General features: G+C 69.3%; 57 protein-coding genes and 1 tRNA gene (2 of these 58 cut by a window edge). 35 read left to right on the top strand and 23 right to left on the bottom strand.

Features of this window, described 5'->3' with window-relative positions; genetic code table 11:
- Positions 1-1,074 carry the 5' portion of a heme A synthase gene (locus ACIPV2_RS06570; protein WP_400839519.1) on the bottom strand. The gene continues 39 nt to the left of window position 1, outside the view, so 1,074 of the gene's 1,113 nt are visible here — the first part of the coding sequence; its start codon is at positions 1,072-1,074; its stop codon lies beyond the left edge, outside the window.
- Positions 1,075-1,312: 238 nt separating this feature from the next.
- On the opposite strand from ACIPV2_RS06570, the gene sufB reads away from it, so the two are divergent.
- The 10 genes from sufB (at position 1,313) to ACIPV2_RS06520 (ending at position 8,901) form a co-directional block, all read left to right on the top strand.
- The gene (sufB, locus tag ACIPV2_RS06565) at positions 1,313-2,731 is read left to right on the top strand and encodes a Fe-S cluster assembly protein SufB (RefSeq protein ID WP_101186741.1); all 1,419 of its coding nucleotides are present in this window, start codon (positions 1,313-1,315) and stop codon (positions 2,729-2,731) included.
- Entirely contained in the window at positions 2,731-3,927 is a 1,197-nt protein-coding gene (gene sufD, locus ACIPV2_RS06560) for a Fe-S cluster assembly protein SufD (RefSeq protein WP_400839516.1), read from the top strand. The genes sufB and sufD overlap by 1 nt, the downstream gene beginning before the upstream one ends.
- A complete protein-coding gene (locus ACIPV2_RS06555) occupies positions 3,924-4,250 on the top strand; it encodes a non-heme iron oxygenase ferredoxin subunit (protein ID WP_101186739.1) in 327 nt (108 codons plus the stop codon). Before sufD ends, ACIPV2_RS06555 begins: the two co-directional genes overlap by 4 nt.
- Positions 4,251-5,021: a Fe-S cluster assembly ATPase SufC gene (sufC, locus tag ACIPV2_RS06550; protein ID WP_400839514.1), complete on the top strand. Its 771-nt coding sequence runs from the start codon at positions 4,251-4,253 to the stop codon at positions 5,019-5,021.
- A gap of 9 nt (positions 5,022-5,030) precedes the next feature.
- On the top strand, positions 5,031-5,360 hold the full coding sequence (locus ACIPV2_RS06545; RefSeq protein WP_099196638.1) for a metal-sulfur cluster assembly factor: 330 nt from the start codon (positions 5,031-5,033) through the stop codon (positions 5,358-5,360).
- A gap of 1 nt (position 5,361) precedes the next feature.
- On the top strand, positions 5,362-5,487 hold the full coding sequence (locus ACIPV2_RS06540; RefSeq protein ID WP_400839512.1) for a hypothetical protein: 126 nt from the start codon (positions 5,362-5,364) through the stop codon (positions 5,485-5,487).
- Positions 5,484-6,881 carry an MFS transporter gene (locus ACIPV2_RS06535; RefSeq protein ID WP_400839510.1) on the top strand — a complete coding sequence of 466 codons (1,398 nt, stop codon included), beginning with the start codon at positions 5,484-5,486 and terminating at the stop codon, positions 6,879-6,881. Before ACIPV2_RS06540 ends, ACIPV2_RS06535 begins: the two co-directional genes overlap by 4 nt.
- A gap of 141 nt (positions 6,882-7,022) precedes the next feature.
- Complete coding sequence (locus tag ACIPV2_RS06530) at positions 7,023-7,631, top strand: biotin transporter BioY (protein ID WP_400839508.1); 609 nt, start codon at positions 7,023-7,025, stop codon at positions 7,629-7,631.
- Positions 7,628-8,308, top strand: a complete 681-nt coding sequence (locus tag ACIPV2_RS06525; RefSeq protein WP_400839506.1) for an energy-coupling factor ABC transporter ATP-binding protein — start codon at positions 7,628-7,630, stop codon at positions 8,306-8,308. Before ACIPV2_RS06530 ends, ACIPV2_RS06525 begins: the two co-directional genes overlap by 4 nt.
- On the top strand, positions 8,305-8,901 hold the full coding sequence (locus tag ACIPV2_RS06520) for an energy-coupling factor transporter transmembrane component T family protein (protein ID WP_400839504.1): 597 nt from the start codon (positions 8,305-8,307) through the stop codon (positions 8,899-8,901). The genes ACIPV2_RS06525 and ACIPV2_RS06520 overlap by 4 nt, the downstream gene beginning before the upstream one ends.
- A 58-nt stretch (positions 8,902-8,959) precedes the next feature.
- On the opposite strand, the gene ACIPV2_RS06515 is transcribed toward ACIPV2_RS06520, so the two are convergent.
- The 3 genes from ACIPV2_RS06515 to ACIPV2_RS06505 all read right to left on the bottom strand — a co-directional run bounded on the left by ACIPV2_RS06515 (position 8,960) and on the right by ACIPV2_RS06505 (position 12,209).
- Positions 8,960-10,261 (bottom strand): acyltransferase, encoded by a 1,302-nt coding sequence (locus ACIPV2_RS06515; RefSeq protein ID WP_400839502.1) that lies wholly within the window; start codon positions 10,259-10,261, stop codon positions 8,960-8,962.
- A gap of 83 nt (positions 10,262-10,344) precedes the next feature.
- Positions 10,345-11,016, bottom strand: coding sequence for a response regulator (locus tag ACIPV2_RS06510; protein WP_400839500.1), 672 nt, complete (start codon positions 11,014-11,016; stop codon positions 10,345-10,347).
- Positions 11,013-12,209, bottom strand: a complete 1,197-nt coding sequence (locus ACIPV2_RS06505) for a sensor histidine kinase (protein WP_400839498.1) — start codon at positions 12,207-12,209, stop codon at positions 11,013-11,015. The genes ACIPV2_RS06510 and ACIPV2_RS06505 overlap by 4 nt, the downstream gene beginning before the upstream one ends.
- Before the next feature lie 236 nt (positions 12,210-12,445).
- On the opposite strand from ACIPV2_RS06505, the gene ACIPV2_RS06500 reads away from it, so the two are divergent.
- The 3 genes from ACIPV2_RS06500 (at position 12,446) to ACIPV2_RS06490 (ending at position 16,794) form a co-directional block, all read left to right on the top strand.
- On the top strand, positions 12,446-14,044 hold the full coding sequence (locus ACIPV2_RS06500) for an ABC-F family ATP-binding cassette domain-containing protein (RefSeq protein WP_101186731.1): 1,599 nt from the start codon (positions 12,446-12,448) through the stop codon (positions 14,042-14,044).
- Between the two features lie 61 nt (positions 14,045-14,105).
- On the top strand, positions 14,106-15,389 hold the full coding sequence (gene wecB, locus ACIPV2_RS06495) for a non-hydrolyzing UDP-N-acetylglucosamine 2-epimerase (RefSeq protein ID WP_400839496.1): 1,284 nt from the start codon (positions 14,106-14,108) through the stop codon (positions 15,387-15,389).
- 1 nt (position 15,390) lies between these two features.
- Positions 15,391-16,794, top strand: coding sequence for a glycosyltransferase (locus tag ACIPV2_RS06490; RefSeq protein ID WP_400839494.1), 1,404 nt, complete (start codon positions 15,391-15,393; stop codon positions 16,792-16,794).
- Between the two features lie 38 nt (positions 16,795-16,832).
- Here the strand turns inward: ACIPV2_RS06490 and ACIPV2_RS06485 are convergent, their stop codons facing one another.
- On the bottom strand, positions 16,833-17,630 hold the full coding sequence (locus tag ACIPV2_RS06485; RefSeq protein WP_400839945.1) for an SURF1 family protein: 798 nt from the start codon (positions 17,628-17,630) through the stop codon (positions 16,833-16,835).
- Between the two features lie 202 nt (positions 17,631-17,832).
- Entirely contained in the window at positions 17,833-18,195 is a 363-nt protein-coding gene (locus ACIPV2_RS06480; RefSeq protein WP_400839492.1) for a DUF3099 domain-containing protein, read from the bottom strand.
- 100 nt (positions 18,196-18,295) lie between these two features.
- Here ACIPV2_RS06480 and ACIPV2_RS06475 point away from each other — a divergent pair, with 100 nt between their 5' ends.
- Positions 18,296-19,006, top strand: coding sequence for a beta-ketoacyl-ACP reductase (locus ACIPV2_RS06475; RefSeq protein ID WP_101186725.1), 711 nt, complete (start codon positions 18,296-18,298; stop codon positions 19,004-19,006).
- A 33-nt stretch (positions 19,007-19,039) separates the two neighbouring features.
- Here the strand turns inward: ACIPV2_RS06475 and ACIPV2_RS06470 are convergent, their stop codons facing one another.
- From ACIPV2_RS06470 to glgC, 3 genes are all read right to left on the bottom strand, one after another.
- Positions 19,040-19,735: an alpha/beta fold hydrolase gene (locus tag ACIPV2_RS06470; RefSeq protein ID WP_400839490.1), complete on the bottom strand. Its 696-nt coding sequence runs from the start codon at positions 19,733-19,735 to the stop codon at positions 19,040-19,042.
- A 61-nt stretch (positions 19,736-19,796) separates the two neighbouring features.
- Entirely contained in the window at positions 19,797-20,432 is a 636-nt protein-coding gene (gene serB / locus ACIPV2_RS06465) for a phosphoserine phosphatase SerB (protein ID WP_400839488.1), read from the bottom strand.
- A gap of 16 nt (positions 20,433-20,448) precedes the next feature.
- Positions 20,449-21,690, bottom strand: a complete 1,242-nt coding sequence (gene glgC / locus ACIPV2_RS06460; protein ID WP_101186722.1) for a glucose-1-phosphate adenylyltransferase — start codon at positions 21,688-21,690, stop codon at positions 20,449-20,451.
- A gap of 46 nt (positions 21,691-21,736) precedes the next feature.
- Here glgC and glgA point away from each other — a divergent pair, with 46 nt between their 5' ends.
- The 3 genes from glgA to ACIPV2_RS06445 all read left to right on the top strand — a co-directional run bounded on the left by glgA (position 21,737) and on the right by ACIPV2_RS06445 (position 24,064).
- Complete coding sequence (glgA, locus tag ACIPV2_RS06455) at positions 21,737-22,921, top strand: glycogen synthase (RefSeq protein WP_400839486.1); 1,185 nt, start codon at positions 21,737-21,739, stop codon at positions 22,919-22,921.
- Between the two features lie 17 nt (positions 22,922-22,938).
- A complete protein-coding gene (locus ACIPV2_RS06450; protein WP_101186721.1) occupies positions 22,939-23,721 on the top strand; it encodes an ABC transporter ATP-binding protein in 783 nt (260 codons plus the stop codon).
- Between the two features lie 85 nt (positions 23,722-23,806).
- Complete coding sequence (locus ACIPV2_RS06445) at positions 23,807-24,064, top strand: type B 50S ribosomal protein L31 (RefSeq protein WP_101186720.1); 258 nt, start codon at positions 23,807-23,809, stop codon at positions 24,062-24,064.
- A gap of 102 nt (positions 24,065-24,166) precedes the next feature.
- Here ACIPV2_RS06445 and ACIPV2_RS06440 read toward each other — a convergent pair whose 3' ends face one another.
- The gene (locus ACIPV2_RS06440; protein ID WP_400839483.1) at positions 24,167-24,874 is read right to left on the bottom strand and encodes a 3'-5' exonuclease; all 708 of its coding nucleotides are present in this window, start codon (positions 24,872-24,874) and stop codon (positions 24,167-24,169) included.
- A 72-nt stretch (positions 24,875-24,946) separates the two neighbouring features.
- On the opposite strand from ACIPV2_RS06440, the gene ACIPV2_RS06435 reads away from it, so the two are divergent.
- From ACIPV2_RS06435 to ACIPV2_RS06415, 5 genes are all read left to right on the top strand, one after another.
- The gene (locus ACIPV2_RS06435) at positions 24,947-25,570 is read left to right on the top strand and encodes a LysE family translocator (protein ID WP_400839481.1); all 624 of its coding nucleotides are present in this window, start codon (positions 24,947-24,949) and stop codon (positions 25,568-25,570) included.
- Positions 25,571-25,731: 161 nt separating this feature from the next.
- Positions 25,732-26,265, top strand: a complete 534-nt coding sequence (locus tag ACIPV2_RS06430) for a single-stranded DNA-binding protein (protein WP_400839479.1) — start codon at positions 25,732-25,734, stop codon at positions 26,263-26,265.
- 46 nt (positions 26,266-26,311) lie between these two features.
- Complete coding sequence (locus tag ACIPV2_RS06425; RefSeq protein WP_400839477.1) at positions 26,312-26,815, top strand: DUF6993 domain-containing protein; 504 nt, start codon at positions 26,312-26,314, stop codon at positions 26,813-26,815.
- Between the two features lie 191 nt (positions 26,816-27,006).
- On the top strand, positions 27,007-28,686 hold the full coding sequence (gene ettA, locus ACIPV2_RS06420; RefSeq protein ID WP_400839475.1) for an energy-dependent translational throttle protein EttA: 1,680 nt from the start codon (positions 27,007-27,009) through the stop codon (positions 28,684-28,686).
- A gap of 10 nt (positions 28,687-28,696) precedes the next feature.
- Positions 28,697-29,176 carry an acyl-CoA thioesterase gene (locus ACIPV2_RS06415; protein ID WP_400839473.1) on the top strand — a complete coding sequence of 160 codons (480 nt, stop codon included), beginning with the start codon at positions 28,697-28,699 and terminating at the stop codon, positions 29,174-29,176.
- A 3-nt stretch (positions 29,177-29,179) separates the two neighbouring features.
- Here the strand turns inward: ACIPV2_RS06415 and ACIPV2_RS06410 are convergent, their stop codons facing one another.
- Positions 29,180-30,070: an acyl-CoA thioesterase gene (locus tag ACIPV2_RS06410; RefSeq protein ID WP_400839471.1), complete on the bottom strand. Its 891-nt coding sequence runs from the start codon at positions 30,068-30,070 to the stop codon at positions 29,180-29,182.
- Positions 30,071-30,183: 113 nt separating this feature from the next.
- On the opposite strand from ACIPV2_RS06410, the gene ACIPV2_RS06405 reads away from it, so the two are divergent.
- Complete coding sequence (locus ACIPV2_RS06405; protein WP_101186714.1) at positions 30,184-30,864, top strand: hypothetical protein; 681 nt, start codon at positions 30,184-30,186, stop codon at positions 30,862-30,864.
- Here the strand turns inward: ACIPV2_RS06405 and ACIPV2_RS06400 are convergent, their stop codons facing one another.
- From ACIPV2_RS06400 to pepN, 4 genes are all read right to left on the bottom strand, one after another.
- Positions 30,865-32,529, bottom strand: coding sequence for an FAD-binding dehydrogenase (locus ACIPV2_RS06400; RefSeq protein ID WP_400839468.1), 1,665 nt, complete (start codon positions 32,527-32,529; stop codon positions 30,865-30,867).
- Positions 32,526-32,975 carry a globin gene (locus tag ACIPV2_RS06395; RefSeq protein WP_400839466.1) on the bottom strand — a complete coding sequence of 150 codons (450 nt, stop codon included), beginning with the start codon at positions 32,973-32,975 and terminating at the stop codon, positions 32,526-32,528. The genes ACIPV2_RS06400 and ACIPV2_RS06395 overlap by 4 nt, the downstream gene beginning before the upstream one ends.
- A complete protein-coding gene (locus ACIPV2_RS06390) occupies positions 32,972-34,045 on the bottom strand; it encodes a mechanosensitive ion channel family protein (protein ID WP_400839464.1) in 1,074 nt (357 codons plus the stop codon). Before ACIPV2_RS06390 ends, ACIPV2_RS06395 begins: the two co-directional genes overlap by 4 nt.
- A 95-nt stretch (positions 34,046-34,140) precedes the next feature.
- Complete coding sequence (gene pepN / locus ACIPV2_RS06385; protein ID WP_400839462.1) at positions 34,141-36,717, bottom strand: aminopeptidase N; 2,577 nt, start codon at positions 36,715-36,717, stop codon at positions 34,141-34,143.
- A 137-nt stretch (positions 36,718-36,854) separates the two neighbouring features.
- Between pepN and ACIPV2_RS06380 the strand changes: the two genes are divergently transcribed.
- The 6 genes from ACIPV2_RS06380 to ACIPV2_RS06355 all read left to right on the top strand — a co-directional run bounded on the left by ACIPV2_RS06380 (position 36,855) and on the right by ACIPV2_RS06355 (position 43,354).
- On the top strand, positions 36,855-38,048 hold the full coding sequence (locus ACIPV2_RS06380; RefSeq protein ID WP_400839460.1) for a ferrochelatase: 1,194 nt from the start codon (positions 36,855-36,857) through the stop codon (positions 38,046-38,048).
- A 51-nt stretch (positions 38,049-38,099) separates the two neighbouring features.
- Entirely contained in the window at positions 38,100-38,615 is a 516-nt protein-coding gene (locus ACIPV2_RS06375) for a ribose-5-phosphate isomerase (RefSeq protein ID WP_400839458.1), read from the top strand.
- 1 nt (position 38,616) lies between these two features.
- Complete coding sequence (locus ACIPV2_RS06370; protein WP_400839456.1) at positions 38,617-39,624, top strand: Fpg/Nei family DNA glycosylase; 1,008 nt, start codon at positions 38,617-38,619, stop codon at positions 39,622-39,624.
- A gap of 89 nt (positions 39,625-39,713) precedes the next feature.
- Entirely contained in the window at positions 39,714-41,192 is a 1,479-nt protein-coding gene (locus ACIPV2_RS06365) for a sodium:alanine symporter family protein (protein ID WP_101186707.1), read from the top strand.
- Between the two features lie 36 nt (positions 41,193-41,228).
- Positions 41,229-41,870 (top strand): FMN-binding negative transcriptional regulator, encoded by a 642-nt coding sequence (locus tag ACIPV2_RS06360; RefSeq protein WP_400839454.1) that lies wholly within the window; start codon positions 41,229-41,231, stop codon positions 41,868-41,870.
- Entirely contained in the window at positions 41,867-43,354 is a 1,488-nt protein-coding gene (locus ACIPV2_RS06355) for an amidohydrolase (protein WP_400839453.1), read from the top strand. The genes ACIPV2_RS06360 and ACIPV2_RS06355 overlap by 4 nt, the downstream gene beginning before the upstream one ends.
- 68 nt (positions 43,355-43,422) lie before the next feature.
- On the opposite strand, the gene ACIPV2_RS06350 is transcribed toward ACIPV2_RS06355, so the two are convergent.
- Positions 43,423-43,908, bottom strand: a complete 486-nt coding sequence (locus ACIPV2_RS06350; protein WP_400839451.1) for a Dps family protein — start codon at positions 43,906-43,908, stop codon at positions 43,423-43,425.
- A gap of 140 nt (positions 43,909-44,048) precedes the next feature.
- Between ACIPV2_RS06350 and ACIPV2_RS06345 the strand changes: the two genes are divergently transcribed.
- Positions 44,049-44,585, top strand: coding sequence for a gamma carbonic anhydrase family protein (locus tag ACIPV2_RS06345; protein ID WP_400839449.1), 537 nt, complete (start codon positions 44,049-44,051; stop codon positions 44,583-44,585).
- A 32-nt stretch (positions 44,586-44,617) separates the two neighbouring features.
- Positions 44,618-44,691 (top strand) — tRNA-Ile (locus tag ACIPV2_RS06340).
- 19 nt (positions 44,692-44,710) lie between these two features.
- Here the strand turns inward: ACIPV2_RS06340 and ACIPV2_RS06335 are convergent.
- Positions 44,711-44,917: a CDGSH iron-sulfur domain-containing protein gene (locus ACIPV2_RS06335; protein ID WP_400839447.1), complete on the bottom strand. Its 207-nt coding sequence runs from the start codon at positions 44,915-44,917 to the stop codon at positions 44,711-44,713.
- 171 nt (positions 44,918-45,088) lie between these two features.
- Between ACIPV2_RS06335 and ACIPV2_RS06330 the strand changes: the two genes are divergently transcribed.
- The gene (locus tag ACIPV2_RS06330) at positions 45,089-46,138 is read left to right on the top strand and encodes an iron-containing redox enzyme family protein (RefSeq protein ID WP_400839445.1); all 1,050 of its coding nucleotides are present in this window, start codon (positions 45,089-45,091) and stop codon (positions 46,136-46,138) included.
- Here ACIPV2_RS06330 and ACIPV2_RS06325 read toward each other — a convergent pair.
- Positions 46,126-46,341 (bottom strand): hypothetical protein, encoded by a 216-nt coding sequence (locus tag ACIPV2_RS06325; RefSeq protein WP_400839443.1) that lies wholly within the window; start codon positions 46,339-46,341, stop codon positions 46,126-46,128. The genes ACIPV2_RS06330 and ACIPV2_RS06325 overlap by 13 nt on opposite strands.
- Positions 46,342-46,483: 142 nt before the next feature.
- Between ACIPV2_RS06325 and ACIPV2_RS06320 the strand changes: the two genes are divergently transcribed.
- A complete protein-coding gene (locus ACIPV2_RS06320; protein ID WP_400839441.1) occupies positions 46,484-47,491 on the top strand; it encodes a YihY/virulence factor BrkB family protein in 1,008 nt (335 codons plus the stop codon).
- Between the two features lie 6 nt (positions 47,492-47,497).
- On the opposite strand, the gene ACIPV2_RS06315 is transcribed toward ACIPV2_RS06320, so the two are convergent.
- The 3 genes from ACIPV2_RS06315 to ACIPV2_RS06305 all read right to left on the bottom strand — a co-directional run bounded on the left by ACIPV2_RS06315 (position 47,498) and on the right by ACIPV2_RS06305 (position 51,717).
- Positions 47,498-48,364, bottom strand: coding sequence for a DUF72 domain-containing protein (locus tag ACIPV2_RS06315; protein WP_400839439.1), 867 nt, complete (start codon positions 48,362-48,364; stop codon positions 47,498-47,500).
- Positions 48,365-48,427: 63 nt separating this feature from the next.
- Positions 48,428-49,693, bottom strand: coding sequence for an alpha/beta fold hydrolase (locus tag ACIPV2_RS06310; RefSeq protein ID WP_400839437.1), 1,266 nt, complete (start codon positions 49,691-49,693; stop codon positions 48,428-48,430).
- Positions 49,693-51,717, bottom strand: a complete 2,025-nt coding sequence (locus tag ACIPV2_RS06305) for a DUF262 domain-containing protein (protein ID WP_400839436.1) — start codon at positions 51,715-51,717, stop codon at positions 49,693-49,695. The genes ACIPV2_RS06310 and ACIPV2_RS06305 overlap by 1 nt, the downstream gene beginning before the upstream one ends.
- A 171-nt stretch (positions 51,718-51,888) precedes the next feature.
- Between ACIPV2_RS06305 and ACIPV2_RS06300 the strand changes: the two genes are divergently transcribed.
- Both ACIPV2_RS06300 and ACIPV2_RS06295 read left to right on the top strand, forming a co-directional pair.
- Positions 51,889-52,662, top strand: coding sequence for a hypothetical protein (locus ACIPV2_RS06300; protein WP_101186975.1), 774 nt, complete (start codon positions 51,889-51,891; stop codon positions 52,660-52,662).
- 226 nt (positions 52,663-52,888) lie between these two features.
- A complete protein-coding gene (locus ACIPV2_RS06295; protein ID WP_101186697.1) occupies positions 52,889-53,392 on the top strand; it encodes a DUF3145 domain-containing protein in 504 nt (167 codons plus the stop codon).
- Positions 53,393-53,553: 161 nt separating this feature from the next.
- Here ACIPV2_RS06295 and ACIPV2_RS06290 read toward each other — a convergent pair whose 3' ends face one another.
- Both ACIPV2_RS06290 and ACIPV2_RS06285 read right to left on the bottom strand, forming a co-directional pair.
- Positions 53,554-54,789 (bottom strand): beta-ketoacyl synthase, encoded by a 1,236-nt coding sequence (locus tag ACIPV2_RS06290; RefSeq protein ID WP_101186696.1) that lies wholly within the window; start codon positions 54,787-54,789, stop codon positions 53,554-53,556.
- A gap of 78 nt (positions 54,790-54,867) precedes the next feature.
- Positions 54,868-54,980 carry the 3' portion of an acyl carrier protein gene (locus tag ACIPV2_RS06285; protein ID WP_071641880.1) on the bottom strand. The gene runs 136 nt beyond the window's last position, so only the last 113 of its 249 coding nucleotides appear in the window; its start codon lies off the right edge, out of view; it ends in the stop codon at positions 54,868-54,870.

Genomic DNA, 54,980 nt, shown 5'->3' with positions numbered 1-54,980 from the left:
GTACGTCGCGGCCGACAGCGCGGCCAGCACCATGTGGATGCCGATGAGCACCGGCGGCAGACCGGTGCGCGCCTGCAGGACGCCGACGCCCACCTGCACGAGGATCGCCAGGATGAGCACGAGCGTCCACCGGCGCGGCGGAAGCCTCAGGGCCCAGGCCGAGACGGCCAGGATCAGCACGAGAGCCGCCAGCACGTAGCCGGGCCAGGAGTGGACGTGAGCGAGGATGCTGGCGTCGAAGCCCTGTCGCAGGATCTCGCCGTCACCCGAGTGCGGGCCGGAGCCGGTGGTCAGCACCCCGAAGATGATCGTGAGCGCCAGCGCGAGCCCGGTGACGTGCGCGGTGATCGAGAACCACAGCGGCACGGCGGCCGCGCGCGGCCCCGGCTCAGCACCCAGGCGGACGAGGAACAGGGCGGTGACGCAGACGAGCAGCAGCGACACGGTGTAGTGGAATCCGACGATGAACGGGTTGAGGCTGCTGATCACCGCGAAGCCGCCCACGACGGCCTGAGCCATGACGCCCACCAGCACCACCCAGGCCAGCACGGCCAGGTCGCGTCGCCGGGTCGTCTGGCGCAGCGAATCAGCCGCGCCGACCAGCACGGCCAGCAGCAGCACGGCCGACATCAGCGCCGCGCTGGGGAGGTCGAGCGCGGAGGCCGCGACGTACACGGCGATGCCGGCCACGATTCCGCCGAGCGCGAACCACACAGCTCGCACGACCAGGCGGCGCCCGCTGATGACATGCAGCGTGAGCATGAGCACAGCGAGGGCGAGCAGGCCGACGACGCCTGTCATCACCCGGTTGCCGAACTCGATCGCACCGTGCACGCCCTGCACCTCGAGGATCGGCACGAGCGACTCGGGGGTGCACAGCGGCCACTCCGAGCAGCCGAGACCCGAGCCGGTCAGGCGCACGGCGCCGCCGGTGCCGATGATCAGCACCTCGGCGATGAACGACAGCCACGCGAAGACTCGCAGCCGCCGGCCGATCGTCGTGGGCAGCCACGTGAGGGTGTCGCCGGACGTGCGTCTGCCCGGCAGGGTATCCGGGGCGGCGGTATGGTTCATGGTGCCTCCGGTTCGCGGAATCGACAGGCGGGCGCGGCCCGCCCGCGAGGCGGAACCTGTAGAATCGGGATTGTGATGAGGGGCGCATACAGCGCGGATTCCCTCACCGACAGTTTAGGCGCGAGTCCTGCGCCGAAGATGAGGGCCCATGAGCGGCATCCATTCCCTGAAGACTCGACGGGGAACCGGTGTGCCGGGGCGGATGACACCGTCTGGGCCATGTTGAGGAGAGTGTGTCATGTCGGATGTCCTGATCGACCGCCCGGAACTCGAAGGGCTGGGGGTGTACGAGTTCGGCTGGCACGACGCAGATGCTGCGGGTGCCAGCGCACGTCGCGGTCTCTCCGAGGACGTCGTGCGCGACATCTCGGCTCTCAAGAGCGAGCCGGAGTGGATGCTGAAGACCCGCCTCAAGGGGCTGTCGCTCTTCGGCCGCAAGCCGATGCCGACCTGGGGCGCCGACCTCAGCGACATCGACTTCGAGAACATCAAGTACTTCGTCCGCTCCACGGAGAAGCAGGCGCAGAGCTGGGAAGACCTTCCCGACGACATCAAGAACACCTACGAGCGACTCGGCATCCCCGAGGCCGAGCGTCAGCGTCTCGTCGCCGGTGTGGCAGCGCAGTACGAGTCCGAGGTCGTCTACCACCAGATCCGTGAGGACCTCGAGGCCCAGGGCGTCATCTTCATGGACACCGACACGGCGCTGCGCGAGCACCCCGAGTTCTTCGAGGAGTACTTCGGCACCGTGATCCCGACGGGCGACAACAAGTTCGCCGCGCTCAACACGGCCGTCTGGTCGGGCGGCTCGTTCGTGTACGTGCCCAAGGGCGTCCACGTCGAGATCCCGCTGCAGGCGTACTTCCGCATCAACACCGAGAACATGGGCCAGTTCGAGCGGACCCTGATCATCGCCGACGAGGACAGCTACGTCCACTACATCGAAGGCTGCACCGCCCCGATCTACAAGTCGGACTCGCTGCACTCGGCCGTGGTCGAGATCATCGTGAAGAAGAACGCCCGCGTGCGCTACACGACGATCCAGAACTGGTCGAACAACGTGTACAACCTCGTCACCAAGCGCGCGGTCGCCCATGAGGGCGCCACGATGGAATGGGTCGACGGCAACATCGGCTCCAAGGTGACGATGAAGTACCCCTCGATCTACCTGATGGGCGAGCACGCCAAGGGCGAGACCCTGTCGGTCGCCTTCGCAGGTCCCGGTCAGCACCAGGACGCCGGCGCGAAGATGGTGCACATGGCGCCGTACACGCAGTCGTCGATCGTCTCGAAGTCGATCGCCCGCGGCGGTGGACGAGCCGGTTACCGCGGCGAGGTCCGCGTCGACGCGGCGGCGCACCACTCCGCCAACTCGGTGGTCTGCGATGCACTGCTCGTCGACACCCAGTCGCGCTCCGACACGTACCCGGCGATCGACATCCGTGTCGACGACGTGCAGCTCGGTCACGAGGCCACGGTCTCGAAGGTCAGCGAGGAGCAGCTCTTCTACCTGCAGTCCCGCGGCATCGAGGAGACCGAGGCGATGGCGATGATCGTGCGCGGCTTCATCGAGCCGATCGCGCGCGAGCTGCCCATGGAGTACGCGATGGAACTGAACAAGCTCATCGAGATGGGCATGGAAGGATCGGTCGGCTGATGACGGCCCCCACACAGGCGCCCGAGCTGGCGCCGCAGACGAACGCGCACATCGACCCCGCCGCTCAGGTGGCCGACGCCGGCTTCGTGCCGGTGCAGACCCGCTCGGAGCGGCCCCGGTCGTTCGACCCCGACGACTTCGGCGCCCCGACCGGGCGCGAGGTCAACTGGAAGCACACGCCCGTCGCGCAGCTGAAGACGCTGCTCGGCACGGCCGAGGCGAACGACGGCGTCTCGTACACCTTCAGCCACGAGCAGTACGTGAGCACGCCGCTCGCGCACGGCGCGACGCCGCGGGGCGAGTTCTTCGTCCCGGAGGACGTCGTCTCCGCCGTGGCCTGGCAGGGCGCCGCTGAGGCTCTGCACCTCAGCATCCCCGCCGATGAGGAGGTCGCCGAGCCGATCCTCGTCACGATCGACGGCACCGGCGGCCGCGCCGACGCCCACCTCGTGATCGAGGCCGGACGTCACAGCGTCGCGACGGTGGTGCTGCAGCACGGCGGCACCGCCGAGTACGCGCAGAACGTCGAGATCATCGTGCGCGACGGAGCCAAGCTGAAGCTCGTCACCGTGCAACGCTGGGAGGATGACGCGGTGCACGCGGCCGCTCACCAGGCGCGCGTCGACCGCGATGCCGAGCTCACGCACATCGTTGTCAGCCTCGGCGGCGGCGTGGTGCGCGTGAACCCGAACGTCGAGCTCGCGGGCACCGGATCGCACGGGTACCTGTACGGTCTGTCCTTCGCCGACTCGGGGCAGCACCTGGAGAGCCAGGTCTACCTGCACCACAAGGGCGCGCACACCACGGGCGATGTCCTCTACAAGGGCGCTCTGCACGGCGAGAGCGCGCACAGCGTGTGGATCGGCGACGTGCTGATCGGACCGGACGCCACCGGAACCGACTCGTATGAGGCGAACCGCAACCTCGTGCTCACCGAGGGCGCCCGCGCCGACTCGATCCCGAACCTCGAGATCCAGACCGGCGACATCGCCGGGGCCGGCCACGCCAGCGCCACCGGTCGTTTCGACGACGAGCAGCTGTTCTACCTGCAGGCTCGAGGCATCTCCGAGGAGGAGGCGCGTCGCCTCGTCGTGTTCGGCTTCCTCACCGAGGTCGTGCAGCGCATCGGCATCCCGTCGCTGCAGGACGAGCTGACCGCCGCTCTCGAGGCCGAGCTCGAGGCGGTGAGCAAGTGAGCGCACAGCGCGCCTGCAGCGCCAGCGAACTCGAGCAGGACACGCCGCTGCGCGTCGAGCTCGACGGCATCGCCATCTCGATCGTGAAGGACAGCGACGACCAGATCCACGCGATCGGCGATCGCTGCACCCACGGCGACATCTCGCTCTCCGAGGGCTTCGTGGAAGGCAAGACGCTGGAGTGCTGGGCCCACGGCTCGGCGTTCTCGCTGGAGACCGGCCACCCCCTCAACCTCCCCGCTTACGAGCCCGTCCCGGTGTTCGTCGTCGAGATCGACGGCGACGACGTGCTCATCGACCCCACTGTCACTAAGGAAGTCTGAATGTCTGTTCTCGAGATCCGCGACCTTCATGTAACGGTCGAGACCGACCAGGGCGTGACGCCGATCCTCAACGGGATCGACCTCACCATCAAGACCGGTGAGACGCACGCCATCATGGGCCCGAACGGCTCCGGCAAGTCGACCCTCGCCTACACGATCGCCGGGCACCCCAAGTACACCGTCACGCAGGGCACCATCACCTTCGACGGCGAGGACGTGCTCGAGATGAGCGTCGACGAGCGCGCTCGCGCGGGCCTGTTCCTCGCCATGCAGTACCCGGTGGAGATTCCCGGCGTCACGGTGACGAACTTCCTGCGCACCGCGAAGACCGCGATCGACGGCGAGGCGCCCTCGATCCGTCAGTGGACGAAGGACGTCAAGGAGGCCATGTCGAACCTCCGCATGGATCCGAAGTTCGCCCAGCGCAACGTCAACGAGGGCTTCTCGGGCGGCGAGAAGAAGCGCCACGAGATCATGCAGCTCGAGGTGCTCCAGCCCAAGTTCGCGGTGCTCGACGAGACCGACTCGGGCCTGGACGTCGACGCGCTGAAGATCGTGTCGGAGGGCGTCAACCGCGCCAAGGAGGCGACCAACCTCGGTGTGCTGCTGATCACGCACTACACCCGCATCCTGCGCTACATCCGCCCCGACTTCGTGCACGTGATCGTCAAGGGTCGGATCGTCGAGGAGGGCGGCTCTGAGCTGGCCGACCGTCTCGAGGACGAGGGCTACGACCGCTTCCTCGACTCCGCCGAGCCGATCGAAGCGTAGGCTGGGAGCATGACCGCGACGCTCACTCCCGAGAAGTACGACGAGGTCACCGAGGCTCTCAAGGACGTCATGGACCCGGAGCTCGGGATCAACGTCGTCGACCTCGGCCTGATCTACGACCTCTCCTGGGACGACGAGAACGACGCCCTGGTCATCCACATGACGCTGACCAGCGCCGGATGCCCGCTCACCGACGTGCTCGAGGAGCAGACCGCCCAGGCGCTGGATTCGGTTGTCGACCAGTTCCGGATCAACTGGGTGTGGATGCCCCCGTGGGGTCCGGAGCGGATCACCGACGACGGACGCGACATGATGCGCGCCCTCGGATTCGCGATCTGACATGACGGCTCACGTCGTCGCTCTTCCTCCGGCGGAGCTGCGGCAGCGCACGAGCGAGAAGCAGCGGGAGCATCCGGAAGGGGTGCTCCCGCTCTTCGTCGTCCGGACGGACGAGGCGGAGGCGTGAGAGCCGGCGCTCCGGCCGCGACGATCTGGGATGCCACCCGCCTCGGGATCACGATCGGCTCGGTCGTGCTCATCTTCCTCGCCGCGATCGAGGCCCTCGCCGTCACCACGGTGATGCCCGTGGTCAGCGCGGATCTGCACGGCGAGGCGCTCTACGCGGTCGCGTTCTCGGGAACGCTCGCGACGAGCGTCATCGGCATGGTGGCGGCCGGGACGTGGAGTGACCGGTCAGGACCGCGGGCGGCGCTGTACACCTCGGTCGCGCTCTTCCTGGTAGGACTGGTCGTCTCCGGCGTCGCCCCCGACATGTACACCTTCCTCGTAGGCCGGCTCATCCAGGGGCTCGGGGCGGGCGGCCAGACCGTCGCGCTGTACGTCGTGGTCGCGCGCGTCTACCCGCCGCAGCTGCACGGGCGCATCTTCGCCGCCTACGCCGCAGCCTGGGTCGTCCCGTCGATGATCGGGCCATTCCTCGCGGGGCTCGTGACCGAGCTGCTGCACTGGCGCTGGACGTTCCTCGGGGTCGCCGTGCTCACCGCGGGCGCGTTCGTGCTCGTCGCGCAGCGCCTGAGCGGAGTCTCCCTGGAGGCGGACGCGGGTGACGCCGAGCCGGATGCCCGCTCCGCCGAGCCCGCGACCGGGGCCCCCGGGTCGTTCGCGACGCGCATGCTGCTGGCTGTCGTCGTGGCCGCGTGCGCGGTGGGCGTCGGCTTCACCGTCGAGCTGCCGTTCCGCGTCGGCGGACCGCTGGCCGTGATCGGCATCATCGTGATCGGCGCCGCGCTGCTGCCGCTGCTGCCGGTGCGCACCCTGCGTGCTGCGCCCGGCCTGCCGAGCGTCGTGCTGACCCGCGGACTCATCGCGGGCGCCTTCTTCGCCGCTGAGGCGTACATCCCGAAGCTGCTGATGGACGAGCACGGCTTCTCTCCGTCGATCGCCGGCTTGGCGCTGACCCTCGCGGCTCTCGGCTGGTCGAGCGCATCTGCAGTGCAGGGACGGTGGGGCGATCGCCTGGGCAGCCACCGCATCATGCTGATCACGTTCACGCTCCTCGTCTCGGCACTCGCCGGTGTGCTGGCCGTGGCACTCGCCTGGCGTGCGCCCTGGATCGTCGTCGTCGGGTGGGGCCTGGCGGGCGCTGGAATGGGGTTGCTCTATCCGCGCCTGACCGTGCTCACGCTCGCGTACTCGACGACCCGCGACGAGGGCTTCAACTCGTCGGCGCTGTCGATCTCGGACGCGACGGGCTCCGCGGTGGCGGTGGCCGTGGCGGGTCTGGGCTTCACCGCCCTCCCGCTGCTGGGCAGCGGCTTCGCGACCGTCTACGCCTTCGCGGCGGTTCTCGCCGTGGTGGCCCTGGTGCCGGGGCTCAGGATGGGTGCTCCGGTCCGCTGACGAGCGATGGGGGTGGCGGACAAGATCTGCCCGGCCACCCTGTAGGTGTCGTGGTGCGCCGACGGCGATGGGCTCAATACTGTGGGAATCGACAACGTCACCGCCGTTTCGGTGCACAGAGCCCACGACCCCGGAGGACCGATGACTCCCGACCGCCGTCCCCTCAGCGCTGATCTCGCGCGTATCGCCGTCTTCGCGGCTCTTGTGATCGTGCTCGGCACGGTCATGGTGCCGCTGCCGAGCGGGGTTCCGATCACGGGCCAGACGCTGGGAGTGATGCTCGCCGGACTCGTGCTGGGCGCCCGCCGTGCTCCGCTTTCGATCCTGCTCGTGCTGGCACTCGCGGCCATCGGACTGCCCGTGCTGGCCGGCGGTCGCGGCGGCCTCGGCTCGTTCGTCGGACCGACCGCCGGATACATGCTGGGCTGGGTCGCAGGGGCCGTCGTGATCGGCCTGATCGCGCACGGCGGCCGCTTCACGTGGTGGCGCGCGGCGACCGGGGCCCTCATCGGCGGCATCCTCGTCGTCTATCTCTTCGGGATCCCGGTGCAGGCCGCGGTCACGGGGGTGCCGCTCGACCTGACGGCGCTGTCGAGCGTCGCCTTCCTGCCCGGCGACCTGATCAAGGCGACGCTGGCGACCGTGCTCGCGGTCGCCCTGCGCCGGGCATATCCCCGCGCGTTCCCGAAGGCCGCCGGCGCACGCGCGGCCGCGGGTGCTGCCGGCACCGGCGCCGTCGCCGCGCAGTGACCGACGCGCACATCGCCTTCGACGACGTGTCCTGCGTGGTCGACGATGTTCCCATCCTGCGCAGCGTCACGACGCGGCTGACCGCGCGCCGCACCGCCGTGATCGGCGCGAACGGCTCGGGGAAGTCGACGTTCGCTCGCATGATCAACGGACTGCGTCAGCCCACATCGGGCACCGTGCGCGTGCTGGGGCTCGACTCGGCCGCGGAAGGGGCGCGGGTGCGATCACGTGTCGGATTCGTGTTCACGAACCCCGAGGCGCAGATCCTCATGCCGACGCCCGCCGAGGATCTGGCGCTCTCCCTCGGCTCCGTGCCGCGAGCGATGCGTGCGACGCGCGTCGAGCAGATCCTCGAGCAGTACGGGCTGGCGGGGCGAGGAGATCAGCCCGTCTCCGAGCTGTCGGGTGGCCAACGGCAGCTGCTGGCGCTGGCCGCCGTGCTGTGCACCGACCCGCAGCTCGTCGTCGCCGACGAGCCGACCACCCTGCTCGACCTGCGCAACGCCCGCCGGATCGCCGACCTGCTTCTGGGGCTTCCGGTGCCCACCGTGATCGTCACACATGATCTCGATCTCGCAGCGCGCTGCGACGAGGCGGTGCTCTTCGACGACGGGCGGCTGATCGCGATCGGCGCGCCCCCCGGAGTGATCGAGACGTATCGCCGGCTCAGCGCATGATCTCGCTGTATCAGCCCGGCGACAGCATCCTGCATCGGATTCCTGCGGGTCCGAAGCTGCTCGCTCTGGCGCTGAGCGCTCTGGTGATCTCGACCGTGCGTCCCGGCGCGGCAGGGACGCTCGTGCTGCTCGGCGTCGCCTCGGTCGTGCTGCTCGTCACGGGCGCCGGGGTGCGGGGTCTGCTCCTCGCCTGGTGGCGTCTGCGCTGGCTCATCCTCGTGCTGGGCGGCGCACTCGTCGTCTTCGTCAGCCCCGCCGCGGCGGTGCAGAACACCGGGCGCGTGGTGGCGCTGCTGCTGCTGGCGGAGGCCATGACGAGGACGACGAGGACCAGCGACCTGCTCGACGTGCTGCGCCGGCTGTTCCGGCCGCTGCGCGCGTTCGGTGTCGACCCCGAGACCCCGGCCCTCGCCGTCTCGCTGACCATCACCATGGTGCCCGTGCTCGCCGGCCTGCTCGAGCAGGTGCGTGACGCGCAGCGAGCCAGGGGAGTGCGGCTCGGCGTGCGTGCCGCCGTACCGCTGCTCGTACTCGCGATGAAGCATGCCGACGACGTCGGCGACGCGCTCACGGCAAGAGGGATCGGCCGCTGACGCGGCCGATCCCTTTTGCGGGTCACACGGCGGCTCCCGGCCGTGGGCGGTGAGGGCTCTACGCCGTCGCGAGGCGAGACTCCAGGGCGGTCGCGGCGGCGCGTGCCGGTGCGGGCACTGCGGTCAGCGCGAGGGCGACCAGCCAGACACCGACCGCGAGGGCGGCGGTGACGGGTGACGTCCCGACGACGAGCAGGCCGACCACCGCTGCGGCGGCCAGCAGCACGCCCGCCGCGGTGACCGCCGCCGGCGCCGACGAGCGGGTCAGGCGCACCCGCTCCATGCGGGCGAGGGGCAGGGCGATGAGAGCGGTGACGCCCAGCGCGCAGATCAGCCAGACAGGGCGCGTGAGCCACCACCCGGTGGTGTCGGGAGCGGGCAGCACGATGCCGGTCGCGCCGGCGACCAGGGCGCACAGGCCGGCGAGCGCGAGCAGCACGGGCATGTGCCACAGGTAGATCGTCATCGCGCGCGCGGACACGAACCGGGTGAAGGCGCTGGCCAGCGGTCGCGTGGCGACCTGCGACAGTGCCGGTCGCAGCAGCGAGAACAGGAGCGTCTGGATCACGCCCACGAGGATCAGGGCGGTGGTGGGCGGGTTGGTGTTGGCGATGAGATCCGGAGAGAACCATCCCGCGGTGAACGAGCAGGCGAGCAGCGCGGCCGCGGCGACCGCGGCTCCGGTGCGCACCCCGCGACCGAGGGCGTCGATGCGACCGTCGGCGAGCACGAAGCCGAGCTGCTGCATCGCGAACCACACGAACACCAGGTTCAGGAAGCCGATTCCATCGATGCCGCTGACCGCACCCATCACGTCCACTGCCGCAGCGGCTGCGGTCAGAGCCGCGAGAGTGCCGAGCGGCGCGCGCTCGTGGAGTGCGGCCATGGCCGGCAGCAGGGCCTGGCACAGCAGGAAGACGCCGAGGAACCACAGCGGCTGACCGTAGCGGTAGCCCGCCATCTCGACCAGCGCGGGCGCGACATCGGCGCGCTGCAGCGTCCACAGGAGCGCGCCCGCCGCCGCCACGGCGACGACGGCGGGGATGAGCAGCCGCCGCATCCTGTCGACGACGAACGAGCTCGTGTCCGCTCCACGCCGGCGAGCCGCGCGCAGCGCTGTGAGACCGGAGAACCCGCCGATGACGAAGAACAGGGGCATGACCTGCAGCATCCAGCTGACGGGCACCAGCCAGGTGCCGGTGTCGCCGGCGTTCTCGAAGACCGGACCCGAGGAGGTGACCGTCACTCCCACCATCAGCGAATGCAGGACCACGACGGCGCCGATGCAGAGCGCGCGGACGAGGTCGATGGCGGGGTCGCGGTGGGAGGTGGCAACCGGAGGGGGAGTGGTGAGCGTCATGCTCCGCACGCTAGGGAGGCGGTACCCGCGCGCTCATCCCGCCGTGGTGCCGTCCGCCTCGATACTGCGGTATGAGAGGGCGCTCAGGCGGCGGGTTCGACGAGCCCGGCGTCGTACGCGAAGATCACGGCGTGCACGCGGTCGCGCAGCGCGAGCTTGGCGAACACCTTGCCGACGTGCGTCTTGACGGTCTGCTCCGCGATGAAGAGCTCGGAGCCGATCTCGGTGTTCGAGCGCCCTCGGGCGATGAGGGTGAGAACGTCGCGCTCGCGCTCCGTCAGCTCCTGCAGAGCGGCCTGCGCATGCGGGGGCCTGGGGCGGCGAGCGGCGAAGTGCTCGATCATCCGACGGGTGACACGCGGCGACAGCAGGGCATCGCCCTGCGCGACGACGCGTACCGCGCTGACGAGCTCGTCGGCGAGGGCATCCTTGAGCAGGAAGCCGCTGGCTCCGGCTTCCAGCGCGTCGTACACGTAGTCGTCGATGTCGAAGGTGGTGAGCATCAGGATCCGAGGCACCTTCGCAGCGGGGTAGGCAGGACCGAGGATGCGCCGGGTGGCCTCGATGCCGTCCAACTCGGGCATCCGGACGTCCATCAGGATGACATCCGGATCGAGCCGCGCCGAGAGCCGCACCGCCTCGGCGCCGTCGGCCGCCTGCCCGGTGACGCGGATGCCGTCATGCGCGTCGAGCAGCGCGGCGAAGCCGGCGCGGACCATGGCCTGATCGTCGGCGATGAGGACGTCGATCGTCATCGGGCTCCCTCTGTGAGTGCGGGGTCGAAGTGGCGGGGGATGCGGGCGCTGACGCGCCACCCGTCGGCGTCCGCACCCGCGGTCAGCTCGCCGCCGAGCAGCTCGGCCCGTTCGATCATGCCCCGGATGCCGTGACCTGCGCCACCGCCGCCGGATGCCTCGCGCGCCGCGTTGCGCACGAGGATCCAGACGCTCTCGGCATCCGTGGTCACGGACACCGAGATCGCGGAGTCGGGAGCGTGACGCAGGGCGTTGCTCAGCGACTCCTGCACGATGCGGTACGCCGCGATCTGCGCCGCGGACGACACATCGCCCTCCACCTCGTATTCGAGGTCGACTCGAGCCCCGGCACGGCGGGTCGATTCGGCGAGCGCCGGGATGTCGTCGATGCCGCGCTGTGGTGCGAGCTCGGCGGTGTGGTCGTCGGTGCGCAGGATGCTGAGGATGCGCCTCATCTCGCCGAGCGCTGCGCGCGCCGATGAGCCGATCGAGTCGAACTCCTCGATCGCGCCCGCGGACAGGCCGTCCACGCGGTAGCGGGCGGTGGAGGCCTGCACCTGGATGAGTGACATGCTGTGCGCCACTACGTCGTGCAGCTCCCGGGCGATGCGGGTGCGCTCCTCGGCGAGCTCACGTCTGGACTGCTCGACCGCGGCGTGTTCGCGCTCATGCGTGAGCGCCGTGTTCAGCCGGCGGCGCGCGGCGAGAAGAGACCCGATCAGAAGGGCGGCGGCGGCGATCGATCCGGCCACGATGAGGTCGACTTCGACGGCCGCGGGATCTGCCGCGCCGGGGCGCACCAGGGGCACAGCGAGCGACCCGAGATACACGAGCAGCATCGCCGCGAGTCCGAAGCGCCAGCCGCGCAGCATCGCGACCACCAGGACGAACAGGGTGAAGGCGAGCATCGCCGGAACCGACCACGGCCACGGCCAGATGAGGCCGTCATCCGCACGAGCTGCGAGCGGCAGCGTCCATGCGGCGATCGCGAACACGGCCACGGCTGTGCGCGGCCACCGGGATGCCAGCGCCGGCGCGACGCATACTCCGGCGCCGATGAGGAAGGCCAGCGGCACGGCGACCGCGTACAGCGTCGCATGGATCGGCACGAGCACGGCGTACAGCGCGACGCTCGCGGTGCCGATCAGCCAGCGCGTGACCGCTCGCCGCGACGGGCGGCGGATGGGACTCATGACCGCCATCCTCGCATCGCTGCCCTCAGCGGCGCCGCGCCGGTCGGGCCGGCCACAGGGACGACGCAGAGGAAGGTGAGGGGAGGCATCGTCCCACGGTACGAGCAGGCCCGACTGCTCCGCATCCCTCTGCGGTATCAGAGGCCCTCCCACCCTGGAGGGGCGCTCAGCCGCCCGCGAACTATACTGGGAGGCTGGCCCTTCGGCCACTCTCCCCCCTACGAACGGATACCGCTGTGCTCGCCGTGCATGACCTCGAGATCCGCGTCGGAGCACGCGTGCTCATGTCGGACGTCTCGTTCCGGGTCGCCGCCGGCGACAAGATCGGCCTCGTCGGCCGCAACGGCGCCGGCAAGACCACGCTGACGAAGGTGCTCGCCGGCGACCTCCTCTCCGCCGAGGGCAAGGTCGCCCGATCGGGCGAGATCGGCTACCTCCCGCAGGATCCGCGCATCGGCGATCCCGAGATGCTCGCGAGAACCCGCATCCTCGACGCGCGCGGTCTCGGCACCATCCAGCTCGGCATCGCCACGGCCTCGCACGACATGGCATCCGACGACCCCAAGATCGCCGAGCGCGCCATGCGGAAGTTCGGCACCCTCACCGAGCGCTTCGAGGCGCTCGGCGGCTACGCCGCGGAGGCCGAGGCGGCATCCATCGCGAACAACCTCTCGCTGCCGGACCGCATCCTCGATCAGCCGCTGAGCACCCTCTCCGGCGGTCAGCGCCGGCGCATCGAACTCGCGCGCATCCTGTTCTCCGACGCCGACACGATGATCCTCGACGAGCCCACCAACCACCTCGACGCCGACAGCGTCGTGTGGCTGCGCGAGTTCCTGAAGAACTACAAGGGCGGGCTCATCGTCATCAGCCACGATGTCGAGCTCGTCGGCGAGACGGTCAACCGCGTGTTCTACCTGGATGCGAACCGTCAGGTCATCGACATCTACAACATGAACTGGAAGAACTACCTGCGCCAGCGGGTGGCCGATGAGGAGCGCCGCAAGAAGGAGCGCGCGAACGCCGAGAAGAAGGCCACCCAGCTGCAGCTGCAGGCCGCGCGGTTCGGCGCCAAGGCATCGAAGGCCGCCGCTGCTCACCAGATGGTCGCCCGCGCCGAGAAGCTGCTCTCGGGCCTCGACGAGGTGCGCCAGGTCGACCGCGTCGCGAAGCTCCGCTTCCCCAAGCCCGCACCGTGCGGGAAGACCCCGCTGATGGCATCCGGTCTGTCGAAGTCGTACGGCTCGCTCGAGATCTTCACCGACGTCGATCTCGCGATCGACCGGGGCTCGAAGGTGGTGGTGCTGGGGTTGAACGGCGCGGGCAAGACCACGCTGCTGCGTCTGCTCGCCGGCGTCGACCAGCCCGACACGGGTCAGCTCGAGCCGGGTCACGGCCTGAAGATCGGCTACTACGCGCAGGAGCACGAGAACCTCGACGTGAAGCGGTCCGTCCTCGAGAACATGATCTCCGCGGCTCCCGATCTGAACGAGACCGAGGCGCGCAAGGTGCTCGGTTCCTTCCTCTTCACCGGCGACGACGTCCACAAGCCCGCCGGCGTGCTCTCCGGTGGCGAGAAGACGCGTCTGTCGCTCGCGACGCTGGTCGTGTCATCGGCCAACATGCTGCTGCTCGACGAGCCGACGAACAACCTCGACCCCGCCTCCCGCGAGGAGATCCTGGGGGCGCTCGCGCACTACGAGGGTGCGGTCGTGCTCGTCTCGCACGATCCGGGAGCAGTCGCGTCGCTCAACCCCGAGCGCGTGCTGATCCTGCCCGACGGCGTCGAGGACATCTGGAGCAAGGAGTACCAGGACCTCATCGAGCTCGCGTGAGCCTTTAGGGTGGAGTGAGTGTGTCGTCAGTCGACGAGACCATGCGATGAGGAGGGCACGCGTGATCCCGTACAGTGAGCGGACTCGAGTTCTCGTGGTGATCGGAACGAGACCAGAGGCGATCAAGATGATCCCGGTGATCAGGGCGCTGCAGGATTCTGGGACCTTCCGGCCTGTGGTGATCTCCACCGGGCAGCACACCGACCTCGTCGACACTTTGATCCACAGCGTCGGGATGAGGGTGGATGCCAATCTGCGTGCCTCCGAGGCCGTGGACGGCGTGCGCCCCACCCTCAATAAGGTGTTCGCCCGTGTGATGGTCGGAATCGACCGGGTGTGGGCGAGCGATACCGTGCCCGACGAGTACCTCGCCGACGGACGTCGCAGCGTGGGAGGCGCGGTCGCGTGCCTCGTGCACGGCGACACGAGCTCGGCCGCCGCCGCTGCACTGGCCTCGTTCAACCTGCAGATCCCCGTCGTGCACGTCGAGGCCGGACTGCGCACGTCCAACCTGCTCTCCCCCTTCCCCGAGGAGGGCAACCGGCAGCTGATCTCCCGCATCGCCGCACTGCACCTGGCCCCGACCACGCAGAACAAGATGAACCTCGTGCGCGAGGGCGTCGACTACGACCGAATTGTCGTGACGGGCAACACCTCGATCGACATGCTGCAGTGGGCGTCCGAGCAGGAGGGCGGTTTCGGGCAGGGACTCGAAGCGCTGGAGGTCGACGAAGCGCATCCCCTCGTGCTCGTCACCGCGCACCGTCGCGAGAACTGGGGCGAGGGACTGGCGCGGATCGCCGCAGCGGTGCGCCGCCTGTCGGAGAGCCACGCGCACGCCCGCTTCGTCGTTCCCATGCATCCCAATCCCGTCGCCCGCCAGCCGCTGCTCGACGCGCTCAGCGACTGCGACAACGTCCACCTCGTCGAACCGCGCGAATACGCGGACTTCGCCCGGCTCATGGTCGCCGCGCGGCTGATCATCACCGACTCGGGCGGAGTGCAGGAGGAGGCTCCGTCGCTGGGCACACCCGTGCTCGTCGCGAGGGACACCACCGAACGAGGCGAGGGCGTGCAGGCGGGCACGCTCGTGCTCGTCGGCACGGACACCGACCGCATCGTGCGCGAGGCGACCGTGCTGATCGACGATGACCTCGAGCACGCGCGCCGTGCCGCTCGGTCGAACCCCTACGGTGATGGCCGGGCCTCGGAGCGCATCGTGCAGGCGCTCGAGAACGTGCTGCGCGACGGACCGGCTCCGCAGGAGCTGAGCGGGGACGGCCTGCGCATGGCCGTGCGTCGCAGGCTCGGGTTCGAAGACGCCGCCGCCGCTGCCGGGAACTGACGTGAGCTGGGCGGCATCCAGCCAGTGGTTCGGCGAGATCGTCGACTTCGTCTCGCACATCTACGACGGACTGCCCATCTGGGCGCTGCCGATCTTCCTCGTCGCCGTCGTCCTCGTGGCGATCTCGACCATCTCGCTGTTCATCCTGGGCATCAGGGCGAGTTCGCAGCTGCGTCGAGCCGCGCGAGCCGATGCATCCGGTGCTGACCTCGCGGGGGAGCACGAGTACCTCTGGGTGTTCATGGTGCCCGCGCTCAACGAGGAGACAGTCATCGCCGACTCCGTGGGCCGCCTCACCGAGGTGCAGGTCACGCACAAGCGGATCCTGGTGATCAACGACGGGTCCGACGACGGCACCGGCGAAGTGCTGGCGGGGATATCCGAACCCGACCTGACCGTGCTGACCCGGGTGGCGCCGAACGCACGGCAGGGCAAGTCCGAAGCCCTCAACGACGCCTGGCGCTACCTGCACCGGGTGGTGCTCGGAGAAGGCCGCTATCGTGGGTGGGACCCGGCTCGCGTGATCGTGACGATCGTCGACGCCGACGGCCGGCTGGATCGGATGGCGGGGCGCGCGGCACGGTTCTTCGACGACGAGCGGGTCGGCGGCGTGCAGTCGCAGGTGCGGATCTACAACCGCGGTGGTCTGGTCACCGTCGCGCAGGACCTCGAGTTCGGGGTCTTCGGAACCGTGTTCCAGCTCGGACGCACCGGCTGGGGGACGGCGAACATGGGCGGCAACGGTCAGTTCAACCGGCTCGCAGCACTGGACGACATCGCGGTGGAGGACGCGGAAGGACGCATCGGACCGTGGCGCGCCGGACGGCTCACCGAGGATCAGGACATCGGACTCCGCCTGATCCAGGCCGGCTGGCGGGGCGCGCAGTCATCGAAGGTGATCATCGAGCAGCAGGGACTGCACTCGCTGCGCGCCCTCTACCGTCAGCGCACGCGATGGGCGCAGGGCGGCTGGCAGGTGCTCGATCTGCTCGGACCGACGGCGCGCAATCGGCATGTCGGCTTCGGACCGAAGCTCGATCAGCTCTGGTATCTGCTCACCCCGGTCGTGCAGGCGTGGGTCGGGCTCTCGGTGGTGCTGAGCATCGTGTTCCTCACGACCGGCATCTCGCGACCGCCGCTGACCGTGTTCATCGTCGTGCTCGCGTACGTGTTCTCCGCCATGCCCGGCGTGATCGGGGTGCTTCTCGCGCGTCGGCGCAGCGGGGTCGGCGAGTTCTTCGTCGGCCTGCTTCTCGCGCACCTGTACCTGATCTACTCCTGGCTGATCTACCCGGTCGTCTACCGTTCGCTGCTGCGTCAGCTCACCGGCTCGAAGAGCTGGGCGAAGACCAAGCGCGAGGCCATCGCCCCCGCGGAGGCGGGCCCCGCGTCCGCGGCGGCCTGAACGGCCCCGCACACAAAGCCGGCGCGGAGCCGAGTCTGTCAGCGAGAGGCGGCGTCGAGCAGGGCGTCCTCGTCGTCCGCATCGCGGTCGCGGCGGCGCGGCTCCCGTGCCGGGCGCTCTCCGGCATCCTCCTTCGCCTTCACGATCTCGATGCGGATGACGTAGCCGATGAACGCGAAACCCATGATGGCGAACAGGATCCACTGGATCGCGTACGACAGGTGCGGGCCTGGGTCGTCGGTGGGTGAGGTGAAGCCGCCCAGGGCGGACGTCGCGGCCGGGTCCTCGGAGACGAGCTGCCCGTAGGCGCTCGTCACGAGCGACGGGTTGACCCGATCGGCGATCGTCGGCAGGTGGATGGTGGGCACCTGGCCCTCGGGCGCGCTGCGCCCGGACGAGGGAAGACGCTCGCCAGGACGCAGTCGCACCACCACGGTGCTGTCTCCGTCGGGGGGAGCGGGCACCGTCTTCGGCACGCTGTCCTCGCCGGGGGAGATCCAGCCGCGATCCACCAGCAGCACGAGGCCGCTCTCATCGCGGAAGGGCACGAGCACCTCGAACGCGCTAGTGCCGCCGTGCGGTCTGTTGCGCACGAGAAGCTGCTCGTCGGGGAGGTACTGCCCGCGCAGCAGCACCGGATGCCATTCATCCGCCAGCGCAAGTGCTCCCCCCGCATCGAGCAGATCGGCGACGGGCACGGGTTCCGCGTCGTAATTGCGCTCCACGAGCGCGATCTGCTCCGCGCGCGATTCGTTGCGGTCGAACTGCCACTGCGACAGGAACGCGCACGCGATGGCGAAGCCGATGGCGACGAGCAGATACACGCCCCAGCGCATCAGACGACTCACGCAGGGATCCCCTCGTGCACGGCGACCGGGAAGTCCCTGGCCCTGAGGTAGTCGCTCAGGAATCCTACGTGCGCATCGCACGCGAGCCAGATCTTGCGCCGATCCTCTGCGTGGATGCGGGGGTTCCGCCAGACGATGTGGTGTGTTGCGGGTTCACGGCATTCGGCCCGCGCACATTCGAGTTCGGCGGTCATCGCTCGCCGGCTTCGCGGTCGTCGTGTCTTTCGATGATCGTGATCACGTCCGGTTCTGCGCTGATCGGGTCGGGGGCGGATGCGCGTGGCGCTTCGAGCTGTGCGGTGGGCGACTCCACGGCGCTGGGCGTGCTGTCGCTGCCCGCGTTGGCGTAGACCACGGCGATGTAAGGAAGGAAGATCGCCGCGACGGCGAATGCCCACGTCCACCACCCGAGCGGCTGCACGAGGACCATGAGCAGGAAGCACACGGTGCGGATGACCATCGTCAGCGCGTAACGGCGCACGCGGTGGTCTGCCTCGGCCTGCGGCGACTGCGGCAGGGAGGTGACAGCGGGGGCCCGGCGCTTCTCTTTCACGGTGCTTCCAGCCTACGCCGCGCCCAGCACGCCGGACGCCGTCCGGTGTGGTCGCTCTCGGTAGGATTGCCTGCGATCCGATACCCAGTCAGGAGCCCCCATGAGCGCTGAGCGCGTCGTCCTCGTCACCGGCGGAAACCGCGGCATCGGCCGTGCCATCGCCGAACGCTTCGTCCGCGACGGATATCGCGTCGCCGTCACGGCGCGCAGCGGTGAGGGCCCGGAGGGCACGCTGACCGTCCGCGCCGACGTCACCGACGCCGCCGCGATCGACGCGGCGTTCACCGAGGTCGAGCAGCAGCTGGGCCCGATCGAGATCGTCGTCGCCAACGCCGGGATCACCAAGGACACCCTTCTCATGCGCATGAGCGAGGACGACTTCGACAGCGTCGTCGCGACGAACCTCGGCGGCACCTTCCGCGTCGTCAAGCGGGCGTCGAAGGGCATGCTGCGTGCGCGCTTCGGCCGCGTCATCCTCATCTCCAGCGTCGTCGGCCTGTACGGCTCGGCCGGTCAGGTCAACTACTCGGCATCCAAGAGCGCGCTGGTCGGCTTCGCCCGCTCTCTCACCCGTGAGCTGGGCGGGCGCGGGATCACCGCGAACGTGGTCGCGCCGGGCTTCATCGAGACCGATATGACGGCGGAGCTGCCGGAGGACACGCAGAAGCAGTACAAGGCGAGCATCCCCGCCGGACGCTTCGCGACGCCCGACGAGGTCGCCGGCGCCGTCGTGTGGCTCGCGGGCGACGACGCGGCGTACATCTCGGGAGCCGTCATCCCGGTCGACGGTGGTCTCGGGATGGGCCACTGAGGCCGGCCCGGAGCCCATTCCGCTGGGCGACGGTCACCGGTCGACGGCGGCCACCAGCAGCTCGGCCAGCCGATCCGGCACGGTGAATTGCGGCCAGTGGCCGGAGCCGATCTTGACCACCTCGGCGTTCGCGATGGCCCGGTACTCCCGGCCGAAGGCACCCCAGTCGTCCGCCTCGGCGTCGACGCGCGCCTGATCGTACGAGCCCATCAGCATCGTCACCGGAATGCCGTGCCGGCTCTCATGCGTGAGGGCGATGGGGTCGCTCGGGACGTGAGCGGGCACGCTGTGCGTCAGCGGAAGCGTGCGCGCGCGGGTCTCGTCGTCGATGTCGTACACGTCCTCATCGGGGAAGAAGTCCCAGCCGGGGAAGGGGACGACGCCGTCGACGAGCGGGAAGTCGCTGATCTCGCGCCCCGGCGCGGGCGGAATGGTGTCGACGAACACGACCCGTCGCACCCGCTCCGGGCGGGCGTCGGCTGCGCCCCAGACGACGTTGCCGCCGCCCGAGTGACCGACGAGGACGACGGGACGCTCGGCCTCGTCGATCTGCCGCACGACCGCGTCGATCCACTCCGCCATGCCGATGTCGGATGACGCGGCGGCAGGCTCGCCCACCCCTGGCATCGTCAGTGCGAGCGGTCGGTGTCCGGCGGCGCGCAGCGCGTGCACGACCGGATCCCAGGAGGACGCGTCGAGCCAGAGACCGGGTACGAGGATGATGTCCATGCGCAGACGCTACGCGCCGGCGCCGACATCGTCCAGCATCGGCCGGGCAGGCGGACGCCACTCAGGGCAGCAGCGGGATGATCTCGGACAGGTCCTGTGGACCGACCACGAGCGACGCCGCTGCGCGCACGGCGGGCTTGGCGTTGAACGCGATGCCGAGTCCGGCGACGGCCATCATCTGAAGGTCGTTCGCGCCGTCGCCGATGGCGATCGTGGCGCGAGAGTCGACGCCCAGCTCGGCGGCCCATTCCTGCAGCGATGACGCCTTGGCGGCAGCATCCACGATCTCGCCGTCGACGGCACCGGCCAGCAGCTCTCCGTCGAGCAGCAGCCGGTTGGCGCGCCAGCGGTCGACGCCCAGCCCGGGCGCGACGTGGTCGAGGATCTCGTGGAACCCTCCGGACACCACGCCGACCACACCGCCGCGCTCATGCACCGCGGCGGTCAGATCGCGCACGCCCGGGGTCGGCTCGATGCGCGCGCGCACGCGGTCGAAGGCGGTCGTCGGCACGCCGCGCAGTGCTTCGACGCGAGAACGCAGGCTCGTCGCGAAGTCCACTTCGCCGCGCATCGCCGCCTCGGTCGCCGCCTGCACCTCGGCACGGCGACCCGCCTCGTCGGCGAGCAGTTCGATCACCTCGTTGCGGATGAGGGTGGAATCGGCATCGAGGACGACGAGGAATCGCGCAGCGGTCACCCGTCGAGCGTAGCGGTCAGCGAGTGATGCGAACGCCCTTGCCCACGACGGTGATGCCCGAGTCGGTCACGGTGAAGCCGCGCTCCAGATCCCGCTCGCGATCCACCCCGACGGTCGCGCCGTCCTCGAGGATGACGTTCTTGTCGAGCACTGCCCGGCGCACTCGCGACCCCAGTCCCATGTGCACGTTGTCGAGCAGCACGGAGTCCGTGATCGTCGACCCTCCCAGAGCGACGCCACGCAGCCCGATCACGCTTCGCTCGATGTGCGTGCCCGAGAGCACCGAGCCGGCGGCGACGATCGAGTCGATCGCGTTGCCGATCCGGCCGACGGCGTCTCGCACGAACTTCGCCGGCGGCATGTTGACGTTCTGCGTGCGGATCGGCCAGTCGGTGTTGTACAGGTTGAAGATCGGCAGCGTCGAGATGAGGTCCATGTGGGCGTCGAAGTACGAGTCGATGGTCCCGACGTCGCGCCAGTACGAGCGGTCGCGCGGCGACGAGCCGGGAACGTCGTTCTGCTTCATGTCGTAGTAGCCGGCTTCGCCGCGCTGGACGAAGTAGGGGATGATGTCGCCGCCCATGTCATGCCCGGAGGAGGCTGATTCGCCATCCGCCTCCACCGCCGCCACGAGGGCGTCGGCGTCGAAGACGTAGTTGCCCATCGAGACGAGGACTTCGTCGGGGGAGTCGGCGAGGCCGACGGGGTCGGCCGGCTTCTCGAGGAAGTCGCGGATGCGTCCCGTCTCGGGGTCGGCGTCGATCACGCCGAACTGCGAGGCCAGGGCGATCGGCTGACGGATGCCCGCGACGGTCGCCGGAGCGCCGGATGCGATGTGCGCGTCGATCATCTGCTGGAAGTCCATGCGGTAGACGTGATCCGCGCCGATCACGGCGACGATGTCGGGCTTCTCGTCGTTGATGAGGTTGAGGCTCTGCAGGATGGCATCCGCGGAGCCCGAGAACCACCGCTTGCCGAGGCGCTGCTGCGCGGGCACGGAGGTGACGTAGGAGTCGAGCAGCGCCGACATGCGCCAGTTCTGCGAGACGTGCCGGTCAAGGCTGTGCGACTTGTACTGCGTCAGCACGACGACCTGTCTGAGGCCCGAGTTGATGAGGTTGGATATCGCGAAGTCGATCAGCCTGTACTGGCCGCCGAACGGCACCGCCGGTTTGGCTCTGTCTGCGGTGAGTGGCATGAGCCGCTTGCCCTCACCGCCGGCGAGGATGATCCCGAAAACCTTCTTTGGAGCCGACATGCGTCCACCATAGAGCGCCCGGCGGCCGATGTACTACCGTGCAGACATGCGAGTCGACATCATCACGAAGGAATATCCGCCGGAGATCTACGGCGGTGCCGGCGTGCATGTCGCGGAGCTCGTGGCGGCGCTGCGCAGCAGCATCGACGTGCAGGTCCGGGCGTTCGGGGCGGAGCGCGCAGAACCGGGGACGCAGTCGTATCGCACGCCGTCGGAGCTTGCCGGAGCGAACCCCGCCCTGCAGACCCTCGGCACGGATCTGGTCATGGTGGGCGACGTCGCCGGCGCCGACCTCGTGCACAGTCACACCTGGTATGCGAACTTCGCGGGACATCTCGCGTCTCAGCTGCACGGCATCCCGCACGTGCTCACAGCGCACAGCCTCGAGCCGCTGCGCCCGTGGAAGGCCGAGCAGCTCGGCGGCGGCTACGCCGTCTCGAGCGGCATCGAGCGGCTGGCCTACGAGAACGCCGCCGCCATCGTCGCGGTCAGCGACGGGATGCGCCGGGACATCCTGCGCAGCTACCCGCAGGTCGACCCCCAGCGCGTGCGCGTCATCCACAACGGCATCGACGTCGAGCGCTGGCGTCCGGTCGAGAACGCCGAGTTCCTGGCGAGCATCGGCATGGATCCGTCGCGTCCGTCGGTGGTCTTCGTGGGCCGCATCACCAGGCAGAAGGGACTGCCGTATCTGCTGCGGGCAGCCCAGCTGCTGCCGAAGGACGTGCAGCTCGTGCTCTGCGCCGGCGCTCCCGACACTCCCGAGATCATGGCCGAGGTGCAGGAGGGGGTTCGCCTGCTGCAGCAGACGCGAGAGGGCGTGATCTGGATCGAGCGGATGCTGCCGCGGGACGAGCTGTCTGCGATCCTCGCCGCCGCCACCACATTCGTGTGCCCGTCGGTCTACGAGCCGCTGGGCATCGTGAACCTCGAGGCGATGGCGTGCGGTGCTGCGGTCGTCGGCACCGCCACCGGCGGCATCCCGGAGGTCGTCGACGACGGCGTGACCGGCCGGCTGGTGCCGATCGAGCAGCTGCAGGACGGCACCGGAACGCCCGTCGACCCCGAGCGCTACGTGTCGGATCTCGCGGCCGCGCTCACCGAGGTGACGGGTGATCCCGCACGGGCACGGCAGTACGGCGAAGCCGGACGAGAGCGAGCCCGCAGTCAGTTCAGCTGGGGCGCGATCGCCGACACCACGCGCGCGCTGTACGAGGAGCTGACGGCCTGAGCGGATAGGCTGACATCATGTCGAGCGCTCTGGATCTCACCGATGTCGTCGTGCGTCGTGAAGGCCGAAACATCGTCGACCGGGTGACCTGGTCTGTGTCCGAGGATCAGCGGTGGGTGGTTCTCGGGCCCAACGGCGCCGGCAAGACGACGCTGCTGCAGCTCGCCGACACGCTGATGCACCCGACGTCGGGAACCGTGACGATTCTCGGGGAGACCCTCGGGCGCACGGACGTGTTCGAGCTGCGTCCGCGGATCGGCTTCGCCTCCTCGGCGATGGCTCGCCGCATCCCGCGCGACGAGACCGTGCTGAACACGGTCATGACCGCCGCCTACTCGGTGACCGGCCGCTGGAACGAGGACTACGAGGCCGTCGACGAGCGTCGCGCCCGGCGCGTGCTGGCCGACTGGCGCTTGGAGCACCTCGCGGAGCGTCTGTTCGGCACGCTCAGCGATGGTGAGCAGAAGCGCGTGCAGATCGCGCGTGCGGTGATGACCGATCCGGAGCTGCTTCTGCTCGATGAGCCCACCGCGAGCCTCGATCTCGGCGCACGCGAGGAGCTGCTGCAGCTGCTCGGTGGCTACGCCGCCTCGCCGACCACGCCGGCGATGGTCATGGTCACCCACCACGTGGAGGAGATCCCCGTCGGCTTCACTCACGTGCTGCTGCTGCGCGACGGCGGTGTCGTGGCGGCCGGCCCGCTCGCCGAGACGCTGACTGCGGAGGCGCTCACCGAGGCGTTCGGCATGCCGATCGCGCTCACGCAGGACGGCGGCCGCTACGCCGCGCGCGCTGCCTGAGTGGTGTAAAGTAGACCCTCGGTGCGATCGCACCGCAGACTTCCCTCGTCTCTGGCAGAATCCAGGGCACCACGTAAGGAATCCCATGAAGACTGACATCCACCCCGAGTACCAGGCCGTCGTGTTCCGCGACCTCGGCTCGGGCGAGACCTTCCTCACCCGCTCCACCGTCACGAGCGACAAGACGATCGAGCTGGACGGTGTGGAGTACCCCGTCCTCGACGTCGAGATCTCGTCGGCTTCGCACCCCTTCTACACGGGCAAGCAGCGCATCATGGACTCGGCCGGTCGCGTCGAGAAGTTCAACCAGCGCTTCAAGAACTTCGGCGGCTCCTCCAAGTAAGCAGCCACCACGAGGGCCCCGCTCCGGCGGGGCCTTCGTCGTACCCGCATCCGGTCGTCGGCAGCTGTCGGACCCGCGCGGCTTCACCCGCGAAGGGGCGCTTCAGCCGCGAACGGGCCAGGTGCCGTCGAGGGGCTGGTCCGGCTCGATCCGGCCGATGCTGACGAAGTACTCGGTGAGGCTCGCCGCCTGGTGTCGCGCCCACCCGATCTGCCTGGTGTGCAGCTCGGCGGCCGAGCGGGGCAGCGCGAACTCCCGTGCGATCGCGAGTGCCACCCGCCCCGCCGCGACGGCATCCGCTGACGCCTGATGCGCGTCATCCAGCAGAACCGCGTAATGGTCTGCGACGACGGTGAGCGTGCGCTTGCCGGGGCGGTACCTGTCGAACGCCTTGTCGATCACCAGCGGGTCGATGACCGGCGAGGGAGCCTCCAGCTCCGGGATGCCGTGGCGGCGCGCCTCGTGCGCGAGAAGCGAGAAGTCGTACGAGGCGTTGTATGCGACGATCGGCAGTCCCTGCGCGAACAGCGCCCGGAGGGCGTGCACGATCTCGGCCACCACCTCTGCGGCGGGGCGACCGTGCGCCCTGGCATGCTCGGTGCTGATCCCGTGGACGGCCGCCGCGCCGTCGGGGATGGGCACTCCGGGGTCGGCCAGCCAGTCACGTGCGGCGAGCTCTCTGCCGTGCCTGTCGAGCACCCCGACGTGCGCGGTGACGATGCGATCCTCCGTCACGTCGACGCCGGTCGTCTCGAGATCGAACACGCCCACGCGGGTGAGCCAGGCCGGAGCATCGAGCGGAATGGTCATGGCCACACCATAGGAGTGGGCGCCGACACTGCAGAATGCGCGACGACCGCGCAGGGTCACTACGCTGTGCTGGTGACCTGGACGGTGTGGCTCTCGCTGCTGGCAGCATGCGTGGTGATCAGCTTCACACCCGGGGCCGGCGCCATCAACACGATGAGCAACGCCCTCGTGCAGGGCTGGCGTCGCTCGCTCTGGGGCGTGCTCGGCCAGCAGGTGGCACTCATCGTGCATGTGGCGATCGTGGCCGCAGGGGTGGGGCTGCTCGTCTCCCGGTCGCCGGTGCTGTTCGGGCTCATCCGGTACGCGGGTGCCGCGTATCTGGTCTACCTCGGCGTGCGGCTCATCCTCACGCGGCCGGAGGCGCAGAACCTCGGTCCGGCCGTGCGGGTGCGCGAGAGAGCCTGGTCGATCTTCCGGCGCGGCTTCTGGGTGAACCTCCTGAACCCGAAGGCGGTCGTGTTCTTCCTCGCCTTCGTGCCGCAGTTCGTGAGACTGGATCGAGAGCCGCTGCCGCAGTACCTCGTGCTCGTCGGCACCGTGGTCGTCGTGGACATCCTGGTGATGTGGTTCTTCTTCGCCGCCGCTGCCAAATCCTTCCGGCGGTTCACGCAGGACGCGCGTGGCCAGCGCATCCTGAACACGGTGTTCGGCGGGCTCTTCATCGCCATCGCCGCTCTGCTGCTGTTCCTGCACTGACCGCGTCCCGGCGTCGGCGGCATCCCGCACAACCGGTGTTCCTGCACCGATCGCTTTCCCCTCGAGTTCTCCACCGTCACCGCGAAACCGGCTCCTGAGGTCCCGCGTCGGCGTGCACTCTGGTCGAACCCGGGCTCGTCCCGGCAACGAAGGAGCACCCTATGAGCATCACCAACGACGTCCTGACCATCGCCGGGAACATCGGCAACGATCCGATCAGCAACGAGACGCGCAGTGGCAAGGCGGTGATCAACTTCCGCGTGGCGACGTCGTCGGGCTACTTCGATCAGCGCACCGGCGCCTGGGTCGACGGCGTCACCAACTGGTACGCGGTGTCGGCGTTCGGCAAGCTCGCCGAGCACGCGAGGGCGTCGCTGCACCGCGGCGATCCCGTCGTCGTCGTCGGGCGCCTGCGTCAGAAGGAGTGGGAGGCGAACGGCAAGAAGGGCATCGACGTCGAGCTCACCGCCGATGCGATCGGCCACGACCTGCGTCGCGGCACGAGCGCGTTCGTGCGTCGCCCGCGCCCTGAGCAGGTCAGCGTCGCGCCCGCTGGCGACGAATCACCGGTCTTCGACGAGCCCAGCGAGGCCGATCAGGATGCCTGGGCCGGCGCGGGCCTGCGGCTGACCGCAGAGGCGGGTTCCGGTGACGCTTCCGGCGAGTCCCACGATGACGCTCTGACCCTCGCGTGACGTCCGGCGGGACGGGGACGGAGATCCGAGCGCCTAGACTCTAGGCGTGCGTCACAGGTCCTCCGTCTCCGTCCGGCGGGGCGCGCAGTCCTGCTGGCTGCTCGGGGGTGCGGGAGCCCTCGTGCTCGCGCTGACGGCCTGTGGCTCGATGACGGCTCCTGCCACGCCGTCCGTCACCCCGTCGCACCCGTCCGCGACACCCGAGATCAGCGTCGCACCCTCTGCCGCACCGACCGGGGCGGATGCTGCGCTCGCCTCCTTCGCCGAGGTCACCGCACGCGTGTGGGCATCGGACTCGCGTGCGCAGGGACGCGCCTACATCGACGCGCTCGAGCAGGCGGGCTTCGCCAAGGACTCGATGCAGGTCACTGCCGACCGCAGCACAGTCGGCAACGCCGCGGAGAGCCTGCAGTTCTCGGTCGCGTGGGATGACACGCAGTGCCTGGTGGGTCAGGTCGGGCCGTCGACCGGCGAACCCGTCACCGCGGTGCTCCCACGACTGGCTGACGGTGCCTGCCTCGTGGGCGGAACCCAGCCGATCGACTGGTGATCGACCGCTCTGGGGGCCTGCGCGGCGCCTGAGCGCGGCCGCACGCCTCGACCGGTAGGCTGGGAAGCCGAGCCGACCGGACGGGGCAGCGCCCCGTGATCGGCCGCACACACTTCGCGCATCCGGCACCCGGCATGCGCTGCGCCGGACCACGGGCGCTGAGACAGGTCTTCCAGAGGAGCGGTGAAGGTATGGCTGAGTACATCTATTCCATGGTGCGAGCGCGCAAGGCGGTCGGCGACAAGCTCATCCTCGACGACGTGACGATGGCGTTCCTGCCCGGCGCCAAGATCGGCATGGTCGGCCCCAACGGCGCCGGCAAGTCGACGATTCTGAAGATCATGGCGGGGCTGGACACTCCCTCGAACGGTGAGGCGAAGCTCTCACCGGGCTTCAGCGTCGGAATCCTCATGCAGGAGCCGGAGCTCGACGAGACGAAGACCGTTCTCGAGAACATCCAGGACGGCGTGGCGATCAAGCCCAAGCTCGACCGGTTCAACGAGATCTCCGCGCTGATGGCCGACCCCGACGCCGACTTCGACACACTGCTCGCCGAGATGGGCGTGCTGCAGGAGGAGATCGACGCGGCCGACGGATGGGATCTCGACTCCCAGCTCGAGCAGGCGATGGATGCCCTGCGCACCCCTCCGGCCGACGCGGAGATCGCCCCTCTCTCCGGTGGTGAGAAGCGCCGCGTCGCGCTCGCGAAGCTGCTGCTGCAGAAGCCCGACCTGCTGCTGCTCGACGAGCCCACCAACCACCTCGACGCCGAGAGCGTGCTCTGGCTCGAGCAGCATCTCAAGGACTACAAGGGCGCGGTCATCGCGATCACGCACGACCGGTACTTCCTCGACAACGTCGCCGAGTGGATCGCTGAGGTCGACCGCGGTCGGCTGATCGGCTACGAGGGCAACTACTCGACCTACCTCGAGAAGAAGGCCGAGCGCCTGGACATCCAGGGCAAGAAGGACGCCAAGCTGGCCAAGCGCCTGAAGGACGAGCTCGACTGGGTGCGTTCGAGTGCCAAGGGCCGCCAGACCAAGTCGAAGGCGCGTCTGGCTCGCTACGAGGAGATGGCTGCCGAGGCCGAGCGCACCCGCAAGCTCGACTTCGAAGAGATCCAGATCCCCGCCGGGCCCCGCCTCGGCAGCGTGGTCATCGAGGCGAAGAAGCTGCACAAGGCTTTCGGCGACCGCGTGCTGATCGATGGACTGAGCTTCAGCCTGCCGCCGAACGGCATCGTCGGCGTGATCGGTCCCAACGGCGTCGGAAAGACCACGCTCTTCAAGACGATCGTCGGCCTCGAGCCGCTCGACGGCGGCGACCTGAAGATCGGCGAGACCGTCAAGATCAGCTACGTCGACCAGTCCCGCGCGAACATCGACCCGAACAAGACGCTGTGGGAGGTCGTCTCCGACGGCCTCGACTTCATCACGGTCGGCAAGATCGAGATCCCGTCGCGCGCCTATGTGTCGAAGTTCGGATTCAAGGGGCCCGATCAGCAGAAGAAGGCTGGCGTGCTCTCCGGTGGTGAGCGCAACCGTCTGAACCTCGCTCTCACCCTCAAGGAGGGCGGCAACCTGCTGCTTCTCGACGAGCCGACCAACGACCTCGACGTCGAGACCCTGAGCTCGCTCGAGAACGCCCTGCTCGAGTTCCCGGGCTGCGCCGTGGTCATCACGCACGACCGGTGGTTCCTCGACCGCATCGCGACGCACATCCTCGCTTACGAGGGCACGGACGAGAACCCCGCCCAGTGGCACTGGTTCGAGGGCAACTTCGAGGCGTACGAGAACAACAAGATCGAGCGCATGGGCCCGGAGGCGTCGCGTCCGCACCGCACCACGCACCGCAAGCTGACCCGCGACTGATCGCTCCGAGATGACCGACGGCCGGCGCCTGCACATCCCCATCCATCTGCGCTGGGGTGATCTCGACGCGTTCAACCACGTCAACAACACCTCGATGCTCAAGCTGCTGGAGGAGGCGCGCGTGCGCGCCTTCTGGAAGCCGGAGCCGGGGGAGCAGGCGCCCGCGACGGCGATCCTCGAATCGGGGATCGACCAGGGGGTTCTGACCCTGATCGCCCGTCAGGAGATCGAGTACCTCGCGCCCGTCCCGTACCAGCGGCGCCCTCTCGAGGTGCAGATGTGGTTCGGCAAGCTCGGCGGCTCGAGCCTCGAGGTCTGCTACGAGGTGCACAACGATCCGGCGAGCGTCGAGCGCATCCTGTACGCGCGCTCGACCGCCGTGATCGTGCTCGTCGATGCGGGCACCGGTCGCCCGGTGCGGATCAGCCCCGAGATGCGCCAGGCATGGGAGCCGTACGTCGGCGAGCCGATCAGCTACGCACGTCGGTGACGCTCAGGCCTCGGGCTGAGGCGCACGCACCATGACCTCCTGCGCGACGCTGGCCAGCAGCATCCCCTCGCGGTCGTAGATCCGACCCGTCGAGAGTCCGCGCCCGCCGCGTGCGTTGGGCGACTCCTGCACGTACAGCACCCACTCGTCCGCCCGGCCGAAGCGGTGCCACCACATGGCGTGATCCAGGCTCGCGACCTTGAGCCCCGGGGTGCTCCAGGTCACGCCGTGACGGCGCAGAATCGGCTCCTGAATGGTCATGTCGCTGAGGTACGCGAGCGCCGCGCGGTGCAGGCGAGGGTCATCCGGCATAGCGGCGCGCATCCGCATCCACACCGCCTGATGCGCGACTCGCTCGCCGGCGGCGTCGACGTAGAGCGGTCCCTCCACGTGCCGCACATCGGCAGGACGCTCGGTGAGCATCTTCCTCGTCAGCGGATGCACCGCTCCCACCAGCTCCTCGTCGGGACGCAGCTGCTCGGGATCGGGGATGCCCTCGGGCATCGGCTCGGCGTGCTCTGCACCGGGGTCCTCGTCCTGGAACGAGGCGATCATCGAGAAGATCGGAACCCCGCCCTGGAACGCCTGGCACCGTCGCGTCGAGAACGAGCGCCCATCATGGATGCGGTCCACGGAGAAGGTGATCCTGCTCGCGGTGTCGCCCGGACGCAGGAAGTAGCCGTGCATGGAATGCACCACGCGATCCTCGGGAAGCGTCCGCTCGGCTGCCACCAGCGACTGCGCCAGCACCTGACCGCCGTAGACCCGCCCCGTGGGCATGAAGTGCGAGCGGCCGGTGAAGATGTCCTCCGTGGTCCTCGCCTCCGACTCCGCAAGGTCCAGGACGCCGAGAAGGGCGTCGACGAATCGGCGGGCATCCTGCTCAGCGGTCATCAGACCAGTCTAGTTCTCGGGACCGTCGGGCTCTGGGCCAGCGGGCATCCGGCTGGTTCAGGTCGACGGACCTGCGGCCTCTCGGCCAGCAGTCATCCGACTAACTTAGAAGAGTGACCAGACCGCTCGTGCTCGCCGACGCCCAGACCGCACGTGACGTGCTCACCTTCGCCGGGCGAGCAGCTCAAGCCGGCGCCGACGGGGTGCGGCTGCAGGCCGCCGACGGCGTGCTCGCGCTCACCTCCGCGGCGCTCGCACCGCAGAGCCTGTTCGACCAGACGCCCACGGTGCTCGCGATGCGCATCGTGCGCGCGGATCCCGAGTTGCACTGCGACATCGTCGTCGACGAGCTCGCCGAGGGCGAGCACCCGCACGAACTCACCCTGCCCGACACCGGCCGCGCACCGGCCTGGGCGGGCGTCGCCCCGCCTCGCGGAGAATGGATGCACGCGGGCGCCCTCACCGCGCAGACCGTCGCCGAGCGCGCCCAGTGGGGCATCTCCGCCGTCGCGCACGGCACCGCACCGGGCTCCGGCGAGGAAGCCGTGCGCGCTCTGCGGGCGCGCATCTGGGGCGAACCCGACGACGCCCTGTCGGGGCTGCCGCGCGGTGTCGCATTCGCCGCACATGCCTTCGGATTCATCAACGGCGCCGAGGAGGTGCGGCTCACACAGTCGGGCCGATGGACGCGGCTCGCCTTCGCCCGCGGGCACGTGCTCAGCCGCGGCCCCGCCGTGACCGGCCTCACCGCCGTGCGCAGCACACGCCCTTCGGCAGGCTCAGAGACCCCGTAGTCAGCGCGCGGCGGCTCGCCCCGCCTGCCGGCCGGAGAACAGGCATCCGCCGAGGAAGGTGCCCTCCAGCGCCCGGTAGCCGTGCATCCCGCCACCGCCGAAGCCGCTCGCCTCGCCGGCGGCGAACAGCCCCGGAATGGCGCTCCCGCTGAGATCCAGAGCGCGGCCGTCGAGGTCGGTGTGGATGCCGCCGAGCGATTTGCGGGTGAGGACGTGCAACTTCACGGCGACCATCGGCCCCGCCGCTGGATCCTGCAGACGGTGCGGCGCAGCGGTGCGGATCAGCCGGTCGCCGCGGTAGCCGCGCATCGAGCGCAGCATCGCGATCTGCGCGTCCTTCGTGAACTCGTTGTCGAGCTCACGGTCGCGCGCCACCACCTCCTCGCGCGCCCGGTCCACATCCAGCACCTCGCCGCCGGACATGGCGCGCATGCCGGCGAGGAGCGACTCGAGGTCGTCCTCGACGACGAAGTCCGCGCCCTCGTCCAGGAACGCCCGCACGGGTCCGGTCGGCCCCTTCGCCAGCCGCGATCTCAGCAGCAGTCCGACGTCCCGTCCGGTCAGATCGGGGTTCTGCTCGCTGCCCGACAGCGCGAACTCCTTCTCGACGATCTTCAGCGACGTCACGAACCACGAGTGGTCGTGCCCGGTGCGGCGCAGATGCGCGAGCGTGCCCAGCGTGTCGAAGCCCGGGTACAGCGGCACGGGGAGGCGGCTGCCGGTCGCGTCCAGCCACAGCGACGACGGCCCAGGCAGGATCCGGATGCCGTGCCCCGGCCACACCGGATCCCAGTTCTCAATCCCCTCCACGTAGTGCCACATGCGGTCGGTGTTGATCAGGTCGGCTCCGGCCGCCCGCGTCACCGCCTGCATGGAGCCGTCGACGTAGGCCGGAACCCCCGTGAGCATGTGCTCGGGAGCCATGCCGAGGCGCTCCGGCCAGAATGCGCGGACGAGATCGTGGTCGCCGCCGATACCGCCGGAGGCCACGATCACGGCATCCGCGCTGATCTCGAAATCGGCCACGCGCTCACGCGACGTCGGCACACCCCTAGGGGCGAGCGTGTCTTCGAGCACCGCGCCGCGGGCCCCGACGACGCCGCCGTTCTCGACGAGGAGATCGGTCACGCGATGCCGCGAGAGGATCGTCGCTCGTCCTTCCGCCTCGCTCTGTTCGACGGCAGCCAGGAAAGGCGCCAGGATGCCGGGGCCCGTGCCCCAGGTGATGTGGAAGCGAGGTACCGAGTTGCCCGGTCCGATCGCACCCCCGCCGCCGCGCTCGGCCCAGCCGACCACGGGGAAGAACCCCACGCCGCGTTCCCGCAGCCAGCTGCGCTTCTCGCCGGCCGCGAACTGCAGATACTCCTCCGCCCACCGCTTCGGCCAGGAGTCCTCCGGCCGGTCGAAGCCGGCGCCTCCGAACCAGTCCTGCCGCGCGAGCTCGAGCGAATCGCGGATGCCCATCCGGCGCTGCTCAGGGGAGTCGACGAGGAACAGGCCGCCGAACGACCACCACGCCTGCCCGCCGAGGTTCTGGCGTGGCTCCTGATCGATCAGGGTGACCCGCTTGCCGGCCGCGAGCGCCTCGGCGGCGGCCACCAGCCCCGCCAGCCCCCAGCCGATCACGAGCACGTCGGTCGCGGGGGTGCGGGGCAGGGATGTCATGTGGTCTCCGTCGACTCCGGGGCTGCGCGGTGCTCGAGCGTCGGGCGGCCCTGGGGACCTGCGCCGATGCCCGAGGGCTCGAATGTGTTCACCATGGCATACGCCGCCCGCTCGAGGTAGTCCCACAGGGTGGCCTCGTGCAGGGGGGAGAGCTGCACCTCGTCGAGTGCGGTGCGCATGTGGCGCAGCCAGCGATCCCGCGCGTCGGGGTCGATGTGGAACGGGATGTGCCGCATCCTCAGCCGTGGATGGCCGCGCTGCTCGCCGTACGTGCTCGGGCCGCCCCAGTACTGCGCCAGGAACCAGGTGAGGCGCTGGGCGGCGGGGCCCAGATCCTCTTCGGGGTACATCGGCTTGAGCACGGGGTCGAGTGCGACCTCCCGGTAGAACACCGCCACGAGGCGCTCGAAGGTCTCCTGCCCGCCGACCTCATCGTAGAACGTCACTGTGCGCCGCCTTCCTCATCGCCCGTCTTCTTGCGCCGCCAGATGCCGCGATCGACGATCCGGGGGACTCCGGTGACCGCGTTCGGCTTGGTGACCGGCGGATTCGCGCCGCGCACCCGGCGGGCGCCATCCAGGCCCGTCAGCGTGACCGCGGCGAGGCGTGGCACGTCGATCTCCTTCTCGAGGAGATCCGCACGCAGGCGGCGACGCAGCTCCTGCGAGACGTCGTCCATCGCGTTGGCCCGGGTCTTCATGACCACGCGCACGACCAGGGCATCGCCGTCGATGCTCTCCAGACCCCAGATCTCGGGCTTCGCGATGATGCGGGTGCGCCACTTCGGGTCCTTGGCCAGCCCCTGAGCGGTCTCCATCATCGACTTCTCCACGGCCTCGAGGTCGGCATCCGGCGCAACGCCCAGGTCGACGATGGCGCGTGCCCAACCCTGCGACATGTTGCCGATGCGGGTGACCTCGCCGTTGCGCACGTACCAGAGCGTCCCGTTCACGTCGCGCACCTGGGTGATGCGCACGCTGACGTACTCGACGACGCCGGAAGCGAGTCCCAGGTCGACGACGTCGCCGATGCCGACCTGATCCTCGGCCACGAGGAAGATGCCGTTCAGCACGTCCTTCACGATGTTCTGCGCCCCGAAGCCGAGACCCGCACCCACCGCGGCGGTGAGCAGGGTGAGGGAGCCGAGCAGGCTCTGGTCGATGGCGTTCACGGTGAGCACGAGGGCGATCACCACGAGCATCACGTTGACGATGTTCTGCAGGATCGAGCCGAGCGTGCGGGTGCGCTGGACGAGACGCATGTCGGCGAGCGGGGAGCGCTCGAGAGCCTGCGTGTCGTCGACGCGCGCCTTCGACTTCGCGCTGTTGACGATGCGCTGCACCACGCGGCGGATGACGAGGCGGAGAATGAACGCGATGGCCACGCAGCTCGCGATGATGATGGCCACGGTGAGCGCCTTCCCACCGATCTTCAGCAGGATCTCGAGCATGACGCCCCACCATCCGGGGTCGGTCGGGTCGGGTGCGGGAGTCTCGGTGGCGAAGCGGATGTCCATCACCTCGATTTTAGCCGTCACGCCTCAGCGCACACTGGGTGGGCCGGATGCGACGGGCTCGGCGACAGCTGTCGCCGAGCCCGTCGCAGCGAGGATCAGTCCTCGGCGTCGCGGGACTGCGCGGCCAGCGCCCGCTCGACGTCGGCGAGGTTCTCGTGCACGAGCCTGCGCAGCGCGGGAGCGGCATCCTGGTGCTCGGCGAGCCAGCTGCGGGTCGCGTCGCGCAGCTCGACGCTCGCGAGCGAGCGCGGGTAGAGGCCGACGATCAGGTAGTCGGCGATCTGGTAGGTGCGCTCCTCCCAGATCGGCAGCAGCATCTCGAAGTACTTGGGGATGAACGCTGCCAGCACGTCGACACCCGACGGGTGCACGAAGCCGAGGGTGGCCGAGCGCACGATGGTGTTCGGCAGGTCGCCGTTGTCGATCAGCGACGACCAGGCGGTCTGCTTGGCCTCCGAGGTGGGCAGCGCGGCACGTGCCTGAGCCGCGAACTCGGCGCCCTTGGACGTGTTGTCTGCGGCGAGTGCGGCGTCGATCGCGGCGGCGTCGGTCGCCCCGGCGGCGGCGAGGCCGACGAGAAGAAGCCACGACAGGTCGGCGTCGATCTCGAGTCCGGGGAGGGTGTCCTCGCCGGCGCGCAGACGGCCGATGATGCCCGCCTGCTCGGGGGTGGCGATCGAGTTGGCGAACGCCGTCACGAGCTGCAGCTGACTGTCGCTTCCGGGCTCGGCCTGGTGGGCGAGGGCCCACAGCCCGTCGGCGATCTTCTCGCGGGCCGCCGGACGAGTGTCGGGCGCGACGTAGATGTTCGCCGCGACCTGCAGCTGCGAGAGCGTCGTCCGCACCGTCGTCGATTCGGTCTCGTGGCCGATGTTGCCGAGCACGAGGTCGATGTAGTCGCTGGCGGCGGTCTCGGCATCCCGGGTCTGGTCCCACGCCGCACCCCACACGAGCGAGCGCGCGAGCGGGTCGGAGATGTCGGACAGATGCTCGATGGCCGCGGCCAGCGAGCGCTCATCGAGGCGGATCTTCGCGTAGGCGAGGTCGTTGTCGTTGAGCAGCACCATGTCGGGGCGCGCGAGGCCCTGCAGCTCCGGTATCTCGGTGCGGTCGCCGTCGACGTCGACCTCGACGTAGTGCGTGCGCACCAGCTCCGACCGACCGGCGGAGTCGCTCAGGTTGTAGAACCCGATCCCGAGGCGGTGCGGACGGATGGTCGGGTAGTCGGCGGGAGCAGTCTGGGTCACCGCGAAGCGGGTGATGACGCCTGCTGCGTCGTCGACGATGACCGGGGCGAGCGTGTTCACCCCGGCGGTCTCCAGCCACTTCTTCGCCCAGGTGGTCAGCTCGCGTCCGCTGGTGGCCTCGAGCTCGGTGAGCAGGTCGCTCAGCTCGGTGTTGCCCCAGGCGTGCTTCTGGAAGTACTGGCCGACACCGGCGAAGAACGCATCGATGCCCACCCACGCGGTCAGCTGCTTGAGCACCGAGCCGCCCTTGGCATAGGTGATGCCGTCGAAGTTGACCATCACGTCTTCGAGATCGTTGATCTCGGCGACGATCGGGTGAGTGGAGGGCAGCTGGTCCTGACGGTAGGCCCAGGTCTTCTCCATCGCGTTGAAGGTCGTCCAGGCCGCCTTCCATTCGGTTGCCTCCGCCGTGGCGATGGTGGATGCCCATTCGGCGAACGACTCGTTCAGCCACAGGTCGTTCCACCACTTCATGGTGACGAGGTCGCCGAACCACATGTGCGCCAGCTCATGCAGGATCGTCACCACGCGACGCTCCTTGACGGCGTCGGTGACCTTGCTGCGGAACACGTAGGTCTCGGTGAAGGTGACTGCGCCGGCGTTCTCCATGGCGCCCGCGTTGAACTCGGGCACGAACAGCTGGTCGTACTTCTCGAACGGGTACGGCACGCCGAACTTCGCCTCGAAGTACTCGAAGCCCTGCCTGGTCTTGTCGAAGATGTAGTCGGCGTCGAGGTGCTGCCACAGGCTCCTGCGACCGTAGACGCCGAGCGGGATGACCTTGCCCGACGCGCTCGTGAGCTCGGAGAAGGTGGCCTCGTAGGGACCCGCGACGAGCGCAGTGATGTACGACGAGATGCGCGGCGTGGGCGCGAAGCCCCAGGTGGCCACATCTTCGGAGCCCGACGACGCGTCGTGCACGATCGGCTCGGGGGTGGGGGAGTTCGAGACGACCTTCCACGCCGAAGGCGCGGTCACGGTGAACTGGAACGTCGCCTTGAGGTCGGGCTGCTCGAACACCGCGAACACGCGGCGAGAGTCGGGCACCTCGAACTGCGAGTAGAGGTACACCTCGCCGTCGACGGGGTCGACGAATCGGTGCAGTCCCTCGCCGGTGTTGGTGTAGAGGCAGTCGGCGTCGACGATGAGGACGTTCTCGGCCTGCAGGCCGTCGAGCGCGATGCGCGAGTCCTCGAAGGCGGCGCTCGGATCGACCTGCTCGCCGTTGAGCGTGATCTCTCGGACCTCGCGTGCGATGAGGTCGATGAAGGTCGACGAGCCAGGGGTCGCGGTGAAGCGGACCACGCTGCGCGAGCCGAACACCTCCGCACCCTTGGTCAGGTCAAGTGAGATCTCGTACGACTGCGTGTCGATGACGGCACGGCGCTCCTGCGCTTCGGTACGTGTGAGGTTTTCTCCAGGCACAGCTGATTTCTCCCATTGGTGGAGGGGATGTCGAGGTGCGTCGGCGCTGCTGGCGCCGACGGCAACCAGGACAGCCTACGCCAGCGCCGCGCGCAGGTGCAGATCTCGATGCTGGCTCATAGCGAGTCGGTGACAGGATGGATCACGTGAGCTCCTCAGAGAAGATCGTCGTTCCGCACGCCTCGCCGGCCGCATCGACCGGCTCCGCGCACATCGAGGTTCCCGTCGCCTACGACGGCATCCTGCTCGCCGGATTCGGCGGGCCCGAAGGCCAAGACGACGTGATCCCGTTCCTGCGCAACGTCACGCGCGGCCGTGGCATCCCCGACGAGCGGCTCGAGGACGTCTCGCACCACTACCGTCACTTCGGCGGCGTGAGCCCCATCAACGCGCAGAACCGCGCGCTGAAGGCGGCGCTCGAGGCGGAGCTCGCGGCGCGATCGATCGACCTTCCCGTGTACTGGGGCAACCGCAACTGGGCGCCGTACCTCGAGGACGCCGTGGCCGAGGCGGTCGCCGACGAGCACACCACGCTGCTGGCGTTCGCGACCAGCGCGTACAGCTCGTTCTCGAGCTGCCGTCAGTATCGCGAGGACTTCTCTCGCATCCTCGACGGCACGGAATACGACGGTCTCGTGACCATCGACAAGATCCGTCCGTTCTTCGATCACCCCGGCTTCGTGCAGGCGTTCGTCGAGGGGGTGCACGATGCCGTGCGCGAGCGCCTCGACGAGGGACTCGCACCGGAGCAGATCCAGGTGCTCTTCTCGACCCACAGCATCCCCATGGACGACGCCGTGCGCTCCGGCCCCCGGGACGTCGACTGGGGCGAGGGCGGCGCGTATGCCGTGCAGCACGAAGCCGTCAGCGCATGGGTGATGGCGCGCGTGGCAGAACTGACACCCGCCGCCGCCGACGTGCCCTGGGAGCTCGTGTACCAGTCGCGTTCCGGCCCCGCTTCGCAGCCGTGGCTCGAGCCCGATGTCTGCGACGTCATCGGCGAGCTGCCGGAGCGAGGACGACGGGCGGTCGTCGTCGTTCCGGTCGGATTCATGAGCGACCACATGGAGGTTCTCTGGGACCTCGACACCGAGGCGAAGGAGGCGGCGGAGGACGCAGGGCTGGCCTTCGCCCGCACACCGACCCCCGGTGTCTCGCCGGCGTTCGTCGCGGGCATCGTCGACCTGGTGCAGGAGCGCCTGGAGGGGCGCCCCGCCGCCGACCGCGCGCACGTGACGGACCTCGGACCGTGGTTCGACGTGTGCCGTCCCGGATGCTGCGAGAACATCCGCGCCGGTTTCAAGCCGGCGGCAGCCGGCATCGCCCCCTGACCCTTCGACAGGCTCAGGGACCCAGCGCTCGAGCCTGAATATGATGGCGGTATGCGCATCCACATCGCCACCGACCACGCCGGACTCGACTTCTCGACCCGCCTGCAGCAGCACCTGCGCGAGGCGGGCCACGAGGTCATCGATCACGGTCCCGTGGAGTACGACGCGCTCGATGACTACCCCGCCTTCTGCATCCGCGCTGCGCAGGCCGTGGTCGCCGACCAGCGCGCCGGCGTCGAGGCGCTCGGCGTGGTCTTCGGCGGATCAGGCAACGGCGAGCAGATCGCCGCGAACAAGGTCGAGGGCATCAGGGCAGCACTGGTGTGGAACCTCTCGACCGCAGAGCTCGCCCGCGAGCACAACGACGCGAATGTGATCTCCATCGGCGCGCGCCAGCACAGCTTCGACGAGGTCACCTCATTCATCGACCGCTTCATCGCGACGCCCTTCTCCAACGAGGAGCGCCACGTGCGCCGGATCAACCAGATCGCCGACTTCGAGAAGGACGGGTCGCTGCTTCCCGACCCGCGTGAGGGGGGTGTCGGCTCCGCCGACGGGCGCGCCTGACATGCCCGAGGGTCATTCCGTCCACCGCATCGCCCGCCAGTTCGCGCGCAACTTCCTGGGCCGGCCCGTCAGGGCGTCGAGCCCGCAGGGGCGCTTCGCCGAGGGCGCGGCGGTCCTCGACGGGCGCGAGATGCTGCAGGCGATGGCCGTCGGCAAGCAGATGTTCCTCGAGTTCGAGGACGCCGTGTGGCTGCGCGTGCACCTCGGCCTCTACGGCGCATGGGACTTCGCCGGCGAGATCGTGGCGGACGCCACCATCGCATCCGCCAACGGTCGCATGGGGCAGACGAACCAGCGCGGCACCGACCTCGACACCGAAGGCGAGGCGATCTACGACGACGCCGGCGAGAACTCGCTGAGCTCCATCGGCGCTCCGCGGAAGTCGCGGGTGCACGTGCGGATGTCGGAGCAGACCAGCGGCCTCGCGGACGAGGTCGACGAATGGCCGCCGCCCGTGGTCGGCCAGGTGCGGCTGCGTCTGTTGAACGACACCACCTGCGCCGACCTGCGCGGACCGACGGCGTGCGCGCTGCAGACCACCGACGAGATGCTCGCCTCGGTCGCGAAGCTGGGGCCCGATCCGCTGGTCGGCGACCTCGCCGAGGGCGAGGAGCGCTTCGTGCGCACCGTCCGCCGCAAGCCCACGCCGATCGCGCTGCTGCTGATGGACCAGGCGGTGGTCAGCGGGATCGGCAACGTGTACCGCGCCGAGATGCTGTTCCGAGCCCGGCTCGAGCCGCACACACCCGGACGCGACGTGCCCGAGGAGGTCGTGCGAGAGCTGTGGCGCGACTGGGTCGAGCTGCTCTCGATCGGGGTCGAGACCGGTCAGATGATGACCATGGACGGCCTCACCGGTGACGCGTATCGGGCTGCCATGGCCAGCCGCGACGACCGGCACTGGGTCTACCACCGGGCGGGACTGCCGTGCCGGGTGTGCGGCACGGAGATCGCCCTGGAGGAGATCGGCGCCCGCAAGCTGTACTGGTGCCCGTACTGCCAGCGCTGATCGCGACCCGCGCGCGATGATCCAACCTGGGTGCCCGCTGTGAATAGGATGGCTGAGTCCGTTTGCAACGTCGCACGACAGGAGACCATATGGACCTTTCCGCGCTGCAGGGCGTGCTCGAGAACATCAGCTCATGGATCTGGGGACCGTGGATCCTCATCCCGCTGCTCCTCGGCACCGGCCTGTACCTGACCATCCGCCTGGGGGGTCTGCAGTTCCTCCGCCTCGGCGCAGCGCTGCGCCTCGGCCTGTTCACCCGCAAGGATCCCGGTGCCGACGGCGACATCTCGCAGTTCCAGGCGCTGACCACGGCTCTCGCCGCCACGGTCGGCACCGGCAACATCGTCGGCGTCGCAACGGCCATCGGCATCGGCGGACCGGGCGCGCTGTTCTGGATGTGGATCACCGGCCTGCTGGGCATGGCGTCGAAGTACTCCGAGGCGTTCCTCGGCGTGCGCTTCCGCACCACCGACGCCGCCGGTGAGAAGTCCGGTGGTCCGCAGTACTACCTCGAGCGGGGCATCCCGGGCGGATTCGGCAAGTTCCTTGCGATCTTCTTCGCCGTCGCCGCCGTGATCGCGTGCTTCGGCATCGGCAACATGACCCAGGGCAACTCGATCTCGGCCAACCTCGAGAACAGCTTCAACGTGCCCACCTGGGTGACCGGCATCGTGCTCACCGTGTTCGCGCTGCTCGTGCTCGTCGGCGGCATCAAGTCCATCGGCCGCGTCACCGCGGGTCTGGTGCCCGTGATGATCATCTTCTACGTGCTCGGCGCGATCTACATCCTCATCGCGAACATCGGGGGCGTGCCCGCCGCCTTCGCGGAGATCTTCACCGACGCCTTCACCGGCACGAGCGCGATCGGCGGCTTCGCCGGCTCTGCCATCATCATCGCCGTGCAGATGGGTGTCGCGCGCGGCATCTTCTCGAACGAGTCGGGTATGGGCTCGGCGGCCATCGCCGCGGCGGCTGCCAAGACCAGCCACCCCGTGCGACAGGGCCTGGTGTCGATGACCCAGACCTTCATCGACACGATCATCGTCGTCACCTGCACCGGCCTCGTGATCATCACGACCGGCGCGTGGAAGCTGACCGACGAGAACGGCGACCAGATCAGTGCAGCCCTGATGACCGGCGAGGCCTTCTCGAACGGGTTGCCCGGCGAGTGGGGACACTACATCGTGACGATCGGTCTCGTGCTGTTCGCCGGCTCCACGATCCTCGGCTGGTCGTACTACGGCGAGCGCAGCATCGAGCGGCTGATCGGACGCAAGGCCGTGATGCCGTTCCGCATCCTGTTCTCCCTCGTGGTGTTCGTCGGCTGCACGGTCCAGCTCGGCGTGGTGTGGGCGTTCTCCGACGTGATGAACGGCCTCATGGCGCTGCCGAACCTCATCGGGCTGCTCCTCCTCTCCGGTCTCGTGGCGCGCGAGACGAAGAAGTACCTCGACAACGACCCGAAGCTGACGGCGACGCCCGAAGAGGTGAACGCGTTCATGGCGGGCGATCAGGCATTCGAGGACTGGAAGACCCAGGCGATCCCGGTGGTCAAGACCAGGCGGTGAGAGTTCGTTCGGCCGGGTCGGTCCTAGGCTTGCAGGGTGCGTCAGAACCCCAGCTTCGCCATGACTGACCCGGCCGAACTGCGCCGGATCATCGAGCTCAACCCGTGGGCGACTCTCGTCAGCGATGCGGACGACGGGCTCGTCGCCTCGCACTACGTGGTGCTGCTCGATGACGAGCGCGACGACCTCACCGTGGTGGGCCACGTCGGACGTCCGGACGATCTCATCCACGGACTGGGCGAGCGTGAGATCCTCATCGCCTTTCAGGGCCCGCACGGCTACATCTCACCGGGTTGGTACGGCGACATGCAGGCCGTGCCCACCTGGAACCACGCCTCGGTCCATCTCAGCGGCGTACCGGAGATCCTCTCCGACGCCGACAACCTGCGAGTGCTCGAGCGGATGGTCGATGTCTTCGAGAGCCGCATGCCGAGCCCGCGCGGCATGTGGCAGCTGCCCAACGATGAGGCGTTCGTGCATCGGCTCGCTGCGGGGACGGTCGGCTTCCGGCTCACACCCGCCAAGGTCGTCGCCAAGCGCAAGCTGAGCCAGAACAAGCCGGCCGAGACCGTCGACGAGGTGATCGCCGCGCTCGAGAGCACCGGCGCACACGCCAACCCGGCGCTGGCGGCAGAGATGCGCCGTGCCCGCGACGCCCACTCCGGACGCCGCTCATGATGGCGCGCGGCGATCGCGTCGACTTCCTGCGTGCGGTTCGGCTCAGCGGGCCACTGGCGCCGGCATTCGGCGACGAGCCCGTCGATCTCGTGATCGAGCATGGGCGCATCGCCGACATCGCACCGACGGGGTCTCTGCCTGCCCGGGGCCTGGTGCTTCAGGGGGAGGGCCGCCGCGTCGTCGCCGGGCTGTGGGATCACCACGTGCACACGGTGCAGTGGGCCCTGAACGCCGATCGCGTGCCGCTGGGCGAGATGCAGAGCGCCGCCGACGCCGCCCGCGTCATGGGCGATGCCCGGGCTCTCACGGACGGGCGACGCGTCGGTGCCGGGATGCGGGATGCGCTGTGGCCGGACGCCCCGTCTCTTGCTCTGCTCGACGAGCGGACCGGCGGCGAGCCGACGTACCTGATCAACGCGGACGTGCACAGCGTGTGGCTGAACACCGCCGCATTCCAGCGCGAGGGCTTCACCCCTACCGACGACGGGATGCTGCGCGAGGAGGACGCCTTCGAGATCTCCCGGCGGCTGAACGCCGCGGACGATTCCACAGCCGACGCCGCGGTGCGGCGGGCCGGCGACCGCGCCGCCGCTCGGGGCGTCACCGGCCTGGTCGACTTCGACATGGCGTGGAATGCGGATTCCTGGCGTCGCCGGACGGATGCCGGGTTCGCCGCGCACCGGGTGGAGTTCGCCTTCTACGCCGCGGACCTGTCGCGCGCGATCGCGCACGGACTCCGCACGGGGGAGGAGCTGACGGGCACCCGCGGGCTCGTGCACGTCGGCCCGCTCAAGCTCATCACGGACGGCTCGCTCGGCACTCGCACCGCCGCGTGCTCGCACGCCTACGACGACGATCCGGCGAACTTCGGCGTGCTCACGATCGAACCTGACCGTCTTCGCGGTCTGCTCACCGAAGCCACGGCGTCAGGAATCGACGTCGCCGTGCACGCCATCGGCGACCGCGCCGTGGCATCCGCTCTCGACGCCTTCACCTTCACCCAGGCCCGAGGCACGATCGAGCACGCACAGCTCGTGCGGCATGCGGACCTCGCGCGCTTCGCGCGACTCGGCGTCGTGGCCAGCGTGCAGCCGGAGCACGCGGTCGACGACCGCGACATGGTCGGCAGCCTGTGGCAGCATCAGCAGGCGCTGAGCCACCCGCTGGCCTCGCTGCTCGAGGCGGGCATCCCGGTGCGCTTCGGATCGGATGCCCCGGTCGCACCCCTTGATCCGTGGCTCGCGATCGCTGCGGCGGTGCACCGCACCGGCGACGACCGGGAGCCGTGGCAGCCGGGCGAGCGGGTCAGCGTCGAGTCCGCGCTGCGCGCGAGCAGCCGCCACGGCGAGACCGACATCGAGCTCGGCGGCGTGGCCGACCTCGTGCTGTGCGGCAGCGACCCGCTGACCGCCGATCGCATCGAACTGAGCCGGATGCCGGTCTCCGCCACCCTCCTCGGCGGAACGCTCACGCACCTGGACTGAACGCGCCGGCGTCCACACAGAGAGGGGCGCCGCAGCGATGCTGCGGCGCCCCTCTCTGTGGTGCGGTGTCAGGCCGCGATGTGCGAGATGAGGAACCAGCGGTCCTTCTCGAGGCCGCGCTGGATCTCGATCGCCACGTCCTGGCTGGTGAGGTCGACCTCGTCGAGACCGTCGACCGCGGACTTCACGTTGACGAGGATCGCGTCGATGTCGCTGATGACGGCGCGGATGAGCTCGTCGGACTGCTCGAAGCCGGCGGGGACGGCGGTCTGGCCGGCCCGCTCGGCGACGGTCTGCACGCGGGCGTCGATGGGCAGACCGAGGGCGACGATGCGCTCCGCGGCGGTGTCGGCGAAGTCGCCGGCGTGCTCGACGATCGTGTCGAGCAGCTCGTGCACGCCGACGAAGTTCGCGCCGCGAACGTGCCAGTGCGCCTGCTTGCCGTTGACGGTGAGGGCCTGCAGGCCGTGCACCACGGGGGAGAGGAACTGCGCTGCGGCCGCGGCGACGGTCGGGTCGACGGCGATGCTGGGGATGGTCTGGGCCTTGCTCATGTGAACCTCCGAGATGTCTGCTGCCACGTCTTCTGAGTACAACGGTACTCAGCGTGAACCATTCCGCAAGCAAGCGTAGGCAACGCTTACCGGCCCTCACTTCCGCGTAATCACGCGGAAGTGAGGGTAGTCTCACCTTCATGACCATCGCCGAGAACGCTTCCGTCATCAGTCTCGGAACGCAGGTTCCCCGCATCCCCGCCGACGCATTCGTCGCCGACGGTGCGCGCATCGTCGGCGATGTCGCGCTGGGTGACGCGGCGAGCGTCTGGTACAACGCGGTGCTGCGCGGGGACTCGGCATCCATCACGGTAGGCGCGCGCAGCAACGTGCAGGACAACGTCTCGGTGCACGTCGACAGCGTGCATCCCGTGGTCATCGGCGATGACGTCTCGATCGGCCACAACGCGGTCGTGCACGGCTGCACGATCGGCGACGGCTCGCTCGTCGGCATGGGCGCGGTGGTGCTCAGCGGGGCGGTGATCGGCGCCGGATGCCTGATCGCCGGCGGCGCGGTGGTGCTGGGCGGCACAGAGGTTCCTGCCGGTTCACTGGTGGCCGGCGTGCCGGCGAAGGTGCGCAGGCCGCTCACCGAAGAAGAGCGCCGCGGATTGATCGAGAACGCGGAGATCTACCTCGAACACACCCGCACGCACGCGGCCGCACAGGCGGGGTAGCGCGCCGCGTGGACGGTAGGCTGTTGGTCTACGGGGCGGTGGCCAAGCTGGTTAAGGCAGTGGGCTCATAACCCATCGATCGTCGGTTCAAGTCCGACCCGCCCTACTCTCCTGCGGCTGCAGGCTCAGTCGTCCGTGCGGAATCCGGATGTCTTGTGCGCACCGTCGCAGAACGGCTTGATCGACGACAGGCCGCAGCGGCACAGCGCGATGGTGCGGCGGTGGCGCTCGATGGGCCGCCCCGCCGCGGACTGCAGGTCGACGTCTCCCCGCACGAGCAGCGGTCCATCGGTGCAGGCGGTGATCGTCGCCGCCTCAGTTCTCGCGGTCATGAGCACTCCTCATCGCGGTGAGATCCGAGTCTTGCGTCAGGCTGCAGCGGCGGGCAAGGACTTGACGGCCGGGCGTGGGTCGTGTCAAGGCCGGTGATCGCGTATCCGTCCCGCCTTAGTGTGGTCGCACACGGATGATCCGGCCGGATCACCGCCTGACGAAGGAGCCCCATGACGCTCAGCCTCTCCTCCGACGCCACGTCCGTCGCCGTCAGCGCGCGCGGCCCCCTCAGCGCCGAACTGCTCGAGGTGCTGAACGACCGGGCCCCCGAGCGGGCAGAAGGCCTGCCGCAGCTGGCCCGCGATGCGGTCCTGGTGGAAGATCCGATCACCGACGACGACGTGCAGCTCTCGCTCTTCCTGCTGTACGCCGTGGCATACGGTTCACTGCCGCAGTTCGGCGCGCACTGGGAATGGGACGTCTCGCTGCTCACCGCCCGTGCCGTCCTGGAACGCGCCTTCGAGGACGCCGTCCGCGCCGCAGCGCCGATGCCCGACACGCCGGAGGCGACACGGGAGGCTGTCGCGGCGGCGCTGTTCGCTCTGACCGCCCCGCAGCCCGGGCCGAGTCTGTCGCACTTCGTCAGCCGGAAGGCCGACGCCGACCAGGCGCGCGAGCTGCTGATCCAGCGCAGCATCTACACGCTTCGCGAGGCGGATGCGCACTCGTGGGCCACCCCGCGACTGACCGGCCGCGCCAAGGCGGCCCTGATCGAGATCCAGGCCGACGAGTACGGCGGCGGGCGGGTGGAGCGCATGCACCAGGTGATGTTCGCCGACGCGATGCGCGGCGCCGGGCTCGACGACACCTACGGCGCGTACGCCGACTCGGTGCCGGCGATCACCTTCGCGTCCTTCAACCTGATGACGATGTTCGGCTTGAACCGGAGGCTGCGCGGCGCGGCTGTGGGGCACCTCGCCGCCTTCGAGATGACCTCCTCGCTGCCGTGCCGGGGGATCGCCGACGGTCTGCGGAGAGTCGGCTTCGGGGAGGACGTGACGGCGTACTACGACGAGCACGTCGAGGCCGATGCCGTGCACGAGCAGATCGCCGGGCGCGACCTCGCCGGTTCCCTGGCCGAGGACTCGCCCGAGCTTCTCGACGACATCCTCTTCGGAGCTGCAGCCTGCCTCACCGTCGACGGATGGGCGAGCGAGCACATCCTGCACGCGTGGGAGGCAGGCCGCAGCTCTCTGCGTGAAGAGCCTCAGCTGGGCTGATCGGCATCCGGGCTCGAGGAGTCCTGGTCGGCGGTGTCGCTCTGCGGACCGCCGATGACGCCGATGCCGACCGCGTCGTGGTCGGGCTCGGGGTCGTCCGGCTGCTCGACCTTCGGCTCCTCGCCCGGCTCCTTCTCGGTGCTCGGCTCCTCGAGCTCCTCGGTGGTGGGTTCCTCATCGGGCTGTTCGTGGGTGTTCGACATGTCTGCTCCTTTCCTCCTCCACGCTGGCCGGTGGACAGCGAGCAGGCAAAGGGGTTGACCGGCGAGCAAGCCGGGATAGCATCCTGCTTCTCCCGGATGCAAGGCGGGTGCTGTGACCGCCGGGATGCGCCATCCTGAGCACATGGCCCCAGACGCTCCGGCATCCGACACCCGCCGCGACGGTGAGCGGCGAGAGGCGACCACGCTCATCGTCAAGCGCGTGGCGCGCGGCTTCTTCCGCACCTACTGTCCGGATGCCGCCGCCGGGCTGACGTTCTACGCGATCCTGGCGATGTTCCCCGCTCTGATCGCGGCGTTCTCGGTGATCGGCGTGTTCGGCGAGAAGCGGGGTGCGGCTGATGCCGTGCTCGACCTGCTGCGCGAGGTCGCCCCGGAAGACACCGTGAAGGTGCTGCAGCAGCCCCTGGAGCAGGTCGCATCGACGGCCGGCGCCGGCTGGGTGATCGTCCTGGCGCTCGTCTTCGCGCTGTGGTCGGTCGCCAGGTACGTCACCACGCTCGGGCGCGCGATGAACAGCATCTACGGCGTGCCGGAGGGACGGATGTTCTGGAAGGCGAAGCCGACGCACCTGATCGTCACGTTCGCGGTGTTCGTGCTCGTCACCATCGCAAGTGTCCTGGCCGCTCTCAGCTGGCCTCTCGCCCAGGCGCTCGGAGAGTCCATCGGTGCCGGGGAGGTCGCGCTGACGATCTGGCGCATCGTCCGCTGGCCTGCCGTGGCACTGGTCGTGTGCCTGATCGTCGCAATCCTGTACTACTTCGCGCCGAACGTCGCTCATCCCCGCTTCCGCCTGATGAGCGTGGGTGCGCTGGTCGCGATCGGGGCCTTCGCGCTGGCATCCGTCGGCTTCGGCTTCTACGTGAGCCACCTCGCCGACTACGACCGGGTGTACGGGTCGTTCGCCGGCGTCGTGATCTTCCTGCTCTGGCTGTGGATCGCCAACATCTCCCTGCTCGTCGGCGCGCTGTTCGACGCGGAGCTCGAGCGCGTGCGCGAGCTGCGCCGCGGCGTGCCTGCCGAGCGCGATCTGCAGGTGTCGCTGCGAGACACCAAGCGACTCGAGAAGACCGCCGAGAACGATGTCGCCGATGAGCGGCTCGCTCGCCGGCTGCGCCGCTCGCGGCGCTGAACGAGGTCAGCGGCCGTCGGGCGCGTCGCCGACGAGCCCGGCCAGCGCGAGCGCGTCGTGTGGTGCGTGGCCGCGCGCGTCGTTGTCGAAGTAGACGAAGACATCGCGCCCGCGGCCCTGCTCCGCCCAGCGACGGCATCGCTCGGACCACTCCTGAAGCTCCTGAGCCGTGTATCCGCTCGCGTACAGCTCGGATGCGCCGTGCAGCCGCACGTAGACGAGGTCCGCGTCGCCGGGCTCGAACTGCGGCCATCTGCCCGCCGTGTCGGCGACAGTGAGAGCAACGCCGTGCCGGTTGAGGATCTCCGCCAGCCGAGGGTCGTCGAAGGTGTCCGAGCGTGGTTCGAGCGCGTAGCGCAGCGGGCGATCCTCGGCATCCTCCAGCCAGGTGCGTCCGTTCATCCGCTCGTCGTGCTGTCGTCCGAGCGCTCTGGCCTCTGCGGTGGTGCGCGGCAGCCCGGCGAGGAAGCCGTCGAGGACGTCCGGGTCGAACTTCTGCCGCTCCGGCAGCTGCCAGAGGATCGGGCCCAGGGTGGGACCGAGCGCGAGCACCCCCGATGCGAAGAAGTTCGCCAGCGCGGTGGTGGTGTCGCGCAGGCGGAGCATGTGCGAGATGTATCGCGATCCCTTCACCGCGAAGGTGAAGTGATCGGGCACGGCGTCGCGCCAGCGCAGATAGCTCTGCGGCCGCTGCAGCGAGTAGAACGAGCCGTTGAGCTCGACGGTCGAGAAGTGCTCGCCGATGTACTCGAGTTCCGCCCGCTGCACCAGGCCCTCGGGATAGAAGTCGCCGCGCCACGAGCGGTACCGCCAGCCGGAGGTGCCCACTCGGATGCGAGGGCGCCGGGTCGGGGACGCGTCGGGTGGTGTCATCTCTCCGAGACTAGGCGCCGGACGCCAGCGCCGTCACGGCCTTGACTCCGGCGCCGGCGGCGCTCAGCGCACGCGCCGGTCGTGCGCGAGGTCGATCAGGCGCGCAAGCACATCGCCGGAGCGCAGGCCGTTGTGCTCGTGCTCGCTCGTCGCCCACGTGCGCACGCCGGGCAGCAGGCGCGCGGTCTCCATCGAGAACTCGTAGGGCACGTAGACATCGTTGACGTAGACGGCGGCTGCGCCGACGGCTCCGGATGCCTGCACGGCGGCCGCGTCGTAGATCGTCGGCCATTCATGCTCGGCCAGAGCCAGCGCGACGTCGCGCCAGGGGCGGAAGGCGGGAACCGTCTCGGTCCAGTCACGGCGGATGTGCTCGCCGGTGAACAGCGTCGGATCAGCCGCGAAGTCCGCCGGCTCGACGCGCTCCGCCGACCAGCGAGTGGCATGGCCGGAGGCGTAACTGGACTCGTGGAACACGAAGTACAGCGGGTTGCGCCCGTCGTACGGCATCGCGGCGGCCAGGTCGTAGCGGAAGGCATTCGAGGTGGGATCGAGCTCCAGCAGCGACCACAGCGACTGCCAGCCGTCGTTCGTGCCCAGGGCGGAGCCCGCCGAGCGCAGCCTCGACAGCGAGACCACCTCGCCGTCCGGCAGGGTGAGGTCACCGGCGGTGGCCAGGTCGGCGAGCCGGCGCATCCGGTCGCGGTGCTGCGGGAAGCGGCGGTAGTACCTCTCGGATGCCTCGCGCATCTTGTCGTAGCACAGGGCGTACACCTCGTCGGGCGTGCGGTCGAGGGTGCTCAGGCCACCGGTGATGTAGACCCGCTCGAGCGATGACGCGTCGGTCGACAGGTAGGCGAGGGTCGTGAAACCGCCGAACGACTGCCCGAGCACGTTCCAGCGCTCCGCGCCGAGGTGCTGTCGGAACGCCTCGCAGTCGCGCACGATGGCATCCGCGCGCAGGTGAGTGAGGTGCTCGGCGACCGCCTCGGCGCCGCGCGCCAGGTCTTGATCGCCCACCGGCGTCGAGCGCCCCGTGCCGCGCTGGTCGAGCAGCACGACGCGGTGCTCAGCGAGAGCGGCGTCCAGCCACGACGGACTCGACGGCGAATGGAACGGGCGAGGTGCCTCGTGGCCGGGCCCGCCCTGCAGGAACACCAGGTAGGGCAGGTTCTCGCCGCCCTCACGGCTCACGACGGCGGCGAACACGTCGATCGTGCGCGTGTCGGCGGCGTCGCCCCACACCAGGGGCAGGGTGAGCGTGTGCTCTTCCACGGTGAGGTCCTGCATGCGCCGGACAGTGGTCTTGGCGGTGGTGGTGGCGGTCATCACATCACGTTCCCTATGTACGAGTACTTCACGAACACCTCCGTGGCGATGCCGGACTCCTCCAGCACCCCCTGAAGCGCCGTCATCATGTAGTGCGAATCCCAGCCCATGTAGAGGAAGTGCGACTCGTCGAACTCATCCCACTGACCCTTCCACGCCATCTCGCTGTAAAGCGGACCGCCGTGCTTCGCGCTGTACGACAGGGCGGCGGCGCGGTCGTCGGTCCACGCGCGGCGGAAGATGCGGTTGAACAGAGCGCGAACGTCCTTGATCTCCCAGTGCTCGCCGCGGTACTCGCAGTAGTCGAACTCGCGATCCCACCCGGCCGGCCAGCCCCGGCGACGCACCGCGTCGAGCACCGGGGTCAACCCGTCGTCGTCGATCTCGCCCACATCCGGGCGCCCCCAGATCCTCAGCAGCTCCGCGGTCAGCCGCACCGTGCGTGCCGCGATCGCCGCGGTGTTCCACGCCGGGATCTCGGCCAGCTCCCTGGTGGCCGAGATCGAGCTGCGGGCGTAGGCCAGGTCGCGCTTCTCGGGGAACGATGCTCCGAAGACGCGCAGGGTGAGCGAATCCTCCAGCAGCGTGAGGTTGCCGAGCGTCGGCGTCAGTGCGCGGTGTGCGTTCTGCTCGTCTTCGCTGTACTCGTTCCACGGCCGGGTGCCGTCGCCGCTCCAGGTGGTGGCCGGAACGGGCGGGACGATGGTCTCCACGTCGAAGTCGGTCAGGTCCTCGACGCCCTCGATCCGCCCGAGCACGTACGCGGGGTGCGGCAGCTCGCCGTATTTCAGCACGGCGCTCACCCGCTCGTCGGACGGCGTGATGCGGCCGATCGCGCGCATCAGCGCGTCGTGACCTTCGGTGCGAGCACGGCACAGCCGCGCGATCAGCCGATCGGTGGGCAGTCCCACGATCGCGCGGCGCAGGAACAGCGCCTGCACCCACTCCAGCACGTCGATGAGCTGCTCTCGGGGGACGGCGCCGCGGCGGTAGTCCCCGTAGGCGCTCATCACCAGCGGATACGAGGTGCGCCCGAAGGTGTTCAGCAGCTGCATCTGGAGCCGGAGGCCGGCATCCGGCTCGCGAGAGGGGTCGAGCAGGATGCCGTAGATCTCGGCGTACTCGCGCCAGACCGACGCATCGGCGCGGAGATGCTCGACATCGAGCCGGGGGAACGATCCGCGGAACGCCGCGTACACGCCGTGCTCACCCGCCGCGTCGATCTCACGCCCGGTGGTCATCACGAGGAAGTGGCGCCAGAAGGCTCCGATCGTCTCGCCGGTGTGCTGCTCGATGGGGAGCCAGAACTCGCGCTCGATGCGCAGCTGCTCGGCGTGCGAGAGACCCATCAGGATGTAGTTGTGGATCAGCTCGTGGTCGCGCAGCGGCTGCCCGGTCGAGTTCAGGCTCTCGAAGATCTGCTGGGCGCTGGCGTGGGGACCGAGGGTGATCGACACATGCTCGAGACGCTGCAGGCCGCGCCAGATGGCGGGCGCCTCATCGGCGTGGACCTGGCTGCGGAAGAAGGCGTAGTTGTCGTCGAAGCGGGACTCGCGGTCCGCGCCATGACGTCGGTCCAGCACGACCGACTCGTAGAGTCCGGCCCACGCGTCGTGCGGGCGCAGCTTCGTGCGCGCGGGATCGTCGGCCCGCACGAGCACCCGCTGCAGCTCGGCCGCGAATGACGGGTCGCTCTCGCGGACGGTGTGGTGCAGAGCGGCGATGAGCAGCATGATCGTGGTGATCCGCTGCTGCCCGTCGATGAGGATCAGATCGTCATCCTCCGCATCCGCACCCGCGGCGCCGGGCGCGGCGTCCCGGCCCGACAGGATCGAGCCGATGAAGTGCCGGTGACCGTCATCCTCACCGGCCACTGCCCGGATGTCGGAGAGCAGCTTCTCGCAGCCGCCGATGTCCCATCGGTACTGGCGCTGATAGACCGGGACGACGATGTTGGTCGTCGGAGCGGAGAGCCACTCGATCGTTCCCGTCGCGTGCGCTTCGACATTGGTCGCCGTTGCCATGGCTGCGTGATTCCTCCGGATGGCGGGGTGACTGTCCGCCGGATCGAGTCTAGTCCGGGGCCGTTTTCTCCGGCCGAGCCGCCGGGGTGCGTCCAGGACCCGGATGTAGGCTTGCCTAAGTAGGGCCTGTTAAAACGTGCTGGCCCATTACGAAAGGACATGACTCAGATCATGGGATACATCAAGTCCGCAGCCCTCGAAGACAAGGGATTCGTCATCCTCGACAGCTACGGCGGGGAGATGGACCCGAAGGAATGGCTCGACATCGAGTATGTCGACTGGAAGTCCTCGGGCGACACCCGCTTCTCGCCTCTCGCCAGCGCCAAGGGCGAGATCGAGTGCAACGGCTTCTGGAACCACAAGCCGCCGCGCACCGACAAGGACGGCGTCTGGATCGACTCGCAGACCGCGATCGCCCCGACCCTGACGGCCCGCGCCAAGGAGCCGGGTGCCAACGTCGGTCGCTGCCGCGTCATCGAGCTGCAGCCGACCCCGTACGGCGAGTGCCTCTACAACCTGCACCAGGACGACAATAACCGTCTCAACCCCGACGGCACGGGCTGGGTCGTGCGCGGGTTCTTCAACCTCACCGACGACAAGGACAGCTATTTCGTCCTGCGTGAGAACCGCACCGACCCGAGCGTCGAGTACCGCATCGCCCTTCCGGCGGGTGCTCAGCTCATCGTCGACACCCAGCGTCTGTGGCACGCCACCACGCACAACGGCACCGAGCCCCGCTACTGCCTGATCACCTCGTGGGAGTCGGGCCCCGAGCTCGACGCCTACATCGAGAAGTACAACGGCACCGACCAGCACGAGCAGGTCGAGGTCGCGCAGGACGTGCTCGAGGCCGGCTACGCCGAGCAGGCCCGTCGCGATGCCGCTCGCGCTGCCTACTACGCCGCGAAGGGCCAGCAGGCCAAGCTTGCGATGAGCGAGGCGTAACCCTTCGACAGGCTCAGGGACCGCCCTTCGACAGGCTCAGGGACCGGCCTTCGACAGGCTCACACCAGGACGGCCCCGGTCATCACGACCGGGGCCGTCCTGGCATCCGGAATGACAAGCTTGTGATTCGTGCTGTTCTGGGCGATAATCGCGGTACAACCGCATAGTTCGCCGCATCTTCGGATCAGGTCGTAGGGGAAGACGTACCTGATGAAACGGAGAGATCATGGCGACGGGATACGCACGCGGAGTGGTGTTCATCCACTCCGCTCCACGCGCGCTCTGCCCGCACCTCGAATGGGCGGTGGGACGCGCTATCGGTCGTGCCGTCAACTTCGAGTGGAGTGACCAGCCTGTGCAGCAGGGCACCCGCCGGGCGGAGTTCTACTGGGACGCGCCGGCCGGGACCGGCGCGGCGCTCGCGACGGCGATCCGCGGCTGGGAGCACCTCCGATTCGAGGTGTCGGAGGATCCGACGCCGGGCAGCGAGGGTGGTCGGTGGCTGCACACGCCCGATCTCGGCATCCACTACGCCCAGACCGATTCGGCGGGCAACATCGTCATCGGCGAGGACCGGATCCGCTACGCGATGGAGATCGCCGCGGGCAACGTGGCCGAGCTGCAGCGCGAACTCGACGTGGCTCTCGGCTCGGCCTGGGACGAGGAGCTCGAGCCGTTCCGGCATGCCGGCGACGACACGCACGTCGTCTGGCTGCACAAGGTCGGGTAGCCGCAGGCGCCGCGGCAACCGAAAGGACGTGCGGTGGAGGCGCGAGTAGCGGGATCCGGTGGTCGCACCCGGAGACCGGGAAAGCGAATCCCACGCATCAGGATGAAGCCCCCGCCGGGGAAGGCGGGGGCTTCGTCGCGAGTGCGGGGCGAGGTCGGCCGTCAGGCGCTGCGGAACGCGACGACCGCGTTGTGCCCGCCGAAGCCGAACGAGTTGCTGATCCCCAGCAGCTCGCCGTCGCCGAGCGGCTGCGGCGACGTCGAGAGCTTGAACGGCACAGCCGGGTCGGGCTCGGTCATGTTGATCGTCGGGGGAGCGACGCGGTCGCGCAGCGCGAGGATGGTGAACACGGCCTCGAGTGCTCCGGTGCCGCCGAGCAGGTGCCCGGTCGACGCCTTGGTCGCCGAGACCGGAATCTCGTCGACCCGGTCGCCGAACACGCGCTTGAGCGCCACATACTCGTTGGGGTCGCCGACGGGGGTGGAGGTCGCATGCGCGTTGATGTGCGCGACCTCATCGGGCGACGCGCCCGCCTGGGCGAGAGCCGCTTCGACGGCGCGTGCGGCACCCGTGCCCTCGGGGTCGTTTCCGGTGATGTGGTACGAGTCGGCTGTCACGCCGCCACCCACGACGTACGCGTAGATCTTCGCGCCGCGGGCCTTGGCGTGCTCCTCGGTCTCGAGCACGAGGGCCGCACCGCCCTCGCCCATCACGAAGCCGTCCCGGTCGATCGCGCCGGGCCGGGATGCCGTCGCCGGGTCGTCGTTGCGCCGTGAGAGCGCCTGTGCCGAGGCGAACGACGCCATGGTGATCGGGTGGATGGCCGACTCGGCGCCGCCCGCGATCACGACATCGGCGAGGCCGTCCTGCAGGTGGTCGTAGGCGTTCGCGATCGACTCGGTGCTCGACGCGCACGCGCTGACGACCGTGCGGGCGAACGCCCGCGCGTTGAAGTGCAGCGAGAGGTTGCCGGCGCCGGCATTCGGCATCAGCATGGGCACGGTCAGCGGCATGACGCGCCGCGGGCCCTTCTCACGCAGGGTGTCCCAGGCATCCAGCAGCGTCCAGACGCCGCCGATGCCGGTCGCCCAGTCGACACCCAGGCGGTCGGGGTCGACCTCGGGGGCGCCCGCATCCTCCCACGCCTCGCGCGCCGCGATCATCGCGAACTGCGTCGAGGGGTCGAGTCGCTTCGCCTCGTGACGAGGCAGCACCTCCTCGGGGCGGACGATGGCCTCCGCGGCGAAGTGCACGGGGATCTGGTACTTCTCGATCCAGTCGTGCGGCAGCGTGCGGGTGCCGGACTGGCCTGCGAGCAGGTTCGCCCAGTTCTCGGGAGCCGTGCCGCCCAGAGCGGACGTGGCGCCGATGCCGGTGACGACGATGCGCTTGGTCATGGGAGTCCTTCGTGAGGAGGGGTATCAGTGCATGTGGGTGCCACACCCCGCGGTCCGCGGGGGTGGCATCCGCGGGTCTTACTCCTGGCCGGCGACGATGAAGTTGACGGCGTCGGCGACGGTCTTCAGGTTCTTGACCTCGTCGTCGGGAATGGTGACGCCGAACTTCTCCTCGGCGTTGACGACGATCG

The organism is Microbacterium sp. NPDC089987, assembly GCF_044748505.1.
Lineage (GTDB): Bacteria > Actinomycetota > Actinomycetes > Actinomycetales > Microbacteriaceae > Microbacterium.
Note: the sequence above shows the minus strand (reverse complement) of the source record. Positions and strands in the feature narration are given on the sequence as shown.

Bases quoted from the DNA above. Each gene is read 5' to 3' on its own strand.
- ACIPV2_RS06310 (WP_400839437.1), bottom strand. From the start codon at position 49,693: ATGACCGCCACCACCACCGCCAAGACCACTGTCCGGCGCATGCAGGAC.
- ACIPV2_RS06505 (WP_400839498.1), bottom strand. From the start codon at position 12,209: ATGAGTCCCATCCGCCGCCCGTCGCGGCGAGCGGTCACGCGCTGGCTG.
- ACIPV2_RS06290 (WP_101186696.1), bottom strand. From the start codon at position 54,789: ATGACCAAGCGCATCGTCGTCACCGGCATCGGCGCCACGTCCGCTCTG.
- ACIPV2_RS06400 (WP_400839468.1), bottom strand. From the start codon at position 32,529: ATGACATCCCTGCCCCGCACCCCCGCGACCGACGTGCTCGTGATCGGC.
- ACIPV2_RS06335 (WP_400839447.1), bottom strand. From the start codon at position 44,917: ATGACCGCGAGAACTGAGGCGGCGACGATCACCGCCTGCACCGATGGA.
- ACIPV2_RS06450 (WP_101186721.1), top strand. From the start codon at position 22,939: ATGTCGAGCGCTCTGGATCTCACCGATGTCGTCGTGCGTCGTGAAGGC.
- ACIPV2_RS06485 (WP_400839945.1), bottom strand. From the start codon at position 17,630: ATGCGCTGGGGCGTGTATCTGCTCGTCGCCATCGGCTTCGCCATCGCG.
- ACIPV2_RS06375 (WP_400839458.1), top strand. From the start codon at position 38,100: ATGCGCATCCACATCGCCACCGACCACGCCGGACTCGACTTCTCGACC.
- ACIPV2_RS06370 (WP_400839456.1), top strand. From the start codon at position 38,617: ATGCCCGAGGGTCATTCCGTCCACCGCATCGCCCGCCAGTTCGCGCGC.
- ACIPV2_RS06520 (WP_400839504.1), top strand. From the start codon at position 8,305: ATGATCTCGCTGTATCAGCCCGGCGACAGCATCCTGCATCGGATTCCT.
- sufB (WP_101186741.1), top strand. From the start codon at position 1,313: ATGTCGGATGTCCTGATCGACCGCCCGGAACTCGAAGGGCTGGGGGTG.
- ACIPV2_RS06350 (WP_400839451.1), bottom strand. From the start codon at position 43,908: ATGAGCAAGGCCCAGACCATCCCCAGCATCGCCGTCGACCCGACCGTC.
- ACIPV2_RS06365 (WP_101186707.1), top strand. From the start codon at position 39,714: ATGGACCTTTCCGCGCTGCAGGGCGTGCTCGAGAACATCAGCTCATGG.
- ACIPV2_RS06415 (WP_400839473.1), top strand. From the start codon at position 28,697: ATGACCGACGGCCGGCGCCTGCACATCCCCATCCATCTGCGCTGGGGT.
- ACIPV2_RS06475 (WP_101186725.1), top strand. From the start codon at position 18,296: ATGAGCGCTGAGCGCGTCGTCCTCGTCACCGGCGGAAACCGCGGCATC.
- ACIPV2_RS06515 (WP_400839502.1), bottom strand. From the start codon at position 10,261: ATGACGCTCACCACTCCCCCTCCGGTTGCCACCTCCCACCGCGACCCC.
- ettA (WP_400839475.1), top strand. From the start codon at position 27,007: ATGGCTGAGTACATCTATTCCATGGTGCGAGCGCGCAAGGCGGTCGGC.
- ACIPV2_RS06510 (WP_400839500.1), bottom strand. From the start codon at position 11,016: ATGACGATCGACGTCCTCATCGCCGACGATCAGGCCATGGTCCGCGCC.
- ACIPV2_RS06320 (WP_400839441.1), top strand. From the start codon at position 46,484: ATGGCCCCAGACGCTCCGGCATCCGACACCCGCCGCGACGGTGAGCGG.
- glgC (WP_101186722.1), bottom strand. From the start codon at position 21,690: ATGTCGGCTCCAAAGAAGGTTTTCGGGATCATCCTCGCCGGCGGTGAG.
- ACIPV2_RS06315 (WP_400839439.1), bottom strand. From the start codon at position 48,364: ATGACACCACCCGACGCGTCCCCGACCCGGCGCCCTCGCATCCGAGTG.
- ACIPV2_RS06540 (WP_400839512.1), top strand. From the start codon at position 5,362: ATGACGGCTCACGTCGTCGCTCTTCCTCCGGCGGAGCTGCGGCAGCGC.
- ACIPV2_RS06530 (WP_400839508.1), top strand. From the start codon at position 7,023: ATGACTCCCGACCGCCGTCCCCTCAGCGCTGATCTCGCGCGTATCGCC.
- ACIPV2_RS06470 (WP_400839490.1), bottom strand. From the start codon at position 19,735: ATGGACATCATCCTCGTACCCGGTCTCTGGCTCGACGCGTCCTCCTGG.
- glgA (WP_400839486.1), top strand. From the start codon at position 21,737: ATGCGAGTCGACATCATCACGAAGGAATATCCGCCGGAGATCTACGGC.
- ACIPV2_RS06430 (WP_400839479.1), top strand. From the start codon at position 25,732: ATGAGCATCACCAACGACGTCCTGACCATCGCCGGGAACATCGGCAAC.
- ACIPV2_RS06440 (WP_400839483.1), bottom strand. From the start codon at position 24,874: ATGACCATTCCGCTCGATGCTCCGGCCTGGCTCACCCGCGTGGGCGTG.
- ACIPV2_RS06295 (WP_101186697.1), top strand. From the start codon at position 52,889: ATGGCGACGGGATACGCACGCGGAGTGGTGTTCATCCACTCCGCTCCA.
- ACIPV2_RS06330 (WP_400839445.1), top strand. From the start codon at position 45,089: ATGACGCTCAGCCTCTCCTCCGACGCCACGTCCGTCGCCGTCAGCGCG.
- ACIPV2_RS06380 (WP_400839460.1), top strand. From the start codon at position 36,855: ATGGATCACGTGAGCTCCTCAGAGAAGATCGTCGTTCCGCACGCCTCG.
- ACIPV2_RS06305 (WP_400839436.1), bottom strand. From the start codon at position 51,717: ATGGCAACGGCGACCAATGTCGAAGCGCACGCGACGGGAACGATCGAG.
- ACIPV2_RS06325 (WP_400839443.1), bottom strand. From the start codon at position 46,341: ATGTCGAACACCCACGAACAGCCCGATGAGGAACCCACCACCGAGGAG.
- sufD (WP_400839516.1), top strand. From the start codon at position 2,731: ATGACGGCCCCCACACAGGCGCCCGAGCTGGCGCCGCAGACGAACGCG.
- ACIPV2_RS06300 (WP_101186975.1), top strand. From the start codon at position 51,889: ATGGGATACATCAAGTCCGCAGCCCTCGAAGACAAGGGATTCGTCATC.
- ACIPV2_RS06355 (WP_400839453.1), top strand. From the start codon at position 41,867: ATGATGGCGCGCGGCGATCGCGTCGACTTCCTGCGTGCGGTTCGGCTC.
- ACIPV2_RS06445 (WP_101186720.1), top strand. From the start codon at position 23,807: ATGAAGACTGACATCCACCCCGAGTACCAGGCCGTCGTGTTCCGCGAC.
- sufC (WP_400839514.1), top strand. From the start codon at position 4,251: ATGTCTGTTCTCGAGATCCGCGACCTTCATGTAACGGTCGAGACCGAC.
- ACIPV2_RS06390 (WP_400839464.1), bottom strand. From the start codon at position 34,045: ATGGACATCCGCTTCGCCACCGAGACTCCCGCACCCGACCCGACCGAC.
- ACIPV2_RS06345 (WP_400839449.1), top strand. From the start codon at position 44,049: ATGACCATCGCCGAGAACGCTTCCGTCATCAGTCTCGGAACGCAGGTT.
- ACIPV2_RS06545 (WP_099196638.1), top strand. From the start codon at position 5,031: ATGACCGCGACGCTCACTCCCGAGAAGTACGACGAGGTCACCGAGGCT.
- ACIPV2_RS06410 (WP_400839471.1), bottom strand. From the start codon at position 30,070: ATGACCGCTGAGCAGGATGCCCGCCGATTCGTCGACGCCCTTCTCGGC.